Genomic DNA, 57,671 nt, shown 5'->3' on the forward strand with positions numbered 1-57,671 from the left:
AGACTCGCTACCCAATTAATCGCAAAGCAGCTCCGCTTAAGTGAACTACATTGCGCTTAACTGCGGGCTTTTTAATGCGTGCTTACTAACAGGTTTAAGATCAACTATCAGTGAGTTCTGATAATGCGTTTTCAATGGCTGCCGCTCTGCGCTTCTCTTGCTCTTCTCGAATATATTTACCTTTAAAGCCATCGGCAATGATCGCTTTTACTTCAACTTGCAGCGCCGCTTGATAGGCCGTTTCAAAACGAGCTTTTTGAGGATAAGGGTGATCTTCTAACCCTTTACGGCCTGCGTGGTCAGCTTGGCAGCAAAGTAAGATGTCGTTAAGGCGGTCTGGTTTACGCCAAACATCGAACTTGTTGAGAATCTTAAGGAAAGTTGTCGGCTTGAGCTCGTCTGCACGATGAATGTTTGAGTGTTGCTCACACACTAATAATGCGAGGTCTCTGAATTCATTGGGCACTCTCACTCGCTCACACAGTTTCTTGATGATCTTAACACCAGTGTGGCAGTGCATTTTATGGCTTGGCCATTCAGCTTGTGGTGTCACGCCTTTACCTAAGTCATGCACTTGAGCGGCAAAGCGTACGGGCAGCGATGGGCTTAATAGCGCGGCTTGCTGAGCCACCATCATAGTATGGATACCCGTGTCGATCTCAGGGTGCCATTTTTCCGGTTGAGGAACACCAAATAGAGCGTCAATCTCTGGCAAAACAACCGCTAGTGCTCCGCACTCTCTCAACACTGATAGGAACACTTCCGGATGTGGTGTACTGAGTGATTTGTGCCACTCTTGCCACACTCGTTCTGCAGTAAGATGGGCGAGTTCACCAGATTCAACGATCTCACTCATCATCAACATAGTTTCAGGGGCGACGCTAAAACCAAGATGGTGAAGCTTGGCAGCGAAGCGCGCCACTCGCAGCACTCGAAGTGGATCTTCGACAAAGGCATCGGACACATGTCTTAAAATACGATCGGAGAGATCTTGCTGGCCGTGGTAAGGATCGTGAAGGTTGCCTGCATCATCTTGAGCGATGGCGTTGATCGTTAGATCGCGACGCATGAGGTCTTCTTCCAGGCTAACATCTGGCGCGAAGTAACATTCGAAGCCTGTGTAACCAGAGCCTGATTTTCTCTCAGTGCGAGCCAGTGCGTGTTCTTCTTTGGTTTTTGGGTGCAAGAATACTGGGAAGTCTTTACCCACTGCAGTGAAGCCAAGGCTTTCCATCTCTTGAGGGGTACTGCCGACCACCACCCAATCTTTATCATAACTATCAATATTGAGTAGTTTATCGCGCACCGCTCCACCGACTAGATAGCGCTGTAGCCCATTCTCTTTTGGTAGGCTATCGTATATTTGCAACTTATCACCTCGAAATGTTTTATCACTGCTGGACTTTACGGCAAGCAATGGTACTTTCCATTAATCGTAATTATAGGGCAGCACATGTATAAGGAATATTTTGGCTTCGTTGAGATGCCATTTTCGATTGTACCAAATTCTCGCTACTTGTTTTTGAGTCAGCGCCACCAAGAGGCGATGCAGAACCTACAAGCCGGTTTAGGTGAGGGTGGGGGCTTTGCAATGCTTACTGGTGAGGTGGGAACAGGTAAAACAACGGTCGCTAAGGCGATGTTGTCCTCTCTTGATAGCTACACTCAAGCTGGCCTTATACTCAACCCTACGTTTTCCAACACTGATTTGCTTGAAGCTATCTGTGATGAGTTCGAGATCGACTATCCACAGCAGGCATCACTCAAGCAGCTGAGTCAGGCGATTCACTATTTCTTACTGGATAGCCATGCGGAAGGTATTCAAACCTTATTGGTGATAGATGAAGCTCAACACTTAGCTGCCGATGTGTTGGAACAGCTACGCCTCTTGACGAATTTGGAAACCGACAGTCGCAAGTTATTAAAAGTATTACTGGTTGGCCAACCTGAATTACAACAGCATTTGCAGACCACCCAACTGCGTCAATTAGCTCAGCGTATTACAGGGCGTTACCATTTGTTGCCTCTCAATATTCAAGAGACTGGCAAGTACATCGCGTTTCGTCTAGAAACTGCGGGTGGCGAGCAGATGCTGTTTTCGAATCGTTCCGTTAAGCTGATCGCCCAATATACACATGGTATTCCACGGTTGATTAACTTGGTGTGTGATAAGGCGCTGCAGCTAGCTTTTCATGACGGAGAGCAAACACCGAGCAATGACACGGTCAACAGAGCGTGCCAGCAGATCATGGCGTTTCAAGCTGAGGTTTACCATGTCGAAAAACCTCGTGCAGCGAGCACGCTACCAAAGTTAGTTCAATATGCGAGTGCTGCTACCTTGAGTGTCGCACTTGCGATGGCGACCTTTCACTTTGCGCCAGCCTACATTGACTCATGGCTAACAACCCAACCTTCGAATGAAGCCCAAACATTAAGCTCAGTAAGGATACAGCGGTCGTTAGTCGCAGATACGCCTAAGCTGGTTGTTGAGTCTGAGACAGACAAATTCGCACTGCCAACACATATTCAGCAACACTTTATGCAAGGGACTAACCGTTCGCTGGCGATCAAGGACTTATATACGCTTTGGGGCTACCAATCCTCCCTGCGTGACGGTTTATGCTTAAGTGAGCCACAAAGTGTTTTCGTATGTGAACAACAACAAGCAAGTCTAGATGACCTTCTAGAGTTAGGCGTCCCTGTGGTATTGAACTTAAAGGTAGAGCAAGAGCCTGTGTTTGCTGTGCTTTATGGCGCATCACAAGACGCTGTCGAATTACTGGTGAACGAAAAACTGTTAGTCATGCCGAAGCAATCTTTAGATAAGGTCTGGCATGGTGATTATGTCGCGATTTGGAAACAGCCATTGCGAGAAACGTTAAAAGAGGGATATCAGGGTGAAGCTGTCGCTTTGCTTGATTTGTTGCTTTCTGAGGTTCTTGGAGAGGTGGTATCCGGTAGTGATGTATTTGATTACGAATTAAAAATGAAAGTCGAAGCGTTTCAAACATGGCAGGGCATGTCGGTCGACGGTATTGCTGGTCAACGAACGTTAGCGAGGCTACAAAGATTAGCTCAGCTAGATTCTCCGAAGTTAATGTCATTAAGCGGAGGAGCGAGCTAATGTCACGCATTATGCATGAGTTGAATCAGTCCTCAGACAAATCTAGCTTTAAGGGCTATCAAAACCATCAAGTGCCGAGTTCTGCAAAGGGTATCAGCAACAAACGCGGTTCGTCGTTGGCTATGGGGTTGCTTGTTTTACTTGTGCCTTCTCTGTTGGTAGGTGGTGCCTTGGTGTATCAATCTTACCATCAACAGCAAACGGCTAACCAAGCTGCTATTAGTTCGAATTCAGAATCAGAAACCCAGTCTGTTCAAGCCAAGGATATCGAAACGGCTGATTTGAATGTCGAAGAAGAAGTCGAAGATGAGCCTCTGTTTGTGGTGCGTCCAGCGCCGACAAGCAAGACGTTAAAATCGTTACCTCGCCAAGAGGTTTATGCTCAAGTTAACTCTGATAGCACTCAACTGTCTGCTGGGGTAATTGTGCCGGTAACCAAAGCAGAGAGCACAGCGCGAACAGTGGATGATTCAGAGCTGTCATTAGCTGAGCCTGAAGTTGGACCTGGTGTGAACGACGAAAGCAATTATCAGCAATCAGATAGCGACCTGCTACAAGGCTTGGATTTGACCGAGTTACCGCCTGATTTGGCATTGAAGCTAGAAGCGATTATGGATGAGCAGCCAAGTGCACCTGAGCCGATGGACTCGCGACCAGCAAGCCAGATGGAACCTCAAGTGATTGAGCTCGAAAATCACGTTAACAGTTTGTCTGGCGTATTACCTAAGCTCGACTTACAAACCCATATGTACTCAAGTAGTGAGAACAAGCGTTGGGTCAAAGTGAATGGGCAAGAGGTGTCACAGGGCGATTGGATCGGTAATGATGTTCAACTGCTAGAGATCAAGCCGCAATCTGTGGTTGTTGAGTTTAATCAGCAGAAGATTGAGATTCCTGCTTTGTACGAGTGGAAGGGCTAACCTAAAGCTGCTACAAGCGCTTTGATAACATGTTGAGATAAATAAAAAGGAGCACTTAGGTGCTCCTTTTAGTATCCGATATTGAATTTACTTTGTGTAACGCAATACAGTCAAACGATCAGCTTACGCCCAGCCGTTTGGTGATTTCTTACGACGAGGAATGATGTGTGGTAGAACAAGGCCAAGAAGTAGACCAATACCAGCAACACCACCACCGTACATGAAGTACTTCAATAGTAGGTCATCTTTTTGCGTGTCTAGCTTAGCGCGTAGTTCACGGTTTTCTGTTTGAGAGCTTGTTAGCTGTTGGCTAATCTCGCTGTAGTTCTGCTCTAGTTCAGCAATCTGCTTATTACGAGAATCTAGAGAACTTGCTAGGCCTGCTTTTTCACTGTCAGCCGTTTGACGTGCGTTAGCCAGCTTAGTTTTCACTTCTGTCAGTTCTTTCTCAAGCTTAGGCATACGCAGAGCCATACTCTCTTTAGTACTTACAAACTTGCTTTCAACCCAACCTTTACGGCCACGGTTGTCTTGGATTTGTGTGTAACCCGTACTCTTGTTTGCTTGCAGGTAGGTAATCTTCTCACCAGCGTCAACACTGCCGATAATACGGAAGGTGTTGTTTGGGCCAGAATGCATATAAGTAAATAGTTTGTCAGCAATATAACGGTCTTGTGCAAAGGCAGCTGGAGCCGCAAGCATTGCGAACAAAACTAAGCTAATCAGTTTTTTCACAGTAAATCCCTTAACGATTCTAATTGGGTAGGCGGATGAGTCAGCCTCAATGAGCAAATAATATTTAGTTTCTTTATGCGGTGCAACAAAGAAGGGAGGCAAAGCCTCCCTTTCTGTGCGTTTGAGTCAATAATGACATGGCATTTACATATCGTTACTGAAGCTCACATAATTCTGACGCTAGCATCGACTAACGCAGTGGCAATTACATGCTAAACATAGCCTGAATACCGTAGAAGAACACAACAGCAAGTAGAGCACCTGCTGGCAGTGTCACAATCCACGAAGCCACGATATTACGTACAACGCCTAAGTTCAGTGCTGCGATACCACGAGCAAAACCAACACCCAACACCGCACCAACCAGTGTTTGTGTAGTTGAGATTGGAAGACCAGTACCTGACGCTAGAACAACCGTACATGCTGTAGCAAGTTGTGCTGCAAAGCCACGGCTCGGTGTTAGTTCTGTAATACCAGTACCTACGGTTGCCATTACTTTATGACCAAGAGTCGCAAGACCAACCACGATACCAAAACCGCCTAGAGGAAGAATCCACCATGCGATAGTGCTCTTACCTGTGATTTCGCCCATGTGCTCAACCGTTGATACAACAGCAGACAGTGGACCAATCGCGTTTGCAACGTCGTTTGAACCGTGTGCGAATGCCATAGCACAAGCTGTGATAACCATTAGTACAGAGAAGATACCTTCAACACCAGCAAAGCCGTGGTCTTCTTCGCGGTTAGCGAATTTCTTCTGGATGTATAGGTAACCACCAATCATTACAATTGCTGATACTGCTGCAGCCCAAACCCATGCTTCAGTGTTGCTTAGGTGAAGACCAACGTGCTTAAGACCTTTCTTGATTGTTACCAGTGCAATTACCATCGTTGTGATGAACATGTATACCGGTACAAAGCGCTTCGCGTTGAATAGCGGGTTCTCTGTATCAAAAATCAGTCGCTGAGCACTTACGAATATCACGTAGGCGAAGAAACCAGAGATGACAGGAGTAATAATCCAACTGCCCACAATGCCTTGAACGCTGTTCCAGTCTACCGCTTCAGTACCTACAGACACGCAAGCGAAACCGATGATTGCACCGATGATTGAGTGAGTAGTAGAAACAGGCCAGCCCATGTACGAAGCTAGAAGTAGCCATGTACCTGCAGCAAGAAGTGCAGACATCATACCGAATACAAGAACGTCTGGTTGATGTGCGAATAGAGATGTTTCGATAACACCTTTACGGATCGTATCGGTAACTTCGCCACCGGCAAGATATGCACCAGCGAATTCAAAGATCATTGCGATAATGATCGCTTGTTTTACGGTTAGAGCTTTAGAGCCTACTGAGGTGCCCATTGCGTTCGCAACGTCATTTGCACCAATACCAATAGCCATCAAGAAACCGAAAGCTGCTGCAACAATAATCAGGACAGTGCCGTAGTTAGCAAGGATATCCATCGTAATACCTAGTTGTTTGATAACAAGCGGAACAAATTTAGACGCAAAAAACCGCTCAGCGAGAGAAATACTCAACGCATAAGTGGTTTGTTCAAAAAATGCTCTTCGTTATATGGTTAACGTATGATTTAAGATCGAGAAAGCATTACTTCAAGACGAGCGCCTACACGCTGTGCTTGATCTGCAATACCACCAACCCATTCAAGAATTTTGTATAAGAACATGATATCAACTGGATTCAGATCGCCTTCAATCGCCATTAGTTGTTGGCGTAGTTCGATCTGCATCGCGTCCGTGTCATCTTCAATTACATCTAATTGATGAATCATTTCAGCAACGAGTGTTACTTCACGGCCCTTAAAGCCAGTCTCAAGTAATTCGTCTAGTTCATTGATTACGTTTTGTGCTTGGTTCGCTGCATCTAGACAACGTTTAACGTAAGCGATGAAGTTTTCTTGTAGAGGAGCAGGAATGACAAGTTGACGACCATATACACGGCCAGCAATGTCTTTCGCTAGGTTTGCTAGTTTGTCTTGCTGAGTTAATAGCTCCAACATGTCGGTGCGATCAACAGGCATAAACAAACCACGAGGAAGTTTAAGGCGAATTTCACGTTTTAGTACGTCAGCTTCTTTCTCAAGGTGAGAAATCTGAGCTCGAATTTCAGCTGCTTTTTCCCAGTCACCCTTTGAAGAAACTTCAAAGAAATTAACTAGGTGAGAACAACATTCGTTCACGCATACTACGTGACGCTGCAAAGGTTTAATTGGGGACTTTGCAAATAACCCCATAATTGTATTTACTGGCATGGTCATCCAACCTAATAAATAATAACCTTAAAACAACATACACCATATTCATGGTGAAATGTTAAGCGATGGCTACAAAGTCGCGCATGTTAACCTAATCAATGTCTCATTAAAACTGTTTTAGATCATCATAAGGGCGATATTTCTGACTTGCCGACTTTGAAAATTGGCAATATCCTGTCCCTATCTTCACAGAAAGGTATAACTATGGAAACCGAGATAGAACTGAAGTTTTTTGTTTCTCCTGATTTTTCAGAGACTTTACGCAATAAAATTGCTGAAACTAAAGTACTTCAGCACAGTTGTCGTGAGCTAGGTAACATCTACTTTGACACCCCTGACAACTGGCTACGCAAGCACGATACCGGCTTGCGCATTCGACGCTTTGATGACGTATTTGTACAAACGGTAAAGACAGCGGGTCGCGTTGTTGCTGGCCTGCATCAAAGGCCGGAATACAATGCAGAACACGATAGCAATGAGCCAAAACTTGCCTTACATCCAGAAGATATTTGGCCTGAAGGTAAGGACATTGAAACATTGCAAGCTGAGCTTACTCCTCTGTTCTCGACTAACTTCACGCGAGAACAGTGGCTGATTGGCATGCCTGACGGTAGCCAAGTCGAGGTTGCCTTTGACCAAGGTTTCGTTGAATCCGGCGATCTGCAAGAACCGATTTGCGAAGTTGAGCTTGAACTTAAATCCGGCCAAACGGATGCTCTGTTTACACTGTCTCGCCAATTCTGCGAACAAGGTGGTATGCGCTTAGGTAACTTAAGCAAAGCAGCTAAGGGTTACCGACTTGCTCAAGGTTATCAAGGCGATGAAGTAACTCCTTTGACCTTAGTTGATACTGACAAAAGTGATACCGTTGAATCGTGTTTCATTCAATCCTTAGAGCATGCTCTCGCTCATTGGCATTATCACGAGCAAATTTTCACCGAGCGTCAATCGATTGAAGCTCTGCACGAGATCAGCCATTCACTGAGCTTTATCCGCCAGACTTTCACTATATACGGTGGCATTGTACCGAGACGCGCTAGCGCTATTTTACGCCAAGAGCTGAAATGGCTAGAACAAGAGTTGGATTGGCTAAAAAGCTATGACCACTTTGAGGATTTGCTAGAAGATAAAGGCCACGTTCTGCGTAAGCTTGATGCTCGTAAGTTCTTAGTGGCTGAGCTAAAAGAGATGCAAGAGCAATTGCCAGATCGTGAAGAGTTACTGACTCTCTTGAGTTCAGCCCGCTACACCGGTCTTCTGCTTGATTTAAGCCGCTGGATACTTACTCGAGGTTGGCAGCCATTCTTGGACGATAAAGCGCGTGAGCAAATGGAGCGCGGAATTGAGTGGTTCTCTGTGAAGCAGCTTGATCGCACTTGGGCGGAGCTGATGGAAGCCTTTCCACCAGAGCGCGTGATGACAAGCCAAGCTTACATCGACCAGCAGTATCGTTTGATGCGTAACCTGTATTCTGGTGTTGGCTTTGCGAGCTTATATGATGACGATGAGCGTAATAGCTTCCGTTTGCCTTGGGCGGACATGGTACAAGGTATCGACGATTTGTTGATGCTACGAACCTTACAGCCACTCACTGAGAAGTTAGAAGGTGATGAGAAAGATCAGCTAGAGCGTTGGCTTGCTCGTCAAGAAGTTTCCATTTTGCATGCGATGGAGCAGACTCGCCAAATCAGTGTTGAAGTTGAGCCATACTGGCAAGACTAGTCTCTACACTAACATCCATTTTTAAATAGGGCCTTGGCCCTATTTTTTTGTCTGTCGTTCAAGCGACTCGAGCCGCTCTAGTATCTGTTGCTGCTGCTCTAGAATCTTATCCAGTTTACGCTCTTTGTTTTCCAATTGTTGATTCTGGAGGTCGGTAGGCTCAGTAATCAGCGAGGTAATTAGACCTGAGATCATACCAAATACACCAACCCCACAGATGATCACCATCGATGCGATTAACTGACCAGCGGTGGTTACTGGATAATGGTCGCCATAGCCAACGGTACTGATGGTCACGAAAGCCCACCACAACGCATCATGACCAGTCGTGATATTGGCATTAGGATCTTTGTGTTCCAATAGCAGGATCGTGCCAGCACCGATGGTCAGTAAGATCACCAAAAGCAGAATGATGGAAGCGAAAGTGGTCTCTTTTCTGTTACGAAACAGCTCTCTGAAAATACGTTTACTTGAACGTAGAACCAAGATGACTCGCAGAATTTGAAAAATACGAGCGAAACGGAGCGGCTCGATCATTGGGATACTTGCCAAGAAATCGATCCAGTGTACTTTGAGGTATTCTTTCTTATTTTGTGATCTGAATAGATCAATCGTGAGCTGAAAAAGAAAAACACTACAGATTATAAAATCGAGGCCGATAAGGACTTGTTTCGATTCTTTATCAATCGGCGCAAACAACAAGCCTGAGATCACAAATAACGCTAAGAAAGAGAGAATCAGTGATAATAAGCTCATCGGCTTAGGTGTGTCTTTGATACTATTTAACATTCATACGAGGCTCAAAATAAATCGCGAACCTGACTCAATCAGCCATCTCGCGGGTATAGAAGCCATCAATATATAAGAGTTAATGGAGAACTGACAATGACTAAACTGTCATTCAAGCCGTGGGAAAGGGTAATCTCTGACGTTCGTCTCGTTCCGAAAATGATCATGCTGATGGTGTTCAGTACTATCTTGATCATTTCTAAGCAGCTATGGGACGCGAGCACGTTTTACGATTCATTGCTCGCTGCAACGAATAATGCACAAGTCGCGCAGCAGCATTATGAGACTTACCTAGTTCAAGTGGCTTGGCAGACAGGCTTAATGATCATTGTGTTTGTGGTTCTTTTATTAGCGGCAGCTCGCGTTATGTTGCGCCAAACTCAATACCTCAGCGATGCCATTAAAACGATGGCAGACAAGAATCTATCAGTGCCGATTCACATGGACTGTAAAGATGAATACGGCGATGTAGCTCGTGAGCTAGAAAAAACACGAGTTCAGCTGCATGACATGGTGAAGGCTCAACTGGCTTCTTCTGATGAGCTATTTGCTCTAACAGAAGTGATGACCATCAGCATGTCAGAGACCAAAGAGTCAGCTCAAGAAGAGTTTAACGAGATTGACCAACTGGCAACGGCAATGAGCGAAATGACCTCTACCGTTCAAACGGTGGCTGAGCACGCACAAAGCGCCTCTTCTCTTACAGAGCAAGCATCAGGCCAAGCATTGACGGGGCAGAAGTTTGTTCAGGGCTCTGTATCTAAGATGAGTGAACTCTCTTCTGATATCGCAGCATCAGCGGCAGCAGTTAACCAAGTTGAAGAGCGCGTTGATTCAATCGGCAGCGTTGTAGGCACTATCCAAGGTATTTCAGAACAAACCAACTTACTGGCACTAAACGCAGCGATTGAAGCGGCGCGTGCAGGTGAGGCCGGTCGCGGTTTTGCTGTAGTTGCTGATGAGGTTCGTAACCTTGCACAACGCACTCAGCAAGCAACCGTCGAAATTCAAGATATGATCAGCCATCTACAAAGCAGTGCTAACTCTGCGGTAGAGCTAATGGAAAAAAGTGTTGTTGAAGCGGCTGAAGGTGTAGACCTAGTGACTAATGCTGGCTCCGAACTTGATGGCATCGTGAGCCAAGTTAACCAGATCAATGACATGAACTTCCAGATTGCGACGGCTGCAGGCCAGCAGAGCAGCGTTGCCGAAGAGATGAGTGTTAACCTGACCAATGTTCGCGAGCTGGTTGAAGCTTCGGTTGTCGTGGTTGGTGAGCTTCTAGAAACCTCTCAGCTTATGGAAAGCAACGCGCAAGAACTCGACGGTAAGATTAAGCAGTTTAAGGTGTAGCCATACTTGCTCAATCCCCGTTGTTAGTGCCTGTTTTCTTGAGAGAAAGGTCTAACTCGATAAGTTAACCGATAAAACGCCCACATTACTGATGTGGGCGTTTTTTATTGGCGTAACTTTGGTATAACTATCTTTAGTTATGAAAACTCGTTATTGAAAAACTGCCCCAACAAATTGATTGTTCGCGCGCAGCTTATACAAGGAAGAAACATGCCATTGCCTCCTCAACTCGTCACTCATTCGCAGTCAGCTTTTGAGCAATTATTAGAGCACCAAAGTGAAGCCATTAATGCTTGGCCAGAGCCGCTAATTGAAGACCTTAAACGCGTCTTAGGATTAAGCTGCTTTATTGGTGATTGCTTACAACGTGACACGGTTTTATCGACGACTATACCGTATATGTTGGAATGTGAGGAGCGTGCTGAAGGGTATCGTGGACGATTGGCTGAGCTGCTTTCTGATTGTACGGACGAAATGAGCGGTCAGCGAGTGCTACGTCAATTCCGCAATCGAGAAATGACCTATATTGCATGGCGTGACTTTATGGGCTCTTGGGAGCTTGAACAGAGCCTAAGTCATCTCTCTATGTTGGCCGAAGCGATGATCTTCGAGACCTATCAATGGCAGTACGACATTTGCTGTAAAGAGTGGGGCACACCTTGTAATGAACAGGGTGAAGCACAGCCGATGCTTATCATTGGTATGGGTAAGCTTGGTGGCGGTGAACTCAACTTTTCTTCTGATATCGACCTGATTTTTACCTACCCTGAAAATGGCGAAACCCAAGGAGCAAGACGCAGTATCGCCAATGCGCAGTTCTTTACCCGCTTAGGGCAGCGCCTTATCAAGGCGCTCGATCAACAAACCTTTGATGGGTTCTGTTATCGCGTCGATATGCGTCTGCGTCCTTTTGGCGAGAGTGGACCATTGGTGATGAGTTACGCCGCTCTGGAAGATTACTACCAAGAACAAGGGCGAGACTGGGAACGTTACGCGATGGTTAAGGCGCGCGTAATGGGCAGTGAAATGTACCCAGAGTATCAAGAGTTGCGCAAGATGCTACGTCCGTTTGTCTTCCGTCGCTATATCGATTTCAGTGCAATTCAATCTTTGCGCCGCATGAAATCGATGATCAGCAGTGAAGTGCGTCGTCGTGGCTTATCCAATAATATCAAGCTCGGCTCAGGCGGTATTCGTGAGGTTGAGTTCATTGCACAAGTCTTCCAACTGATTCGTGGTGGCCGTGAGCCTAGCCTACGTGGACGAGGGCTTTTAGAGACGTTAACCGCCATTGACTCTCTGCATCTGCTAGAACCCGGAGAAGTGACTGACCTGCGCGATGCTTACCTGTTTTTACGTCGCCTAGAAAACCTCCTGCAAGCGATGGCTGACAAGCAAACTCAGACGTTGCCGGATGGTGAGTTTGAACAACTTCAGCTTGCTGTTGCCATGCAATTCAGTGATTGGGATAGTTTGATTACGGCAACTCGTGCCCATATGGCAAACGTACATAACGTGTTCGAAGAGCTGATCGGGATTGACGAAGAGGACGCTAACCCAATCGCGAGTCACTTCAGTGAGCTGTGGGATATGGCCCATAAGCCGGATGTTATCGAGCATGTATTGGAGCATGATATTGCTATCGCCAATCCGCCAGAAGCAGCGAAAACCATTATTCTATTTAAAGCGGATATCGCTAAGAAAACCCTTGGTCCGCGTGGGCGTGAAGTTCTCAATCGACTGATGCCGAAAGTCTTTCAGGCCCTGTACACAGCTAAAGACGCTGAGTTTGGTTTATCGCGTGTACTGCATTTACTGCATAAAATTGTCACGCGTACCACTTATCTAGAGTTGCTCGATGAGCACCCCGCTGCATTGACTCAACTTGTTCGTTTGTGTACCGCGAGCCCGATGATCTCAGAACAGCTTGGACGTTACCCAATTCTGTTAGATGAACTTATCGACCCTCAGCAGCTCTATAATCCGGTGCCGCTTGAGTCTTACAAGACAGAATTGCGTGATTACCTTGCTCGTATTCCTGAAGACGACATGGAACAGCAGATGGAAGGTCTGCGTCAGTTTAAGCAGACTTGTATCCTGAGAATTGCTGCGGCGGATATAGCGGGTGTGCTGCCGGTGATGAAGGTGAGTGATCACCTGACTTACTTAGCAGAAGCGATTGTTGAAGCTGGTGTTAACCAAGCTTGGTTACAAGTGTCGGCTAAGTTTGGTGAGCCTACTCATGTTAAAGACCGTGAAGGTCGCGGTTTTGCTGTTGTCGGTTATGGCAAAGTCGGCGGCTGGGAGCTTGGTTACAACTCGGACCTCGATATTGTGTTTATGCACGACTGCCCGGTACACATCTATACTGATGGTAAGAAAGAGATCGATGGACGCCAATTTTATCTAAGGTTGGCGCAGCGTATTATTCATATCTTCTCGACCAGAACCGCGTCGGGAATCCTATATGAAGTCGATACTCGCTTGCGTCCATCGGGTGCTTCGGGTTTGTTGGTTAGTCCAACCGATGCCTTTGATGAGTATCAACACAACGACGCATGGACATGGGAGCATCAAGCACTGACTCGAGCTCGTATGATCTATGGTGATGAGCAATTGGCTTCCGCATTCAACAAAACACGTCATGAGGTGTTGTGTCTATCACGTGATGAAGCAACGTTGAAAAAAGCAGTGGTGGATATGCGAGAAAAAATGCGTGATCACCTTGGCGGTAAAAAAGCCGAACGATTCATGCTCAAACAGGATGCTGGTGGCATCACTGATGTTGAGTTTTTAGCGCAATACTTAGTGTTACGATACAGCCACGAGAAGCCAAAGCTGACACGTTGGTGTGACAATGTCAGAATCTTTGAGAGTCTTATGTCACAAGGAATCATGGACGAGCAACAAGGCATGGCATTGACCAATGCCTACACAACGCTACGCGATGAAATACACCATCGTAACCTACTTAATCTTGATGCTGATGTTGCAATTAATAAGTTCGAAATGGAAAGAGAACATGTGGTTCACGCATGGAAGCAATGGATGGAAGTGTAACTTGTCTTTCGCTTAGCTAGCACAGTGCCTATCGAGATAGGCTTTACTCATTTTTCTATGGTTTAGCCACTGTAATCAGTGTGCTAGACTCTAGCCAGATTCGATTTTTGGAGCTCAACAATGAAACCAATTCTACCTGACTACAGCCAATCAGGTGTTCTTATTGTCGGTGACGTCATGCTTGATCGTTACTGGTATGGTCCAACTGGCCGTATTTCACCAGAAGCACCAGTGCCTGTGGTAAAAGTAGAAAATAACGAAGAGCGTCCAGGTGGTGCTGCCAACGTAGCAATGAATATTGCCTCGCTTGGCGGTCATGCTCATGTTGTTGGTTTAACTGGTAAAGATGAACCAGCTGAGGTGTTGAAAAACACCTTGGGTGCGCTGAAGGTTAAGTGTGATTTTGTTGAGTTAGAAGACTATCCAACCATCACCAAACTACGAGTGATGAGCCGTGGTCAGCAGTTGATCCGTCTTGATTTTGAAGACAAATTCGAAAACACAAACCCAGAGCTTATTCTGTCTCGCATGGAGCAAGCCCTACCAAATGTACGTTCGGTTATCTTGTCGGATTACGCGAAAGGTGCATTAGAGCATGTACAGAGCTTCATTCAAAAAGCACGTGCAGCCAATGTTCCTGTATTCATCGATCCCAAAGGTGCGGATTTAGAGCGCTACCGTGGTGCGACATTACTTACACCAAACATGGCAGAGTTTGAGCTGGTTGCAGGTAAAGTGAAATCAGAAGAAGATCTTATCGAGAAGGGTATTGCCTTGATCGAGAGGTATGACTTTGAAGCTTTATTGGTGACTCGCAGTGAAAATGGTATGACGTTACTACGTAAAGGTCAGGCACCATTCCACTTGCCAACTCAAGCGAAAGAAGTTTACGACGTGACAGGTGCTGGTGATACGGTTATCTCCGTTCTTGCTGCTTCTGTTGCTGCCGGTAAACCATTGGATGAAGCGTGTGCATTAGCGAACGCGGCAGCTGGTGTGGTGGTTGGTAAGCTAGGTACATCGACACTTTCTACTATTGAACTAGCGGAAGCGATTCACGGCAGTCAAGACACAGACTACGGTGTGATCTCAGAAGCGGCACTGGTTGAGGCGGTAAAACGTGCTCGCGCGAAAGGTGAAAAGGTCGTTATGACCAATGGCTGCTTTGATATTCTGCATGCGGGGCATGTTTCTTACATGAACCATGCGGCTGAACTGGGCGACCGTTTGATCGTTGCCGTTAATACCGACGAATCTGTTAAGCGTTTGAAAGGCCCTGGTCGTCCTGTGAACCCAACTGATCGTCGTATGGCGGTATTGGCGGGCTTAGGTGCAGTTGACTGGGTGGTGCCTTTCTCTGAAGACACACCTCAACGTTTGATCTCTGAAGTACTACCAAGCATCTTAGTGAAAGGCGGTGATTACAAGCCTGAAGAGATCGCAGGTGGTGCGGAAGTGATTGCTGCTGGTGGTGAAGTTAAAGTACTTAACTTTGAAGATGGTTGCTCGACTACTGAAATCATTAAAGCGATCAAAGGCGGTCGAGGTTAACGTTTCGCCTTTTAGCTTGAAACTTCTCAGCTAGCTTTAGAACAGATAATAAAAATGCCGCTCAATGAACGGCATTTTTGTAACTGTAACTTACGTAAGTATTTAAGAATTACTTACTTGCTACTTTTAGACCTGCGTTTACATCAACGATGTCTTGCTCGCTTAGCGTACCAACGGCTTGACGAAGCTGAAGTACACTTAGGATGTAGTTGTAACGAGCGTCTGAGAGGTTCTTGTTCGCATCGTAAAGACGACGAGTTGAATCTAGTACGTCAACGATAGTACGAGTACCTACATCGAAACCTGCTTCCGTCGCTTCTAGAGCTGATTGAGCAGAAACAACTGATTGTTCGTAAGCGCGTAGAGCACCAATTGAAGCACTGATGTTGTTGTTAAAGGCACGTACGTCTTTAACAACGCTACGGTAAGTTGCTTCTAGATCTTCACTTGCTGCAACGTAGTTGTATTCAGCCTGTTTAGTCAAAGAAGTTGTGTTACCACCCGAGTATAGCGGTACAACTAAGTTCAAACCAATATTCAGGTTATCAGCATCGTAATCTAGACCGCTGTTCGAGCTGTTAGTTTGTTCTCCAAGTCCATAGTTGCCATCTAATGTTAGGCTTGGTAGGTGACCAGAGCTTGCTAGAGAGATGTTGTCTTTTGCTACGTCTTGAGAGATACGTGCAGCGAGTAGGCTAAGGTTCTTTTGCTCAGCCTGTTCAACAAGCGCTGCCGCTGATTCTGAGGACTTGCTTGCAGAGAAGCGGTCAGTATCTAGGATGCTCAGCTCTGAGTGCTCTTGGCCTGTGATTTCACGTAAACCTTCGTAGCTATTAGTCAAAGTGTTTTCTGCTAATACTTCGTCTGCTAAAACACCATCAAACTGAGCTTGTGCATCATGTACATCGGTAATTGCAGAAAGACCTACTTCAAAGCGTTGCTTCGTTTGCTCAAGCTGACGAGCAACGGCTGCTTTTTCTGCACGAACAAACTCTAGGTTGTCTTGAGCACGAAGTACGTCGAAGTAAGCTGTCGCTGTTCTTAGAATTAACGCTTGTTGTTCTGCCGCGTATGCTGAATCAGCCTGGCGAGCCGACTTCTCTGCGGTATCTAGAGTGATCCATGAAGAGCGTTGGTATAGCTCTTGGCTAAACCCAATGCCAACCTCCCATTGATTGTTGTCATTGCTATCATCATTGCGGTCACCACGGTTGATATCGTAACTTGCTTTTAGATTAATTTGCGGTAACAAAGAGCTACGGCTTGACGTTACTGCTTCAAAAGCGGCATCGCGCTGCGCTGCTGAACGAAGAAGCTGTGGGTCGTTCTGTTTTGCTTGGTCATAAACTTCAGCTAGCGTATCAGCGAAAGCTGATGAACTCAGGCTGCCAATTGCTGCACTGATAAATAGTGGAAGCAGTTTTTTCATTTTCCTATTCCTGCCTTTAATAGAATTTTCTTTAAAAGAGTTTAACCCAGTTTGGTGGTAATTTACTCGAAACTTTGCACTTTTTTACATTTAACTGTCCACCTGTGCAATATTTATTTTTTGAAACTTAACTTTAATTGTAAGTTTTATATAAAAAGTTGAACCTTATCCTTGGTAGTTAACTCGGACAATGAGTAAACTATAAAGATCACTTAGTGAGGTACCAAATGCAACAGTCTGACAATCAACGACATGAGTTTACTCCGCAAGATGTGGAAATAGTCTCAAAAGAGACGCTGTTTCGTGGTTTTTTCAAAATGGTTAAGTACACATTTAAGCATAAGCTGTTTGAGGGAGGCTGGAGCCAACCGATAGAACGTGAAATGTTTGAGCGTGGTCATGCTGCCGCTTTGCTACCTTATGATCCTGTGCGCGATGAAGTGGTGATCGTTGAACAGATCCGCGTTGGTGCTTTAGAGCATGAGAACCCTTGGCAATACGAAACTGTTGCTGGGATCATTGATACCGATGAGTCGCCTCAAGATGTGGCTCGTCGTGAAGCGATGGAAGAAGCCGGAGTCGAAGTCGGAACTGTGTTGCCCATTACTTCATATTACCCTTCATCAGGTGGTTGCTCAGAAAAGCTAGATGTTTTTGTTGGCTGTGTGGATGCCACCACGGCCAAAGGGGTGCACGGATTGGATTACGAAGGTGAGGATATTCGTGTACAAGTGATGAGCCGTGAAGCCGCTTATCAGTTAGTGAAAGACGGTGTGTTTGAAAATGGAGCCACAATCATTGCGCTGCAATGGCTACAATTGAACTACCAAGAATTACAGTCAGAGTGGGTGGCTTAACGTTATGCCAAATATAGCGGTCAAAAAACCGTATCATGTTGATCTTGCTGAATTGATGCGAGTCTATGAGACGAATTATGCCAAACTCAACGCTTTGTTACCGGTTGGGCATGAGGTTGGTGATGTCCGCTGTTACCAAGCCGTTAATATGGTGTATCAATTGACAGTGAATGAGGTCACAAAATACACCACATTAATAGATATATGTCAGAGTGACGCGATGCCAGTGTTTCCTTTGCCAAAAATGTCTGTCAGGCTATATCACGATGCTCGAGTTGCAGAAGTGTGCGCTAGTGGGGATTTTTCGCGAGTTAAAGCGAAATACGACTATCCCAACACTAAACTTCTGCAAAAGGATGAGAAATTTCAATTGAATAAATTTCTTGGGGAATGGTTAACGTTTTGTTTAAAAACTGGTATCAGCCGTAGCCCTATTGCCTTTTAATTGAGCTTATTTAAGAACACTTTTAACGTCTAAACAGTAACGTATCTGGATTTGTTATTTTGGAATTATCACATACTTCAAAATTTGATGAGAGCAGTATTAAGCTTGTGCAGCTAACGGATACGCATTTATTTGCGCCGAGCAATGGCAGCTTACTAAGCATCAACACTCAAGATAGCTTTCGTGCTGTAGTCGATGGCATTGTTAGTCAGGGCTTTGACTATCAAGCGATCTTAGCGACTGGTGATATTTCTCAAGATCACAGCGCAGAGTCATACCAGAAATTTGAATCAGGGATTCAACCCTTAGAAAAACCGTGTTACTGGCTACCTGGAAACCATGATTTTAAGCCTAATATGGGCAGTGTTTTACCATCACCACAGATTCAATGTGTCGAACATGTATTGCTGGGCGAGCGTTGGCAAATGATCATGTTGGACTCTCAAGTGGTTGGCGTACCTCACGGACGTCTGAGCGATCAACAACTTGATTTGCTTGAGCAAAAGCTGGCGGAATTCCCTGAGCGCAATACCTTGGTTTTGTTGCACCATCACCCTTTGCTAGTCGGCAGTGCATGGCTCGATCAACACAATTTGAAAGATGCAGATCAGTTCTGGGATGTGGTTCAACAGCATTCTAATGTCAAAGCGGTATTGTGTGGTCATGTTCATCAAGACATGAACCGAGAGCACCATGGTGTACAAGTTATGGCAACTCCGTCGACTTGTGTTCAGTTCAAACCGAACTCAGATGACTTCGCTGTAGATACTTTATCTCCTGGTTGGAGAGAGATTGAATTGCATCAAGACGGTACGGTGAGTACTCAAGTTCGTCGCTTGCCTAACGGGCAGTTCTTACCTGATTTTGAAGCCGCTGGTTATTAAAGAAGGCTGCTAATGATGTCTGAATCTATCGAGCAAACTGCGAAACCATCACTGCTTCTCTATATTCATGGTTTTAACAGTTCATCTCGCTCTCACAAAGCGACGGTGATGACTGAGTATTGCGCCGAGCATCGTGCGGATATTAAGGTACTAACACCTCAATTGCCTAGCTTCCCGCAGCAAGCTGCACTTTACCTGCAGCAGCTGGTGGAACAATACAAAGAACAGTACCAGATCGCGTTGGTTGGCAGCTCGTTAGGTGGCTATCTTTCAACTTGGCTCAACAGCCACTATGGCTTTAAAGCGGTTGTAGTAAACCCTGCGGTGAAACCATATGAGTTACTTGTCGACTACTTAGGTGAGCAAGTAAACCCATACACAAATGAACGATATGTCTTAGAGACTAAGCATATCGATGAGTTGAAGGCATTAGATGTTCCAGCTATCACAAAGCCAAGTGATTTCTGGTTACTTCAACAAACGGAAGATGAAGTTCTGGATTACCGACAAGCGGTAGAGAAGTATCAAGGTGCAACCCAAACAGTAGAAGAGGGTGGGGATCATAGCTTTGTTGATTTTGAACGCTACCCACAGCAAATCATCACCTTTCTAAACCTATAACCTGTTTTCTTCACTGAGTCGTTGTCTCTCTTTTTGCCTGTTATTTCATCTATCAATGGTGAAATATCATAGTTTGATGTCTTAGTTTTTGAACTAGCTTGACATCATTAGTCAGCTTCCAGACTATATTCCCCAATACTTCGCTCGTTCGCTCTGCTATGACGGTTCATAGTAATGATTCTGCTTTAGTGAAACTGGAGCCAGCGAACTGACGCAAACTTTTTGAGTAAACTCCGTATTATGACTGAACAATATAATGCAAAAGACCTCGAGGTACTTGAAGGTCTCGACCCTGTGCGACACCGCCCAGGTATGTATACCGAGACAGAAAGGCCGAACCACCTTGCCCAAGAAGTCATTGATAACTCGGTCGATGAAGCTCTAGCGGGACACGCTAAGAAAATCAAAGTTGTGCTTCATGCAGACCAATCATTAGAAGTTACCGATGATGGCCGTGGTATGCCTGTTGATATCCACCCAGAGAAAGGTATCTCAGGTGTTGAGCTGATCCTAACCAAGCTCCACTCTGGTGGTAAGTTCTCGAATAACAACTACAAGTTTTCTGGTGGTTTGCACGGTGTAGGTATCTCGGTAGTAAACGCCCTGTCTAAGCGTGTTGAGGTTACGGTTCGCCGTGAAGGTGAAGTTCATGAAATCGCTCTAGAGCATGGTAAAGCGGTTACTGAACTGACGGTTACAGGCACTTGTGGTCATCGCAACAGTGGTACATCAGTACACTTCTGGCCTGACCCTAAATACTTCGATAGCTCTAAGTTTTCAACGCTTCGTCTAATCAACAATTTACGTGCGAAAGCGGTACTTTGCCCGGGGTTGGAAATCACCTTTAGCGACAAAGTGAACAATGAAGAACACAAATGGTTCTATGAAGATGGTCTAAAAGACTATCTTGCTGAAGGCGTGAAAGGTTACACCCTGTTGCCTGAAGAGCCTTATGTCGGTGAATTCGTTGCTGAAACGGAAATGGCCAACTGGGCGATCATCTGGCAGCCAGAAGGCGGCGATATGATCACCGAGAGTTACGTGAACCTGGTACCGACTAAACAAGGCGGTACGCACGTAAACGGTCTACGCCAAGGTCTATTGGATGCAATGCGTGAGTTCTGTGAATTCCGTAATCTATTACCACGTGGCGTTAAGCTAACGGGTGATGACATCTTCGACCGCTGTTCATACGTGCTATCGGTGAAGATGCAAGATCCTCAGTTTGCAGGTCAAACAAAAGAGCGTTTATCTTCTCGTCAAACCGCAGCATTTGTTTCTGGTGTCGTAAAAGATGCCTTCAGCCTGTGGTTGAATGAAAAACCACAACTGGCGGAGCAGTTAGCGGAAGCTTGTATTGCGAATGCGCACCGTCGTATGCGTGCCAGTAAGAAAGTAGTACGTAAGAAAGTCGCGTCTGGCCCTGCACTACCAGGTAAGCTAACGGACTGTTCGGTACAAGATTTGAATCGCACTGAAATCTTCTTCGTGGAAGGGGACTCGGCGGGTGGTTCTGCTAAGCAAGCTCGCGATCGTGAGTTCCAAGCAGTAATGCCATTGCGCGGTAAAATCCTAAATACATGGGAAGTGTCTGCAGACCAAGTATTGGCCTCTCAAGAAGTTCATGATATCTCAGTGGCTTTGGGTATTGACCCAGACAACGACGATTTATCAGGCCTGCGTTACGGTAAGATTTGTATCCTTGCCGATGCGGACTCGGATGGACTTCATATCGCGACACTACTATGTGCACTATTCACTCGTCACTTCAGCGCACTTGTTGAAGCGGGTCATATCTATGTAGCAATGCCGCCACTGTATCGTATCGACTGTGGTAAAGAGGTGTTCTACGCATTGGATGACGATGAGAAGGATGGCGTACTTGAGCGCTTGTCTAAGAAGAAATCCAAAATCAACGTACAACGATTCAAAGGTCTGGGTGAGATGAACCCACTTCAGCTACGTGAAACCACCATGGATCCAAATACTCGTCGCCTTGTTCAATTAACTATTGACGATAACGAAGCGACACTTGAGATGATGGACATGCTGCTAGGTAAAAAACGCGCTGATGATCGCCGTACATGGCTACAGACTAACGGTGATATGGCCGAGGTATAATGGATGTCTAACGAAATTACATTTGATGGCGTTGAACAATTGCCAATGCGCAAGTTCACCGAAGACGCCTACTTAAACTACTCAATGTACGTGATCATGGATCGTGCATTGCCTTATATTGGTGACGGTCTTAAGCCTGTACAGCGTCGTATTATTTATGCGATGTCTGAGCTTGGTCTATCTGCCGCTTCGAAATATAAAAAATCAGCACGTACCGTTGGTGACGTACTAGGTAAGTATCACCCACACGGTGATTCTGCATGTTACGAAGCCATGGTACTGATGGCACAGCCGTTCTCTTACCGCTACCCATTGGTAGATGGTCAAGGTAACTGGGGTGCTCCCGATGACCCGAAATCATTCGCAGCGATGCGTTATACCGAAGCGAAACTGTCTAAGTTTGCTGAGGTACTGCTTGGTGAATTAGGCCAAGGCACGGTTGAGTGGCAACCAAACTTTGATGGCACGATGAAAGAGCCACAAATGTTGCCCGCGCGTCTGCCTCATATTCTACTCAACGGTATTACTGGTATCGCGGTAGGTATGGCGACAGATATCCCACCACATAACGTGCGTGAGATTGCTGATGCGACGATTAAGCTAATCGATAGCCCGAAAGCTGAGCTATCAGACATCATGGAAAGCGTCCAAGGCCCTGATTATCCAACAGAAGCTGAGATTATTTCTCCGAAGTCGGATATCGAAAAGATCTACAAAACGGGTCGTGGCAGCATCAAGATGCGTGCGGTTTGGCACAAAGAAGGCTCTGATATTGTTATCACAGCTCTGCCTCACCAAGTATCGGGCGCTAAGCTACTTGAGCAAATCGCTAACCAGATGCGCGCTAAGAAGCTGCCAATGGTTGATGACTTGCGCGATGAATCCGATCACGAGAACCCAACTCGTATCGTAGTGGTGCCTCGTTCGAATCGTATCGATTGTGATCAACTGATGAGTCACCTGTTTGCTTCGACAGATCTTGAGAAGAACTTCCGTGTTAACTTGAACATGATTGGCTTAGACAATCGCCCTCAAGTTAAAGGCCTAGTTCAAATTCTGAAAGAGTGGATTGAGTTCCGTCGCACAACGGTTCGCCGTCGTCTGCAACACCGTTTAGATAAAGTACTAGCTCGCCTACACATCTTGGAAGGTTTGCTGGTTGCTTACCTCAACCTTGATGAAGTAATTGAGATCATCCGAACTGAGGATGACCCTAAAGCGGTTCTAATGGAGCGCTTTGGTATTACGGAAATTCAAGCTGACGCTATCCTTGATACTAAACTTCGTCACCTTGCTAAGCTGGAAGAGATGAAAATCCGCGGCGAGCAAGATGAACTAGAGAAAGAGCGTGAGAAGCTAGAGAAGCTACTGGGCTCTGAGCGTCGTCTAAACACACTTATCAAGAAAGAAATTCAAGCTGACGCCGATAAATACGGTGATGACCGTCGTTCTCCATTAGTTGAACGTGCTGAAGCAAAAGCGATGACTGAGCGTGATTTGGTACCTAGCGAACCAATTACTGTTGTGCTGTCTGAGAAAGGTTGGATTCGTCATGCGAAAGGGCATGAGGTTGACGCCGAAGGCTTGAACTACAAATCGGGTGATAAATTCCTAGCGAGCGCTAAAGGTAAGAGTAATCAACAAGCGGTGTTCCTTGGTAGTGATGGCAGAAGTTACTCCCTTGAGTCTCATTCATTACCATCTGCGCGAAGTCAAGGTGAGCCGATTACCGGTCGCTTGAACATAAGCGCAGGCACCTCTATTCGCCAAGTGGTGATGGGAGAAGATGAACAGCTATGGTTAGTTGGCTCTGATGCTGGTTACGGCTTTGTTTGTAAGGGTAGCGATCTGCTGTCTAAGAACAAGAGCGGTAAAGCTCTGGTTAACCTGCCGCAATCTTCAGAAGTGATGGCGCCTAGTCCGATTGCTGATTTGGAAAGTAACCAGATTCTAGCGATTACCAACCAAGGCCGCATGTTGTTGTTCCCAATAAAAGACCTACCTCAATTGAGCAAAGGTAAGGGTAACAAGATCATCAACATTCCTTCCGCGAAGGCTAAAGAGCGTGAAGAGTTTGTATCGCACCTGATGGCTATTCCTGAGAATGCAACGCTGACCATCTACGCGGGTAAACGTAAGCTTGGCTTAAAACCGGCTGACCTTGAAAACTTCCGTGGTGAACGTGGTCGTCGTGGCGGTCTACTGCCAAGAGGCCTACAGCGTGTGACTCGCATTGATATCGAAGAGCCAAGTGAATCGTAAAGACATTTGATGCTATCTTCGGATAAAAGAAAACCCAGCCTGTGAGCTGGGTTTTTTGTATTTGTCTGTCAGTTGTTTTGAATCGCTTACTTTTAGCGTTTGCTCTACAGGCGAGTATCTTCAGCAATCGTCACTTTGAGAGTCTTGTTTTCACCTTGGCGCAAGATGCCGACATCGATCACTGTACCTGGACGTAGATCGGTAACGATATCCATCACGCTCTGGCGACCATTTACCTGATTATTGTTGATGCTGACAATAATATCTTGAGCTTCAAAACCTGCATCCGCAGCCGGACCATTTGGATCGATACCCAACACAACAATCCCACCGATATTCTTAGTACCCAACATGCGAGAAGTGACTGAGTTGATGTCTTGCCCGTCGATGCCGATATAACCACGGATCACACGACCATCAGCGATGATCTTTTCCATGATTTTATTGGCAAGTGGGTAGGGGATAGCAAATGAAATACCGTAGGTTTCCATGTCGGTCGCTTGTTGGAAAGAGGCGGTATTGATGCCGACTAACTCACCCTGAGAGTTAACCAGAGCTCCACCAGAGTTGCCTTCATTGATCGCTGCATCAGTCTGAATAAAGGCTTGATGACCGTCAGCGCTGATCGAAGAGCGGCCAGTCGCAGAGATGATACCAAAGGTGGTGGTTTGACCTAGGTTATATGGGTTACCGATAGCTAGTACTACATCACCGACGTTGGCTTTGTAATTAGGGTTGAGTGGGATCACCGGGAGGTTGTCGCCGCTGACTCTGAGTATCGCGATGTCAGTACGTTTATCTGATCCAACTAACTGTGCTGCAGCTACTCGGCCGTCTTGAAGTGCCACAACAATTTGGTCAGCTTGAGCCACAACGTGGAAGTTGGTAATGATATAGCCTTTTTCGCTGACAATAACCCCCGAACCCAAACCTTGAGTCAGTAGTTTGTTACGATCACCTTCTGCGTATTTACGGCTGTAAATATTCACTACAGCAGGCGCAGCGCGGCGTACCGCTTGATTAAATGAAATCTGAAGAGAGCCAATATTATCGACTTTAGGGCTAGTCACATCTGCAACAATGGCTAGCCTTAGGCTAGGAAAGGCTAGAAGAATCAGCGCCGCTGAAACGAGTCCAAGGGAAATAGAACGAAATAGAAAGGACAGCATGTTTCCCTCTTCGACAGGTAAGGTGTTGAGCCTCCACGCATGGGTGACTAGTTTGAATTACTTGTGAAGCATAGCATTTTGATTCATCTAAATAAAAGGGAGACTGAGTAAGTTTAAAGCAAACTTACAAAGTCTCCCTGTGTTTGTGTCAGCGAAGTAGCTATCGAATTACGAGGTAGATGGTTCTATCGCCTCGCTGGATATTGAGTGCTAATACGCCTGGTTGTTTTTCAACAATCGCTCTAAATTCAGCGAGGTTCTTAACCGGCTGACGGTTTACTCCAATGATGATGTCATCTTTCAGAAGTTGATAAGCTTCCGCTGGTGAACCTTGAGCAACGCTGGATACTTTCACGCCTGTTGCAGGGTCATTGCTAGTGGTGTTGGTAAGCTCGGCGCCAGTTAGCCCTTCGTGAAGCTTCTCGGCTTTGGTTTTGCTATTGGTTGACTCACCCAGCGTTACATCGAAGGTTTTATTCTTACCATCGCGAACGACACCTAACTCGCTCTCTTTGCCTGCACCGAGCGTTGCGACTTTTGCTCTTAACTCGCTGAAGGTATCGATGCGCTTACCATTAATAGAGACGATAATGTCACCCGCTTTTAATCCAGCGTCATCAGCGGCACTGTCTGGCACAACTTGGCTAACGAAGGCGCCTTTACTGGACTCGTAACCTAATGCCTCTGCAAGCTCTGAGGTGATCTCACCACCTTGAACGCCAAGCATGCCGCGTTTAACTTCACCGAAATCGATAATCTGTTCTGTTAGGTTTTTCATCATGTTGGATGGAATTGCAAAGCCGATACCGACATTCCCTCCGTTAGGGCCAAGAATGGCTGTGTTGATACCAATCAGCTCGCCATTTAGGTTCACTAGCGCACCACCTGAGTTACCGCTGTTGATTGCGGCATCGGTTTGAATGAAGTTTTCGAAGTTTTCGAGGTTGAGGCCGCTTCGTCCAAGTGCAGAAACGATACCTGATGTCACGGTTTGGCCAAGTCCAAATGGGTTACCAATCGCCACAGTGAAATCACCGACTCTCAACTTATCGGAGTCTGCGAGTTTTATCTGAGTCAGGTTCTTGGCTTTTTCTAATTTTAAGAGGGCAATATCAGACATCTGGTCACCGCCGATAAGCTCAGCATCGTATTCTCGACCGTCATGAAGTCTTACTTTGATATCGTCAGCACCATCAATTACATGGTAGTTGGTGACGATATGGCCTTTCTTGGCGTCAATGATCACGCCTGAGCCTAATCCACGAAATGGACGCTCACGTGTTTGCTCTGGGCCAAAAAAGAATTGGAATTGTTCAGGGATTTGCTGACGTTGTACCTGTTTGCCTTCAACGGCGATACTAACCACAGCGGGGGTCACTTGTTCAAGCATAGGCGCAAGGCTTGGTAATTGTTCATTACCTACACTTAATGGTAGTGCGGCGGTTGCTTGAATGGGGGTGATGATTGAACTTAAGCTTAAAGTCAGTACAGATAAAGCAAGCAAAGGTTTTTTCATCATAAACTCCTCTCTAGTTAAGGTCTTACCCGTCTCATTACGTTTAATACGTATGAGAAGTTTCAAATGACCTGAGTGAAAGTTATGACTCAAAAACCTTTGTAAAGTTCACCTAAGTGTTAAATGTTTATGATGCTTTTGCAGTGACTACATCAGGAGCATCAATGATTTCTTTCTTCTGCTCGGTAAATAAACCAGTCGCACCATTCGCGTAATCTTTAGGTTGCTCTTCCAGTGCTGCTTCTTTGTTTGCCGACTTTTCTTGTGGCTTTTCTGAATGAGCAGCCGCTGTCTTCACAAACGGGTTGTCTTGCTCTGGCAGGTTAGGGATCAGCTCAGAGCTGGTCTTTTCCATGTGTTGGTACAGTTTTGTGTAGTCCTTACCTAAGGTGTCCAACATCTCTGCTGATTTCGCAAAGTGATCAGCCAGCTCTTGTCGCTGCTGTTCAAGGGCAAACTTTGCGCTATCTAATTCTTTCTGTACGTTCTTTTGCTTCTTGTATTCAGGTGTCATGAGACGAGAAATAGCGACCCCTAGAATAACTCCGACTAGTAAACCGGCAATGGCATACATCCAAGGCATAACAGCTCCTTATTATTGTTTTTTAACATGTTTGTTACTGCTTAGTTACACGTGCTACGGCTCCATGGTACTATGAGAAAGCCGCAGTATAAAGAGAAATGCATGTGCGCTACTTAGCAGTTTAATGCTGCATTATTCGCCGCATAATGTCACGTCCCTTACTGTTTGAGCTTAATTTTATTCGCTGTCTGATATCGCTTTCATTGTGGAAATGTCGTCATGAATCCCGTCAAAAAATACGAACAAGATATAAAAGAGCATGGATTTCAAAGAGATCCAGCACAAGAGCAAGCCGTTAAATCTTTAGATGAACTTTTTCATCAGTTCCAAGATTATGTGAATACTCCTATTCCTCAATTGACTCGATTTCAGAAATTGCTCGGTAAAAAGCCAGAGCTACCAACGCCACCTAAAGGGCTCTACTTTTGGGGCGGTGTAGGGCGCGGTAAAACTTATCTGATGGATACGTTCTACGATGCCTTACCGACCACTAAAAAAATGCGAGTGCACTTTCATCGTTTTATGTATCGAGTGCATGACGAATTAAAGGCGCTGGGCAATGTGAGTGATCCTCTGCCTTTGGTTGCTGATAAGTTGAAGCAAGAGGCGGACATTATCTGTTTCGATGAGTTCTTTGTTTCAGATATAACCGACGCGATGATCTTAGGAACCTTATTCCAAGAGTTATTCGCACGAAACGTTATCTTAGTTGCGACCTCAAATATTCCTCCTGCAGACCTGTATCGTAATGGTCTACAACGTGCGCGTTTCTTACCTGCGATTAAGCTGATTCAAGACAACTGTCATATTCTCAATGTAGACAGCGGCATTGATTATCGTCTACGTACCCTAGAGCAGGCTGAGATATATCACTATCCACTCGATAGCCAAGCGAACATCAATCTTGAAAAGTACTACAACCAACTGGTTGGGGAAGATAAAGAGAGACTCAAGCAGATTGAAGTGAATCATCGTCAGTTAGATGTTATCGAAGCAAGCGATGGCGTGTTGCATGGTACCTTTGCTCAGCTTTGTCAGTCGGCTCGAAGCCAGAATGATTATATTGAACTGTCGCGCGTTTACCACACGGTTCTCTTGGCTGATGTACTGCAAATGGGCGCGACTTCTGATGACGCAGCAAGACGTTTTATCGCACTAGTGGACGAGTTCTATGAGCGCAATGTAAAGCTGATTATTTCTGCGGAAGTAGAGCTTGAAAATTTATATACCCACGGCCAGCTAGAGTTCGAATTTAAACGTTGTCAGTCGCGTTTAATTGAAATGCAGAGCCATGAATATTTAGCAAAAGAGCACTTGAGTTAGCTAGGATTATCTCGATTGAGAAGTAGAAATAAAAAAATCGTGATTTTGTTCAAAAAGAGGTGATTTTTTCTTCGCTCTTCTCTATAATCCTGCGACCTACCGTTACTGCGGGCCTCTAACGATGAGTTAAATCACGTTATGCCAAGAGTTTTCCAACACTCGAAGGGGTGATGAATGGTGACTCTTAGACAGTGGGAATACGCGAGTATTCCTTAAGTGTAAATTTTTTAAATAGGTAATTATTAGCATGAAAACTTTCGTTGCTAAACCAGAAACTGTAAAACGCGACTGGTATGTTGTAGACGCTGAAGGTAAAACTCTTGGTCGTCTAGCAAGTGAAATCGCTTCTCGCCTTCGTGGTAAGCACAAAGCAGAATACACTCCTCACGTAGACACTGGTGATTACATCATCGTTGTTAACGCTGAGAAAGTTGCTGTAACTGGTAACAAAGCTAAGGGTAAGGTTTACTACCGTCACTCTGAGTTCCCAGGTGGTCTTAAGTCTATCACTTTCGAAAAGCTGATCGACAAGAAACCAGAAATGGTTCTAGAACTAGCTGTTAAAGGTATGCTTCCACGTGGTCCTCTAGGCCGCGCTATGTACCGTAAGCTAAAAGTATACGCTGGTGCTGAGCACAACCATGTTGCTCAACAACCACAAGTACTAGACATCTAATTGGGGATTATGAAAATGGCAGAGAATCAATACTACGGCACTGGTCGTCGCAAAAGCTCAGCAGCTCGTGTTTTCATCAAACCAGGTTCTGGTGAGATCGTAATCAACAAGCGTAGCCTTGATGTTTACTTCGGTCGTCCAACTTCTCGTATGGTTGTTAAGCAACCTCTTGAGCTAGTTGAACTAACTGAGAAACTTGACCTTTACATCACTGTTTCTGGTGGTGGTATTTCTGGTCAAGCTGGCGCAATTCGCCACGGTATCACTCGCGCTCTTATGGAGTACGATGAAACTCTACGTCCTGCTCTACGTGCAGCTGGCTACGTTACTCGTGACGCTCGTTGCGTTGAACGTAAGAAAGTTGGTCTACGTAAAGCACGTCGTAAACCTCAATTCTCTAAGCGTTAATTTTTCTTTACGAAAAAGTATACGCTCCCAGTTTTATTACTGGAATTGTGGTTCAAAGCTCGGCTATATGCCGGGCTTTTTGTTTTTCTCCCCCCTGCTAAATGCTTTTCCCCTCTCGTTTTATTTCCAAATTCTTGTATTTTGAAAGCTTTTGTAACTCAATGTGCGCTTTGCCTCATGATTGTTACAAAAAGGTAGCTTTATCTTGTCAAAAAGTAGGGTTTTATTTATCATTTGCCGTCAATAAATAGAACTAAATACATATTTTGTTAGCCATGCTCTTTAATCGGAATAATTTTAATCCACAAGGAGCAAATGGGAGAATGTTTGGATGAGCAACGCGCCTTTAAATAACGGTCGCAGGCGTTTCTTAACCGCAACAACAGCCGTTGTTGGTGGTTTGGGAGCTGCTGCTGTAGCCGTGCCTTTTATTAAATCATGGAATCCGAGTGCCAAGGCGAAAGCTGCGGGTGCACCGGTGGAAGTGGAAGTCAGCAAGTTAGAACCGGGACAAATGGTTCGTGTCGAGTGGCAAGGTAAACCTGTCTGGGTTGTACGCCGTGCTGAGTCGGTACTAGAAAACCTAAAATCTATCGGTGGTCAACTTCGTGATCCTCAATCTGAAACTGAACAACAACCAGAATACGCACAGAACGAATTCCGTTCAATTAAGCCGGAATTCTTCGTTGCTGTTGGTTTCTGTACGCACTTAGGTTGTTCTCCGACTTATCTACCAGATTCTTTCGCAGAACAAGTACAAGGTGTTAAGTCTGGTTTCTTCTGTCCGTGTCATGGTTCGAAATTTGATATGGCTGGTCGAGTATTCCAAGGCGTGCCTGCACCATTGAACCTTGTTGTGCCAAAGCATATGTATTTAAGCGACACCAAGATCCTGATCGGTATTGACGAGGGAGATGCATAATGCAAGGACTACTAGACTGGGTTGAAAAACGTATACCCGCGATGAATGCTTACAAAAAGCACTTATCTGAATACCCAATGCCTAAGAACTTTAACTTTTGGTACCTTTTCGGTTCTTTGGCAATGTTGGTATTGGTTAACCAAATCCTGACTGGTATTTGGTTAACAATGAACTACGTACCGTCTGGTGATGGTGCGTTTGCTTCAGTTGAATACATCATGCGTGACGTAGAATACGGTTGGTTACTACGTTACATGCACTCGACGGGTGCTTCGGCATTCTTCGTAGTTATCTACCTGCACATGTTCCGTGGTCTAATCTACGGTTCTTACCAAAAACCTCGTGAGTTACTTTGGATCTTCGGTATGTTGATCTTCTTGGTGCTTATGGCCGAGGCTTTCATGGGTTACCTACTCCCATGGGGTCAAATGTCTTACTGGGGTGCTCAGGTAATCATTTCTCTGTTTGGTGCGATTCCTGTTATCGGTGATGACCTAACGCTTTGGATCCGTGGTGATTACATCATCTCTGGTGCAACGTTGAACCGTTTCTTCGCACTGCACGTTATCGCGCTACCAATCGTACTTCTACTGCTTATCGTACTTCACGTACTAGCACTGCACGAGGTTGGTTCGAATAACCCAGACGGTATCGAGACTAAACTTCCTAAGGGTACAATGGGCGACGGCTACAAAACTCAGTTCCCATTCCACAAGGATTATACGAAGAAATACGACATCATCGACTCTATTCCTTTCCACCCATACGGGACTGTGAAAGATATGGTAGGTGTTGCTGGTTTTCTATTCTTGTTCTGTTACGTGCTGTTCTTCAACCCTGAAATGGGTGGATATTTCCTTGAGCCGCCTAACTTTGAAGCTGCGAACCCACTGAAGACACCTGAGCACATCGCTCCTGTATGGTACTTTACGCCTTTCTACGCAGTCCTACGTGCGGTTCCTGACAAGCTGCTAGGTGTTGTAGCGATGGGCGCATCAATTGTTGTGCTATTCCTACTACCGTGGTTTGACCGTTGTAAAGTACGTTCGTACCGTTACCGTAGCAAATTGCATTTGATCAATATCATCCAATTCACAATAAGCTTTATTGCGCTTGGTGTACTTGGTGCGCTTCCAGCAACGCCAACTTACACGCTACTAGCACAAATCTTTAGCTTAGGTTACTTCATGTTCTTCGTTCTACTGTGGTTCTACAGTAAAAATGAAGCGACGAAACCATTACCAGAAAGGGTGACATTCAAATGAAAAAGTGGATTGTAATTTTATTCGCTATGTTGCCGTCTTTGGCGATGGCAGCGGGTGCAAACGTACCATTAGACAAAGCGAACAATGACTTAACGGACAAAGCCTCATTGCAAAATGGCGCTAAGATGTTCATGAACTACTGTTTCGGTTGTCACTCGACGCAGTACCAACGTTATGAACGTGTTGCGAATGACTTAGAGATCCCTGTAGATCTAATGAAAGAAAATCTGATTTTCGACCCTGAAGCGAAAATTGGTAGCTTAATGGTTAATGCGATGCCTTCTGAGCAAGCGGCAAGTTGGTTTGGTGCTCCGCCACCAGATCTAACTTTGGTTGCTCGTGTTCGTGGGGCAGATTGGCTATACACGTACCTTCGTACTTTCTATGAAGACCCGTCTCGTCCATTTGGCGTGAACAACATTGTTTTCCCAAGTGTTGGTATGCCGCACGTTCTTGAAGAGCTGCAAGGTATCCCTACACCAATCTACGATACTCACATTGTAGATGGCGAAGAAGTAACAGTGGTTGTTGGTACTGAGACTGATGGCTCTGGTGAACTAAGTGCTGGTGAATACGATGAAGCGGTTCGCGACCTAGTTAACTTCCTAGTTTACTCGGGCGACCCTGTTCAACTTGAGCGTCATGCTCTGGGTTGGTGGGTAATGGCTTTCTTAGTAATCTTCACTATCATTGTGATTCTGCTGAAGAAAGAGTATTGGCGTGATGTGCACTAATTGTGCTATAATACCGTGCTAATTCCCAAATTATGTTAATGTTCAATGGAGGCTTTAGGCCTCCATTGTTTTTATTTAAAGTGTACTGGAGGGCTCCATGGCTGTAGCTGCCAATAAACGTTCTGTAATGACTCTTTTCTCAAGTGCTTCTGATATGTATAGCCATCAGGTGCGCATCGTTCTTGCTGAAAAAGGCGTAAGTGTTGAAGTTGAGTTGGTTGATGAAAAAAATCTTCCAGCAGAGCTTGTTGAACTGAACCCGTACAAATCAGTACCAACTCTTGTTGATCGTGAGCTTGCTCTTTACGACTCTAAGATCATCATGGAATACCTAGATGAGCGTTTTCCTCATCCACCATTGATGCCTGTATACCCGGTTGCTCGTGGTAATAGCCGTCTAATGATGTACCGTATTGAGCGCAACTGGTACTCAGTTGCAGAGAAGATCGTTAAAGGCAACGCTGAAGAATCTGAAGCGGCACGTACTAAACTACGTAACGATCTACTGACTCTAGCTCCTATCTTCGCAGAGTACGAGTACTTCATGAGCGAAGAATTCAGCCTAATCGATTGCTACCTTGCTCCGCTACTATGGCGTTTACCTGAGCTTGGTATCGAGCTAATTGGCCCGGGTTCTAAAGAACTTAAAGTTTACATGAACCGCGTATTTGAACGTGATTCATTCCTAGCTTCTTTAACGGAAGCTGAGCGCGAGATGCGACTAGTTCGCTAAGCGTTATGGATATCTCAAATATGACACCACGCCGACCATACATGCTTCGTGCATTCTATGATTGGCTGGTTGATAACGAATTGACTCCACACCTTGTAGTTGAAGCAACACTACCAGGCGTGCGAGTTCCAGAAGAGTTTGTTCAAGACGGTCAGATCATTCTGAACATCGCACCTCGTGCAGTTGGACAACTTGAGCTGGGTAACGAAGCTGTGACGTTTAGCGCTCGTTTTAGTGGTCGTCCTCACTCTGTGATCGTTCCACTTTATGCTGTACAAGCGATTTACGCTCGTGAGAATGGTGCAGGTACCATGTTTGAACCTGAAGAGGCTTACATGGAATCGTTCGAAGAAGGGATAGAAGAAAGTCCTTTCGAAGAGCCAGAAAAAGGCCCATCTTTGAGTGTTGCAACGGCGGAACCAGAAGCTGAAGAGCCAGACTCAGATCCTGAGCCACCTCGCCCGGCGAAAGGTCGTCCAAGCCTTCGTGTTATCAAATAACGTTAGTTATAAGTAACGACTCAATAAAAAGCAGCGACTCATCGCTGCTTTTTTCTTTTCTGTTACCTGCTGATTTCTTTGCAGTTTTAGCTTAATCGCTAGTTAACGGCTGTCTCTTCTTCACCATATTCAAATGCTCGGATTACCTGCTTCACACCGGAAATGTTGCGTGCAACTTCCGTCGCGATATCTGCGTGTTCACGAGATACTAAGCCCAGTAAGAATACTTCTGAATCTTCAGTGATGACTTTCACCTTGATGCCGTTCAGCTCAGAATTAGCGAGCAGAGCCGATTTCACTTTCGTGGTAATCCAGCTGTCTTTGCTGATAGCGCTAACAGAGAGAGGCTCTTTCACGCGAATCTGATTGTGAATCGTGTCGACGCCAGGTACATCTTTCGCTTGGCTCTCAAAAGAGCGGCGTTCAGCATCTGTTGTTGCTTGGCCCATTAATACCACCGAGCCGCGATAAGAGCTTGCTGTGACACGAACGCTACCACGGTATGGCTGTTTGTTAGTGATGGCTGCGACTTCAAATTCGATATTGTTGTCGTTCCAAATCTCTTTAGTGGTTCGCGTGTCAGTGACAATGTTTGCAGTGGTTGCTGCACCAGCAATGAAAATGCCAGCACAACCAGACAAAGATAGTGTAAGTAGCGAAACACTAATCAGCTTCAATAGCGTCTTAGAGGTAAATGATTTCATTGTGATGCTCCGTATATCACTCTTCGTGAGCAGGGAAGAGTACTTGATCGATTAGGTCACATAGGCAGTGTAGTGTCACCATGTGCACTTCATGAATGCGCGCTGTGCGGTGTGACGGGATACGAATTTCTACATCGTGCTCACCAAGCAAACCTGCCATTTCACCACCATCTTTACCGGTAAAGGCGATGATAGTCATGTCACGAGTTACCGCTGCTTCCATCGCTTTAATGATGTTCTTGCTGTTACCGCTAGTCGAGATAGCCAGTAAAATATCACCCGTTTGACCAAACGCACGCACCTGTTTAGAGAAGATCTCTTCGTAGTGGTAGTCGTTTGCAACCGCAGTAAGCGTGGTGTTATCAGCGGTAAGGGCCATTGCTGGTAGGCTAGGGCGCTCGGTTTCAAAACGGTTAAGTAGGCATGATACAAATTGCTGAGCGTTTGATGCGGATCCACCATTACCACAACATAGGATTTTGTTTCCGTTGAGCAAGGTAGCAACCATAGCTTGAGCGGCGTGCGTGATTGCATCTGGTAGTGCTTCTGCAGCCGCAATTTGGATTTGAATACTTTCTGTAAAACTTTCTTTAATGCTGTCTAGCATGTTTATCCTTGGGTAATCGCGTTTTGAATCCAGTTGATATGATCATCTGGCCCTTCAATGGCAATGATATCAAACCTGAAATCTGTGGAATGTACCGACAAGCCTTGCTGCATCAGCCACACTTGGGCTGTTTTGAGTAGCCTTTGTGACTTCTTCGCTGTCACCATCTCAGCGGCATGTCCGTAGCGAGTTTGCTTACGGTATTTTACCTCGGCAAACACAATCGTATTGTTATGGCGCATTATAAGATCAATCTCGCCACATTTTGCTATGAAGTTTTGTTGAATTAACGATAAACCGTGGCGGGTCAAATAGGCCTTTGCCACGGCCTCGTATTGATCACCCACTTGTTTATGGGTGACCTTTGCTTTGGACAAGAACGTTCGGCTAAAAAGCCCCATGCTCTGCCCAGCTGATTTCACGTTGTACAACGCAGTTGTTGTCGATGGTTAACACACCAGTTTCACCCGGAATACTGTAACCCTGTACGGCTTTCATCTGTGGTAGCGCATCCATTAGGTAGTATGCATCCATACCTAGCGCTTGTAGACGTTTCTGGCCGTTTGAATGTGCTGGCCATAGTTCGTTAAGCTCTTTGTTCAGCTCACCTTTGTTTTCAACTAGCAGTGGGATATCGCTGTAGAATACACCTGTTAGGTCCTCATACTGCTTGTCGCCGCTATTACTGCGTGAGTTAGAGAACAGAGCAGGCTGGCTAGCATCTGGGTTGATCGCAACTTCAATGAAAGGCTTGATCAGCGTTAGCTCGGAGTTCTTCGCCACGATGTAGACAGAATCGATATCACGACGACTGCGTGGCTCGGTTTCTAGGTCTAGATCAAGTAGGTTATCCATTTGCGCGATGCGTTGTTGGCTCTCTTGTAGACCGAATACTTGATTCACGTTGCGTTGAAGTTGGCGTTTGTCCGAGAAGAAGCTGATTGCCACATCGTTATTGCTGTATTTCTTCCACTCTTCTTTAAACGCTTGCTCAACACGATCACCAAGGCGTCCCTTCGGAGCCAGAATCAGTGGGTATTTGTAGCCTTGAGAAAACAGGTGTTTCGCTGCTTGAGCAACCTCTTGCTCAGGAGATAGAGCGAGGTAACAAATATTGGTGTCAGGTTCTAGCTGAGTTGGAATATTCAGAGCTAAAGCTGGAATCGAGTTCTCGTGATTTTTCTGCGCTTGCTGAAGCTTAGTGATGTTGCTCTTAATCAGCGGGCCAACGATGAAATCAACATTGTTCTCTTCAAGTGTCGCTTTAATTTCAGCGGCACTTTGAACATTGGTGTCCATAACCGTCAGCGTTGCATCTTCTTCGCGCTCTTTGTCATTCATCATCGCAAAGATGAAACCATCACGTACCAGTTGTGCTTGCTTACCATATTTACCCGTTAGCGGTAGTAGCAATGCAGTGCTGGTTGGCTTGCTGATCTCTAAGGCTAAGATGTCCGTGATCGCTTGCGGTGTATAAGTAGCAGCAGGATGCTGAGGATTCTCGGCTAACCAATCAGACAGGGTTTCCTGTAGGTTTGGCAGGTTCGAGTTGAGTGTCTTCATGTAAATAGCGAGTTGTAACCAACCGGCTAAAACGTCTTCCGTCGGTGACGTTTTCAGTTCCAGAATCTCATATTGAGAGTAGCTATTTAGATTGTGCCAAATTCGATCTGCAGCTTGCTGCTGGATCTCGTCGTTATCTTCTGCGTACTCAGAATAAAGAACAAGTTCACGGCTCGCCTCGAAATACTCGCTTCGCATCTCTGAAATATTCGCGCGTAGCTCGTGGTAATCTTTCCACTGCTCGTTTGGCAGTTTCCACCAAGGCTGAAAGTTTAGTTGGCTGTACGCTTGATCCGGCTGTGAGTTATTCACTAACAGTTGAGCTCGAGCGAGTTGCCATTCTGCTTGCTGAACTTCAGTGAGCTCTTGTTTTGCTAAGCGTTTGATAAGCAGTGTCGCTTGGTCGGTTTTACCAGCTTGCACAGAAGCTTTAAGCGCCATGATCAACCAGTCGTTTTGTAGGCTTCCTTTGCTACTGTCCGCTTGCATCATGTAACTTTCAGTGGATTGCACTGGATCTAGTGTAATATCTACGCTTGTTGGTGCTTGTGGACCTGAAGAACAAGCCGCCAATGTAATTGCTAATGCAATTGGAGTTAGTAAGCGTGGTACACTGAGTCTCTTATGGTTCATCGTTGCCATGAGTTCTTTAAATTCCGTATAAATTTGTATCTATATTAATCGTTGAAGTGATGGTAAACAAATGACAGATAACAAAACCTTGCTCACAGAGAGCCCAACTCTCTACATTGTGCCAACCCCAATCGGAAATTTGGGAGATATCACTCAAAGAGCAATTGAAATCTTATCAAGTGTCGATGTTATTGCAGCCGAAGACACACGCCACACGGGTAAGCTGCTTGCTCACTTCAATATATCAACCAGAACGTTCGCTTTACATGATCATAATGAACAAACTAAAGCTCAAGTTCTAGTCGAAAAGCTATTAGAAGGTCAGTCTATCGCATTAGTCTCTGATGCGGGTACACCTTTAATCAGTGATCCAGGTTACCATCTTGTATCACAATGTCGTCAAGCGGGTGTGAGAGTTGTGCCACTTCCTGGCGCTTGTGCTGTGATTACCGCGTTAAGTGCGTCAGGTTTACCATCGGATCGTTTCAGCTTTGAAGGCTTCTTGCCGCCTAAGAGTAAAGGTCGTAAAGATAAGTTCCTAGAGATCGCGAAAGCTGAGCGCACGTGCATCTTCTACGAATCACCGCACCGTATTTCTGACTCTTTGCAAGATATGCTTGAGATTTTAGGCCCTGACCGTGAAGTTGTATTGGCGCGTGAGCTAACTAAGACTTTCGAAACCATTCAGGGCCTGCCTCTTGGTGAGCTGATTGAATGGATTGAAGAGGACGCGAACCGTAAGCGTGGCGAGATGGTATTACTGATTCATGGTCATCGTGAAGAAGCGAGCACTGAATTACCAGATGAAGCGACTCGTACGTTGGGTATTCTGACCAAAGAACTACCTCTTAAAAAAGCGGCCGCAATGACAGCAGAAATCTACAACCTGAAAAAGAATGCGCTGTACAAATGGGGCCTAGAGCACTTGGATGGCTAATGCTTCTGTAGTGATTTAACGCTGATACAGATAAAAGAGCCCGCAATGAGCCTCTTTTATCTGTATCTCTTATCACAGCACTCTAATCCGCTTCTAGTTCTTAGCTCTTTTTTCATCTCGAATCTCGAATCTCGCCACTCGCATCCGTTCTCTAGGTCAATTCCCCATCAGTTAATCATTGGTTTACACCATATTTGTGATCTCGCTAGACACTGCACACGAATCTCTATACAATCCGCCCTCGGAGTTGAACGGGTAATCGCTGCTTTGCTGATGTCCTTCGGGAGACTGGCAGAGGGGAGGAACGTCCGGGCTCCATAGAGCAGGGTGCCAGATAACGTCTGGGGGGCGCGAGCCCACGACAAGTGCAGCAGAGAGAAGACCGCCGATGGCCTCATTTCTTCGGAAGGGGCACAGGTAAGGCTGAAAGGGTGCGGTAAGAGCGCACCGTGCGACTGGTAACAGTTCGTAGCAAGGTAAACTCCACCCGGAGCAAGATCAAATAGGCCCTCACATTGCGTTGCTCGCGTATGGGGGCGGGTAGATTGCTTGAGCCTGTGAGCGATTGCAGGCCTAGACGAATGGTTACCGCCGCGCAAGCGGAACAGAACCCGGCGTATGTGTCAACTCCACCCATTTTAAGAACCCATCATTACTTAACGGTAGTGATGGGTTTTTTGCTTTATATTGACGTAAATTATTTAGATTTCCTTAAAATCCGTCATCTTGGTATGAGCTTGGGTCAAAAATTCCCAAAGCCTGTACACAATATGGTGGAGATACAGCGTGAAATCAGTACACTAAAACGTTAACAGAACAAATTATTGCCGAACTAATGGCTCAATCCACTCACTGAGAAGACTATGACAGAAGCATTCAAACATATTTCAGTATTGCTTAACGAATCTATTGACGGACTTGCGATCAAACCTGACGGTACCTACATCGATGGTACTTTTGGCCGTGGTGGTCACAGCCGTACAATCCTGTCTAAACTGGGCGAGAATGGACGACTATTTAGTATCGACCGCGATCCACAAGCGATTGCAGAAGCACAAAAAATTGATGATCCTCGCTTTACTATCATCCACGGTCCATTCTCAGGCATGGCTGAATACGCAGAGCGTTATGATTTAGTGGGTAAGGTTGACGGTGTTCTGCTGGATTTAGGCGTTTCTTCACCACAACTTGATGACGCTGAACGTGGCTTCAGTTTCATGAAAGATGGCCCGCTGGATATGCGTATGGACCCAACTTCGGGCATTCCTGTATCTAAGTGGTTACTAGAAGCGGATCTTGATGACATCACTTGGGTGATTCGTGAGTTCGGTGAAGACAAGCACGCTCGTCGTATCGCGAAAGGCATCATTGCTTATCAAGAAAACGAAGAGAATGAGCCGCTAACTCGCACTGGTCAGTTAGCTAAGCTTATCTCTGATGTAGCACCAAAAAGCTTCAAAGAGAAAAAGCACCCAGCAACGCGTGCTTTCCAAGCATTCCGTATCTACATTAACAGTGAACTGGAAGAGATCGATACGGCACTAAAAGGCGCAGCAAGCATTCTTGCTCCAGAAGGTCGCCTGTCTGTTATTAGCTTCCACTCACTTGAAGACCGTATGGTGAAGCGCTTTATTCGTAAAGAGAGCCAAGGCCCGCAAGTACCTCACGGCCTTCCGTTAACGGAAGAGCAGATCAAAGCACTAGGCAGTGCTGATCTTAAGCCTGTCGGTAAAGCGATCAAACCATCGAAAGGCGAAGTGGATGAGAACACTCGTTCACGTAGCTCAGTATTACGAATCGCAGAAAAGCTATAGTCAATGAAGACCTCCAAGCCGAACTTAGCCAAGATAATATTTTTTGATTTGCTCTCCGTGGGTAAAGTCCCATTGGTGCTGCTTATCTGTATCTTCGCGAGCGCGATGGGGGTCGTTCTCACGACACACATGTCACGTCAGGCAATCACGCAAAAAGACATGGCATTGAGTGAGCGTGAACAGCTTGATAATGAATGGCGAAATTTAATGCTTGAAGAGACGGCTCTGGCTGAACATAGTCGCGTTCAAGCATCGGCAAAACGAGAGCTAGACATGAAACGTCCAGACTCCGACAAAGAAGTTGTGATCACACTGAAATGACCGGAAAAAAGGAAAAAGCACCCGCGAAAGCCGTTAAGAAACCAACGAAAGAGCGAGTGAAGAGCGAAAAGGACTCGGATCCAATTCTGATTAAATGGCGTTTCAACGTCGTTATTGCTTTTGTGTTGGTTGCCTTTTCTGTACTAGTAGGTCGTGTGGCTTACATCCAAGTTATTGAACCAGATAACTTAATTCGTCAGGGCGACCTTCGTTCTGTACGTGTTAAGGCTATTCCTTCTGCCCGCGGGATTATTTCAGACCGCAATGGCGAACCACTTGCCGTCAGTGTGCCTGTTGAGGCGGTATGGGCTGACCCGAAAACCATCTTCGATAAAAATGGCATGGCCCAAATTGATCGTTGGTATGCGCTAGCTGATGTACTCGGCTTAGATCGACAATCGATGATCAACAAAATCTCCAGCGACAAATCTCGTCGTTTTATCTACCTACAAAGACAAGTTAGCCCAGCAATGGCGAAATACATCCGCGACTTAAAGTTGGTGGGTATTGGTCTTAAAGCTGAATCTCGTCGTTATTACCCAGCCGGTGAAGTCAGCGCGCATCTGATAGGTGTGACCGGAATTGATGGACACGGTCTAGAAGGTGTCGAGCGCAGCTACGATAAGTGGCTAACGGGTGAAGCTGGTAAACGTACAATCCGTAAAGACCGATACGGGCGAGTGGTTGAAAACATTGCACTAGAAGAGCGTGAAGAAGGTAAACCACTCGAATTAACCATCGATCAGCGCTTACAAGCTATCGCTTATCGAGCGATTAAACAGGCGGTAGCCGATCACAAAGCGACGTCTGGCTCTGCTATCTTATTAGACGTAAAAACGGGGGCGGTTTTGGCCATGGTCAACGCGCCGTCTTACAACCCAAACAATCGTGCTGACTTACAAAGCTTTAAGATGCGTAACCGCGTGATCACCGATGCTTTTGAACCAGGTTCGACGGTTAAGCCTTTTGTCGTGCTAGCCGCTCTCGAAAATGGCACGGCAGATGCTGATACTGTGATTGATACGGGGAACGGTATCATGCAAATCGGTGGTAGCCGTGTACGTGATACTTCCAAAGTTGGTAAGGCAGACTTGGCGTTAATCCTTAAGAAATCGAGTAACATCGGTGTGGCGAAATTAGCCCTGGATATGCCGCTTGAAGCGCTACTGGGTATGTACAGTTCTGTTGGTCTTGGTGAGATGTCTGGGCTGAACCTAGTCGGTGAAACTGCCGGTATTTTCCCGAACCGTCGACGTTGGTCTAAGTTTGAAATTGCGACCTTATCCTTTGGTTATGGTCTAGCGATTACTCCACTTCAATTGGCTCATGCCTATGCGACGTTAGCGAATCATGGTGTTTACGAACCTATTCATATCGTCAAAAGCAACGACCAAGATTTCTCAAAACAGATCATCAAGCGCGAAAATGCTGAGTTGGTTTTGAACATGCTAGAAGGCGTAACCCAAAAGGGCGGTACAGCGACAAGAGCTGCCGTGCCGGGTTACCGAGTAGCAGCAAAAACAGGTACATCTAGAAAAGCGATTTCCGGTGGTTATGGAGACGAGTACTTCGCCTATACCGCTGGTGTTGCTCCGGTGAGTGATCCAAGAGTCTCTTTGGTTGTGATGATCAATGAACCTCAAGGTGACCTCTACTATGGTGGCTCGGTTGCAGCCCCTGTTTTTTCTGAAATCATGAAGGGCGCACTGCAAATTCTGAATGTCCCTGCTGATGAAAACAAGTTTCAAGAATAGAGCTAATCAGGATTCAATATGAGTAATAGCCTCACGCTGCCATCTTTACTTTCTCCTTGGGGAGATTTTAGTGCTCCCGAGTTAGCGTCGATTGCGGTTGAGCAATTGGAGCTAGACAGTCGTGCCATCAAGGACGGTGATATCTTTGTTGCCATTGTAGGGCATGCTGTCGATGGTCGTCGTTTTATCGACAAAGCCGTTGCTCAGGGCGCAAAGGCGGTGATTGCACAAGCCAGCGATGACAAAGTGCACGGCTCGGTTGAATGGTTAGATGCAGTGCCGGTGATTTATGTATCTGAGCTGAATGTAATCCTCTCAGAACTGGCGGGTCGTATTTACTCTTCTCAAGCAACCAAGCTTATTGGCGTTACTGGCACCAATGGAAAAACCACCATCACTCAATTGATTGCTCAGTGGCTAGACCTAGTCGGCCAACGCTCTGCGGTAATGGGCACAACGGGTAATGGCTTTCTAGATAACCTTAAAACGGCGGCTAATACGACCGGTAGTGCGATTGAAATACAACGTACACTGAGTGAGTTGGCTGAAGAAAACGCCGTCTACACCGCGATGGAAATCTCTTCTCATGGTTTGGTTCAAGGCCGAGTTAAGGCGTTGGACTTTGAGGTTGGTGTATTTACTAACTTGAGCCGTGACCACTTGGATTACCACGGTACGATGGAAGAGTACGCACTGGCTAAGAAGAGCTTGTTTACTCAGCATAAGTGTAAGCACGCTGTGATTAATGTGGACGATGAAGTTGGCAAAGCTTGGATGGCAGATCTGTCCAATGCAGTAGCCGTTTCATTACTTCCGTTATCTGGTTACCAGCAGTCAGTATGGGCATCGGATGTGGCTTATGCAGAGACAGGTATCAAACTCGCTTTTGATGGTAGCTGGGGGCAGGGACAACTATCTGTTCCTTTAATTGGCCAGTTCAACGCATCAAATGTCTTGGTTGCTTTCGCGACACTACTTTCGCTAGGCATCGACAAGCAAACCTTGATCGACACAGCACCTCAACTACAACCAGTTATTGGTCGCATGGAATTGTTCCAAGTACCAAACAAAGCAAAAGTAGTGGTCGATTACGCGCATACACCAGACGCACTAGAGAAAGCATTAGCAGCACTACGAGTTCACTGCTCAGGAAAGCTATGGGCAATCTTTGGCTGTGGTGGTGATCGAGATACTGGCAAGCGTCCAATGATGGCGGTGACCGCAGAGCAGTTCGCCGACAACATTATTATTTCAGATGACAATCCTCGCAGCGAAGATCCTGCATTGATTGTTAAAGACATGCTGGCCGGCTTAAGTGAGCCTGAAGCCGCCTTTGTTGAACACGATCGCTATCAGGCGGTTAAGTTTGCTTTAGAGCAGGCGGGTAATAACGACATTATTCTTCTGGCAGGTAAAGGCCATGAGGATTACCAAGTACTGAAAGACAAAACGATCCACTATTCGGATCGAGAGTCTGCGCTACAACTTTTAGGTATTTCATAATGATTGATGTATCACTCGAGCAGATCTGCTCAGCGGTGAACGGTCAGCTGATAGAGGCTGGCAAATCGAACAATAGTTTGATCAATGCGGTTTCTACCGACACTCGCACTGTTGAAGAAGGTGCGTTGTTTGTTGCTCTCGTTGGTGAACGTTTTGATGCGCATGATTTTTGCGGTCAGGCTGTTGAGGCCAATGCGAGTGCGTTATTAGTCGAACGAAAACTTGACCTAAATATTACTCAAGTTGTTGTTGAAGACACTAAACTTGCTTTAGGTCAGCTAAGTGCTTGGATTCACGAGCAATGTAATGTTCCAACTATGGCGATTACAGGCAGCTGCGGCAAGACAACTGTAAAAGAGATGGTTGCGAGCATTTTGCAGCAACGTGGCAAGGTGCTGTTTACAGCAGGCAACTTCAATAATGATATTGGGGTACCGTTAACCCTGCTACGTAGTGAGTCAAGCGACGACTACGCAGTGATCGAACTAGGCGCCAATCACATCGGTGAAATTGCTTATACCACGCAGCTTGTTAAACCACAGGTTGCGTTGGTGAACAATGTCGCGGCGGCGCACTTAGAAGGTTTTGGTTCTATTGATGGTGTGAAGCAAGCGAAAGGCGAAATTTTCCAGGGGCTTGCTGCTGGTGATACTGCTATTGTTAACCTAGAGAGCAATGGTGGTGACTTCTGGAAGGATGTGCTAGCAGATAAAAGCGTACTGACCTTTTCTGAAAGTAATGACACGGCAGATTACTTTGCGACGAATATTCGCATCAATGAGCAGGGTGAAGCTTGCTTTGATATGCAGACTCCGCAAGGTGCCATTGATGTCGAACTTGGCATTATTGGTCAGCACAATGTGGCAAACGCATTAGCGGCAGCGGCACTGAGCATTCAATTCGGTGCCACGCTTGCAGAAATTAAAAGCGGTTTAGCGAATCTTATCTCAGTTAAAGGCCGAGTTGAGGTTCAACAATTAAGTCAGAATATCAAGCTAATAGATGACAGTTACAACGCCAGCGTACCGGCAATGAAGGCGGCAGCTAAATTGTTGTCGAGCTTCAAAGGTCAGCGTTGGTTGATTTTAGGCAATATGGCTGAATTAGGTGATGAAAGCCTTGCACTTCACCGTCAAGTCGGTGAATATGCTGCCCCATTCGCTTTTGAGCATATACTCACTTACGGTGATGATACCAAGGTGATTAGTGAAGTGTGTAACGGCACTCACTTTGCAACGCATGAAGCGATGATCGCGCACATAGAGCAGCACTTGAGCTTGCTAGATAACGCGCCACAAACCTTGTTGGTAAAAGGCGCCAATAGTGCAGGAATGAGTAAAATAGCCGCTGCTTTAAAGGAGAACTTTTCATGATAATTTGGCTTGCAGAGCTACTACAGCCACACTTTTCTTTTTTCCGTTTGTTCGAATACTTATCGTTTCGTGCAATCGCGAGCATTTTGACGGCTTTATGTCTGTCGCTGTGGATGGGACCTCGTTTAATTGAGCGTCTGCAAATGCTGCAAATTGGCCAAGTTGTTCGTAACGACGGCCCAGAGTCTCACTTTAGTAAGCGTGGCACACCAACTATGGGTGGTGTGATGATCCTTGCTGCGATCATTATTACAGTCTTGCTTTGGGCTGACTTATCAAACCCTTACGTTTGGGCAGTGCTTGTCGTGCTAGGCGGTTACGGTGCAGTTGGTTTTGTTGATGATTATCGTAAAGTTGTTCGTAAGAACACTGATGGTCTGATTGCTCGTTGGAAGTACTTCTGGCAGTCGGCGATTGCTTTGGTTGTGGCGTTTGCTCTGTACGCTCACGGACAAGACACTGCAGCAACACAATTAGTGGTGCCTTTCTTTAAAGATGTGATGCCACAACTTGGTTTACTGTACATTGTTCTAGCTTACTTTGTTATTGTGGGTACCAGTAACGCCGTAAACCTAACGGACGGCCTTGATGGCTTGGCGATTATGCCAACGGTTATGGTTGCAGCGGGTTTTGCTGTTATCGCTTGGGCGACAGGTAACGTTAACTTCGCAGCCTACCTACACATTCCATACATCCCATACACCTCTGAACTGGTTGTGGTATGTACTGCTATCGTTGGTGCTGGTCTTGGTTTCCTATGGTTCAACACTTACCCAGCTCAAGTATTCATGGGCGATGTTGGCTCTTTAGCACTGGGTGGTGCGTTAGGTGTGATTGCGGTACTTGTTCGTCAAGAGTTGGTATTAGTGATCATGGGGGGTGTGTTTGTAATGGAGACCTTGTCAGTAATCCTGCAAGTTGGCTCTTACAAATTACGTGGCCAACGTATTTTCCGTATGGCACCGATTCACCACCACTATGAGCTTAAAGGCTGGCCGGAACCACGTGTTATCGTGCGCTTTTGGATCATCTCAATGGTGTTGGTACTGATTGGTTTAGCGACACTGAAAGTTCGTTAATCCTATGTGAGCCTCTGTTATAGGGGCTCTTTAAAACTATTAAGAGCATCTTGTTTAAATGGAACGTTGGCAAAATATTCAAAATGTAGTGGTTGTGGGGCTCGGTATTACCGGGCTCTCTGTCGTTAAACATCTCGTAAAATATCAGCCTCATACGCATGTGAAGGTCATTGATACGCGAGAGCTACCACCAGGAAAGGAATCTTTGCCTGAATCGGTAGAGCTGCATTCTGGATGTTGGAATAACCAATGGCTAGCTGAGGCTGATTTAGTGGTTGCTAACCCAGGAATTGCTTTAGCGACGCCGGAAATTCAAGATGTGCTTCAAGCAGGAACGCCTGTCGTTGGTGACATTGAGCTGTTTGGCTGGGCAGTCGATAAACCTGTTGTGGCAATCACTGGTTCAAACGGTAAGAGTACTGTGACGGATTTGACGGGTGTGCTTGCTAAAGCTGCTGGGCTTAATGTTGGTGTTGGCGGCAATATTGGTATTCCTGCCCTAGACCTCCTAGAACTTGATGCCGACTTATATGTTCTTGAGCTTTCAAGTTTTCAGCTAGAAACCACATCGAATTTAAAACTTGCTGCTGCGGCATTCTTAAACCTGTCTGAAGATCATATGGATCGCTATCAGGGCATGACTGATTACCGCGAGGCCAAGTTAAGAATCTTTAATAACGCGCAGTGTGCGATTGTAAATCGTGAAGACAAAGAGACTTACCCTGACCAAACAATGCCATTGGTAACTTTTGGACTAGATAACCAAGAGTTTGGTGTATCAACGATTGATGGTTGTGATTGGCTGGTCGATAACGGTAAACCTGTCCTTACTACTAAAGATTTAACATTGGTTGGACGTCACAATGTGGCAAATGCGTTAGTCTCACTTGCACTATTGAAGCAAGTTGGTATCGACTACAACAAAAGTCTTGAGGCTTTGAAAGCCTATAACGGTTTGACGCATCGTTGCCAAGTGGTGGCTGACAAGCGCGAAATCAAATGGGTTAATGACTCCAAAGCAACCAACGTAGCCAGCACATTGGCGGCTCTGTCTGGTTTAGAGTATCAAGGTACGTTATATCTTCTGGTTGGCGGCGTGGGTAAAGGTGCTGATTTTAGCGAGTTGGAACCTGTATTAGCGCAACTTGAACGTGTTCAATTGTGTTGTTTCGGTGAAGATGCAGATCAATTCATGCCTCTGCACCCATCGGCACAAAAGTTCGATACTATGCAGCAGATAATCGAATCTATCTCGCCACAGCTGGTGGCTGGAGATATGGTGATGCTGTCTCCTGCGTGCGCAAGCTTCGATCAATTTAATAATTTCATGGCAAGAGGTGATGCGTTCACTGAGCTTGCTCATGAGCATGCTTAACGTGTTGAAGGACTAACATTCAGTGCAAAGAGTCAAAGAGATCAATCAATCCATCTGGCAGTGGCTAAACCGTGCTACTCCTGAGGCGCTTTACGATCGTCAATTGGTGTGGATTGCTCTTGGGCTAATGCTGACAGGTTTGGTGATGGTAACGTCTGCTTCGTTCCCCATCAGTGCTCGTTTAACCGATCAGCCGTTTCACTTTATGTTCCGTCACGCGATCTTCCTATTGCTCGCATTGGGTGTCTCCAGTGTGATATTGCAAATTCCGATGAAGCGCTGGTTTCAATACAGCATGTACCTGTTGGGCTTATCTTTCTTCTTGCTAGTCGTAGTATTAGCCGTCGGTAAGTCAGTTAACGGTGCATCTCGCTGGATACCTCTTGGGCTATTTAACTTACAGCCTGCCGAGGTCGCTAAGCTTTCTTTGTTTATCTTTATGGCGGGCTACTTGGTTCGTAAGCAAGACGAAGTGAGAAAAACCTTCTTCGGCGGTTTTGCAAAACCCATCATGGTGTTTGGTGCTTTTGCCGTCTTGCTACTTGGTCAACCCGACTTAGGTACCGTAGTTGTAATGTTGGTAACGCTGTTTGGCATGCTGTTCATTGCTGGTGCCAAACTGTCACAATTTATTGCCTTGATGGTCGCTGGTATTGCCGCCGTCGTTGGTTTGATTGTCATAGAACCTTACCGTGTTCGACGTGTGACTTCATTCTGGGAACCATGGAATGATCCATTTGGTAGCGGCTACCAATTAACTCAATCATTGATGGCGTTCGGCCGCGGTGATTGGATGGGACAAGGGCTTGGTAACTCGATTCAAAAACTCGAATACTTACCAGAAGCGCATACCGATTTTGTATTTGCGGTCTTGGCTGAAGAGCTTGGCTTTGTCGGTGTTACCTTAGTATTAATGTTGATCTTCAGCTTGGTGTTAAAAGCCATTCTTATCGGCAAAAAAGCCTTTGAACATGATCAAGTGTTCAGTGGCTATCTGGCTTTTGGTATTGGTATTTGGTTTGCGTTTCAGACGCTTGTTAACGTAGGTGCTGCATCTGGCATCGTTCCGACCAAAGGTCTAACCCTACCGCTAATCAGTTATGGTGGTTCGAGTTTAATTGTTATGTCTGTGGCGGTATCAATGCTGCTACGCATTGACCATGAATGTCGAATGCAACAAAAAGAACAAGCTGATAATCAAAACGAATTAGTAGAATAAGAATCTAACGCGATGAAACAAAACAAAAAACTTTTAGTGATGGCTGGTGGTACTGGCGGTCACGTTTTCCCGGGGTTAGCAGTAGCTAAAAAGCTTCAGCAACAAGGTTGGGAAATTCGCTGGTTAGGCACAGCAGACAGAATGGAAGCGGATTTAGTGCCAAAACATGGCATTGAAATCGACTTCATTAAAGTGAAAGGCCTGCGTGGTCAAGGCATTAGCAAGCTAATTAAAGCCCCATTCCAAATTATTAATGCCATACTTCAAGCAAGGCAGCACATTAAAGCATGGCAGCCAGATGTCGTGCTTGGCATGGGGGGTTATGTGAGTGGTCCTGGTGGCATTGCGGCATGGTTATCAGGCATTCCTGTGGTTTTGCATGAACAAAATGCAGTGGCGGGTCTAACTAACCAGTGGCTATCTAAGATTGCGAAAAAGGTTTTCCAAGCTTTCCCTGGCGCGTTTCCAACAGCAGAAGTCGTGGGGAACCCAGTTCGTGAGGATGTGGTTGCGTTACCGGAACCAGAGCAGCGCATGACTGAGCGTGATGGCGATATCCGTATTTTGGTGATGGGTGGCAGCCAAGGGGCAAAAATCCTCAATGATACTTTGCCTGTAGCGATGGCACAGCTTGGAGAAGGCTTCACAGTGATGCACCAAGCGGGTAAGAACAATCAACAGCAAGTGATTGAACAATACAAATCACATTCTGTAGATAATGTTCAAGTAACTGAATTTATTGATGATGTGGCGCAAGCCTATGAGTGGGCGGATCTATTAGTGTGTCGCTCAGGTGCGTTAACCGTATCAGAGGTATCAGCAGCCGGTGTCGGTTCAATTTTTGTTCCGTTTATGCACAAAGACAGACAGCAAGCACTGAATGCCGACCATTTAGTTGAATGTGGTGCGGCGTTAATGATTGAACAGCCACAACTGACGGCTGAAAAGTTAGCGAACACCATCGCTGAGCTTGATAGAAATGAATTAAAAATGATGGCAACAAAAGCGCGTCAAGCAGCCAAGCTTGATGCCGACGTTACTGTCGCTGAAGCGATTAAAGCTTTAGCAAAATAATGAGACTGAATTGATGACGATTGAACATACCCAAGACTTAGCGCAAATCCGTGCAATGGTGCCAGAGATGCGCCGTGTTAAATCTATCCACTTCATTGGTATTGGTGGTGCTGGAATGAGCGGGATTGCTGAAGTCTTGCTAAATGAAGGCTACCAGATCACTGGTTCTGATATCGCTCAAAATCCAGTGACAGAGCGTTTAGTTAGCAAGGGTGCGACCGTTTACATAGGGCACCAAGCAAGTAACGTTGCTGATGCAAGTGTAGTCGTGGTATCAACCGCTATCAACGAAGAGAACCCAGAGATTATTGCCGCTCGTGAAGCGCGTACGCCTATCGTTCGTCGTGCAGAAATGCTGGCTGAGCTGATGCGTTTTCGTCACGGTATTGCTGTGGCAGGTACGCACGGTAAGACAACAACGACTGCTTTGGTTACACAGATATACTCTGAAGCAGGTTTAGATCCAACGTTTGTAAACGGTGGTTTAGTGAAAAGTGCAGGTACTAATGCACGCTTAGGTTCGAGCCGTATCTTGATTGCTGAAGCTGATGAGAGTGATGCATCATTCTTACACTTGCAACCTATGGTGAGTATCGTAACCAATATCGAAGCGGACCACATGGATACCTATGGCGGTGACTTCGAAACACTAAAGCAGACGTTTATCGATTTCTTACACAACCTGCCATTTTACGGTCAGGCTGTGATGTGTGTTGATGATCCTGTTGTGCGTGAGCTAATACCTCAAGTTAGCCGCCAAGTGATTACTTACGGTTTCTCAGAAGATGCGGACATCCGTATTGAAAACTACGTACAAGAAGGCCAGCAAGGTAAGTTCACGGTAGTTCGTGAAGGTAAAGCTAATCTGGATATTACGCTGAATATTCCAGGTCGTCACAATGCACTGAATGCCTCTGCGGCGATTGCAGTGGCAACGGAAGATGACATCAGAGATGAAGCGATCCTAAAAGCGATGGCAGGTACCGAAGGTACTGGGCGTCGCTTTGATCACCTAGGTGAGTACGAGACGGGTAATGGCGTCGCAATGCTGGTTGATGATTATGGTCATCACCCAACCGAAGTTGATGTAACGATTCAGGCTGCTCGCAGCGGCTGGGCTGATAAGCGTCTGGTGATGATTTTCCAGCCGCACCGCTACAGCCGAACACGTGATTTATATGATGATTTTGCGAACGTTCTTGAGCAGGTTGATGTCTTAATCTTATTAGATGTTTATTCTGCGGGTGAGAAACCTATTGCAGGTGCAGACGGGCGCTCATTAAGTCGAACTATTCGCGGGCGTGGTAAGATTGACCCAATCTTTGTTGCTGATATCAACACGCTGCCATCGGTTTTAGCTAACGTGATTCAAGGCGGCGACCTTGTATTGACGCAGGGTGCAGGCGATGTTGGCCGCGTTGCTAAGCAACTAGAATCGTTACAGTTAGACATTAATAAAATGCAGAACGTGTAGCAGAATACTGTCTACATACTGTGGTCAATCGCTCACTTCTTGCGATTGACCTAAAATTGACCAAAAATCTTATTATCAACGTTTGATAGTTTGATTTTGCTCAGTATAATTCATAGGTTAAAGTAAGTGCTTTTACCTCTATTACGAAGATAGGGAATAGAATTGCGAACCAACGACAGGGAAAGCGGGCTTTGGTAGAAAGTACTTTTAGCGAAAACCGCAACCTATTCAGTTTACCATCGTTAAAGAAACACGCCCTAGGCGGGTCCTTTTTTGTCATGGTATTGCTATTCATTGGGTTTCTTTTCTACACCACACTGACTTGGATGTGGGACGATCAACGATTGCCTCTCTCCAAAATAGTCATTCAAGGTGACTTAACTTATGTAACCGCTGGTGATGTTCAACATGCTTTTGGAAGACTCGAGCATATTGGTACATTCATGTCACAAGACATTGGTGTGTTGCAAGACAGTTTAGAAGCATTGCCTTGGGTGTCTGTTGTCTCTATTCGTAAGCAGTGGCCAGACACAATAAAAGTATTTTTGACTGAGTATCATGCTGCAGCAATCTGGAACGGCAACATGCTGTTGAATGATGATGGTCAGGTGTTTAATGGCGATATCGGCCTTCTGAAAGGCGATAGAGTTAAGCTTTACGGCCCAGATGGCACCAGCCAAGAAGTGATCGAAAAGTGGAGAAAGATAACCCCTTTGATTAACAGTCTAGGGTTAACGGTTACCTCACTTGTTCTCAACGAACGTCGCGCTTGGCAAATAATCCTAGATAACGGTATCCGTCTAGAACTAGGTAAAGATTCTTTAGATGAGCGTGTTGAACGCTTCATTTCGCTTTACAACGAACTCGGTAGTAAGGCGAATCAAGTGAGCTACATCGACCTCAGGTATGATACGGGAGCCGCTGTAGGCTGGTTTCCAGAGCAAGAGTTAGAAGAGAGCACAGATGACTAAGACCGCAGATGACAACATAATCGTTGGTCTTGATATAGGCACTGCGACCATATCAGCTCTGGTTGGTGAAATACTGCCTGATGGTCAAATCAATATCATTGGCTCTGGGCAAAGCCCATCCAGAGGTATGGATAAAGGTGGTGTGAACGACCTAGAGTCGGTAGTTAAGTCAGTTCAGCGAGCAATTGATCAAGCAGAGTTGATGGCGGAATGCCAAATCAGCAATGTGTTTATCTCGCTATCAGGCAAACATATCGCAAGCCGAATTGAAAAAGGCATGGGCACTATCTCTGATGAAGAGGTGTCTCAAGACGATATGGATCGAGCGATCCATACTGCGAAATCAATTAAAATAGGTGAAGAGCAGAGAATTCTGCACGTGATCCCACAAGAATTTACCATTGATTATCAAGAAGGGATTAAGAACCCACTTGGTCTGTCTGGTGTTCGAATGGAAGTGAGCGTTCATCTTATTTCTTGCCATAGCGACATGGCGAGAAACATTATTAAAGCTGTTGAACGATGTGGTCTCACAGTAGAGCAAATCGTGTTTTCAGGACTTGCCTCAAGTAATGCGGTAATTACTGAAGACGAGAGAGAGCTCGGAGTGTGTGTGGTTGATATCGGTGCAGGTACAATGGATATTTCCATTTGGACTGGCGGCGCGCTACGACACACAGAAGTCTTTTCCTATGCAGGAAATGCAGTAACCAGTGATATTGCCTTCGCTTTCGGTACGCCAGTGAGCGATGCTGAAGAGATAAAAGTAAACCATGGTTGCGCTCTGAGTGAACTCGTTAGCAAGGATGACTCTGTTAACGTCCCAAGTGTTGGTGGTCGCCCGTCAAGAAGTTTGCAACGACAAACTTTGTCGGAAGTGATTGAACCACGTTACACTGAACTTATGGGCCTCGTTAACCAAACTATCGATACGGTTCAATTACAGCTACGAGACGAAGGTATTAAACACCACCTTGCAGCTGGCGTCGTCCTCACTGGTGGAGCGGCACAAATTGACGGATTGGTAGAGTGTGCGGAACGTGTTTTCCGCAATCAAGTTCGAGTTGGTAAGCCATTAGAAGTTAGTGGCTTAACTGATTATGTTAAAGAGCCGTATCATTCTACGGCGGTTGGTTTACTTCATTACGCAAGAGATTGTCAGATCAGTGATGAAGGTGATTACAGCGAACCTAAGCGTTCAGCACCTTCGATGTCTGGTTTATTTGGTAAATTGCGTAATTGGATACAAAAAGAGTTTTAACCTGAGTTGCAGGAAAAAACGGAGATAACACATGTTTGAACCGATGATGGAAATGTCTGACGATGCAGTAATTAAAGTCGTTGGAGTTGGTGGCGGTGGCGGTAACGCTGTTGAGCACATGGTACGTGAATCAATCGAAGGCGTAGAATTCATCAGTGTTAATACTGATGCGCAAGCACTTCGTAAAACAAGCGTGAGCAGCGTGATCCAAATTGGTGGTGATATCACTAAAGGTCTTGGTGCTGGTGCAAACCCACAAGTAGGCCGTGATGCAGCTCTCGAAGATCGAGAAAGAATTAAAGAAGTTCTAACTGGCGCCGATATGGTATTTATCGCAGCTGGTATGGGCGGTGGTACTGGTACAGGTGCTGCTCCAGTTATTGCTGAAGTTGCGAAAGAGCTAGGTGTGCTAACCGTTGCTGTTGTAACTAAGCCATTTAGCTTTGAAGGCAAAAAGCGTCTAGCGTTTGCTGAGCAAGGTATCGAAGAGCTTTCTAAACATGTGGATTCATTAATTACGATTCCAAATGAAAAGCTACTTAAAGTACTAGGCCGTGGCGTTACACTGCTAGAAGCTTTCGCAAGTGCAAATGATGTACTTAAAAACGCTGTACAAGGTATCGCTGAGCTAATTACTCGCCCTGGTATGATCAACGTCGACTTCGCGGATGTTCGCACCGTAATGTCGGAAATGGGGCATGCAATGATGGGTAGCGGTATCGCAAAAGGTGAAGACCGTGCTGAAGAAGCTGCTGAAACGGCAATTTCTAGCCCACTACTAGAAGACATCGACCTAGCTGGCGCGCGTGGCGTTCTTGTGAACATCACAGCAGGCCTAGATATGCGTCTAGATGAGTTCGAAACAGTAGGTAACACAGTTAAGGCATTCGCTTCTGATAACGCAACAGTTGTGATTGGTACTTCTCTAGACCCTGATATGACGGACGAAATCCGTGTAACTGTTGTTGCAACAGGTATCGGTACAGAGAGAAAGCCAGACATTACATTAGTTGCTGGTGGTAAAGCTAAGGTTGCAGTAACTCCTCAACCACAAGTAGCGGCACAAGCTGCACCAAAAGTGGAAGAGAAAGTGGCACAGCCATTGCAAGAAAAAACTGAGGTAAAACCTCAAGTTAAGCCGCAGCCAACAACGTCGCCTGTTTCTTCAGGTACAGGCGCTAGCCAAAGTGCAGCACCTAAAGCTGAAAAAGAGAGCGGATACTTAGATATTCCAGCATTCTTACGACGTCAGGCTGATTAACAATTACCCAAAATTTGACTATCGTCGAATTAATGGTAAAATTCGCGGTCGGTAAATACTGGCCGTGATTTGTAGCACTGATAACGAGGCAAGCAGATGATCAGACAACGTACTCTGAAAGAAATTGTGAAAACAACTGGTGTGGGTCTCCACTCTGGTCGTAAAGTCACACTTACTCTTCGCCCGGCAGCTGCAAATACAGGTATTGTTTACCGTCGTACTGATGTAAATCCACCTGTAGATTTTCCAGCTGATCCAGCATCAGTTCGTGACACTATGTTATGTACTGCTCTTGTGAATGACGAAGGCGTACGTATTTCTACAGTGGAACACCTAAACGCGGCTCTAGCGGGCATGGGCATCGACAATATTATTGTTGAAGTAGATGCACCAGAGATCCCAATTATGGATGGTAGCGCAAGCCCATTCGTATACTTGCTACAGCAAGCGGGTGTTGAAACACTGAATGCACCAAAACGTTTCATTCGCATCAAAAAGCCAGTTCGTTTTGAAGACGGCGATAAGTGGGCAGAATTTGTACCATTTAACGGCTTCCGCATGGACTTTGAGATCGAGTTCAACCACCCAGCAATTGAGTCTGACGAACAGCATTTATTGTTTGATTTCTCTTCTCAAGGCTTTGTGAAAGAGATTTCTCGAGCTCGTACTTTCGGCTTCATGCGTGATATCGAATACCTTCAATCACAAAACCTGTGTTTGGGTGGTAGCTTTGATTGTGCAATCGTACTAGACGAATACCGCATTCTTAATGAAGAAGGTCTACGTTTTGACAATGAGTTTGTAACTCATAAAGTACTAGATGCGATTGGTGACCTATACATGTGTGGACACGCTATTATCGGTGAGTTCCGTGCATACAAATCAGGTCACGGCCTAAACAACCAACTGCTACGTGCAGTACTTGCTGACGCAGAAGCTTGGGAATGGGCAACATTTGAAGAAGAAGCTGGCTCGCCAGTGGCTTTTGCTGAACCAGGAATGGTTCTAGCGTAATTGTTGTTTTTAACAATGTAAGATTTCGAAAACCAGGCTATCGGCCTGGTTTTTTTGTATCTATTTTCCAGATACAGTGTCATCAACATCCGAAAGTCATCGACTAATGGGCGCCAGTCTGGCTAATCCATCAGCAATTAGAAAGAAAAGTTCCAAGCACATCAAACAAATGGGGTTATAAATGGTCGTTGGTGTGAAAATTACTTACACTAAGGGGCATTAATTTTAACTCAAGCCTTGAAAACTCTACTCTCAAGTACAATATCAGAAATACTAGATTTATCTCAGTATCCTTGGGTAGTAACTGAAGACTGGTTCATCGCTAGTAGAGACTGACGGCATTTAAAATAGATCGCGGACGATCTGAGAACGAAGAGATTCCAAGCACATGATTACTAAGCTGCTGACAAAGGTAATTGGCAGTCGCAATGACAGAACACTGCGCCGCCTTAGAAAAATTGTAAAAGAAATTAATAACTACGAGCCAACGTTTGAAGCGCTTTCTGACGAAGAGCTAAAAGCGAAAACTGTTGAGTTCCGTGAGCGCTTAGATAAAGGTGAATCGCTAGACCAACTTCTACCGGAAGCATTTGCTACGGTACGTGAAGCGTCTAAGCGTGTTTACGGCATGCGTCACTTTGACGTGCAATTGATTGGTGGCATGGTTCTAAATGCTGGCCAAATTGCAGAGATGCGTACTGGTGAGGGTAAGACTCTTACAGCAACTCTACCAGCTTATCTTAACGCCCTACCAAGCAAAGGTGTTCACGTAGTAACGGTGAACGACTACCTAGCTAAGCGTGATGCGGAAACGAACCGCCCATTATTTGAATTCCTTGGTATGACTGTTGGCGTGAACGTGCCAAACATGGCTCCGCCAGAGAAAAAAGAAGCATACCAAGCGGATATCCTATACGGAACAAACAACGAGTTTGGTTTCGATTACCTACGCGACAACATGGCTTTCCGAGCTGAAGATCGTGTTCAACGCGAACGCTTCTTTGCTGTAGTCGATGAGGTTGACTCAATCTTAATCGATGAAGCGCGTACACCTCTTATTATCTCTGGCCCGGCTGAAGATAGCTCAGATCTTTACACGCGTATTAACACATTGATTCCTCATCTTGAGCGTCAAGATAAAGAAGATTCTGAAGAGTACCGTGGTGAAGGTCACTACACCATGGACGAAAAATCTAAGCAGGTTCACCTGACTGAAAACGGTCAAGAGTTTGTTGAAGAGCTAATGGTGAAAAATGGTCTGATGGAAGAGGGCGATACGCTTTACTCTCCAACAAACATCAGCCTACTGCACCATGTTAATGCTGCACTTCGTGCACACGTATTGTTTGAGAAGAACGTAGACTACATCGTAACTGAAGAAGGCGAAGTGGTTATCGTTGACGAACATACTGGTCGTACAATGCCAGGTCGTCGTTGGTCTGAAGGTTTACACCAAGCTGTTGAAGCAAAAGAAGGTGTGAAGATTCAGAATGAAAACCAAACGCTAGCTTCGATTACCTTCCAAAACTTCTTCCGTCTGTACGAGAAACTGTCAGGTATGACAGGTACAGCTGATACTGAAGCTTTCGAATTCCAGTCTATCTATGGCCTAGAAACGGTTGTTATCCCAACTAACAAACCTATGGTTCGGAACGATATGCCAGATGTGGTTTATCGTACAGAAGAAGACAAATTCAATGCGATCATTGAAGACATTAAAGACCGTGTTGCTGCAGGACAGCCATCACTGGT

49 protein-coding genes and 1 other RNA gene (1 of these 50 running past the window's edge) are annotated in these 57,671 nt (G+C 45.7%); 37 read left to right on the forward strand and 13 right to left on the reverse strand.

What is annotated here, in order from left to right:
* Window positions 1-100 precede the first annotated feature (100 nt).
* Window positions 101-1,417 (reverse strand): multifunctional CCA addition/repair protein, encoded by a 1,317-nt coding sequence (locus tag JC606_RS10985; protein WP_198778593.1) that lies wholly within the window; start codon window positions 1,415-1,417, stop codon window positions 101-103.
* Between the two features lie 36 nt (window positions 1,418-1,453).
* Here JC606_RS10985 and JC606_RS10990 point away from each other — a divergent pair, with 36 nt between their 5' ends.
* Together JC606_RS10990 and JC606_RS10995 are read left to right on the forward strand one after the other, a co-directional pair.
* Window positions 1,454-3,124, forward strand: a complete 1,671-nt coding sequence (locus tag JC606_RS10990) for an ExeA family protein (RefSeq protein WP_198778594.1) — start codon at window positions 1,454-1,456, stop codon at window positions 3,122-3,124.
* Window positions 3,124-4,044 (forward strand): general secretion pathway protein GspB, encoded by a 921-nt coding sequence (locus JC606_RS10995; protein WP_137407854.1) that lies wholly within the window; start codon window positions 3,124-3,126, stop codon window positions 4,042-4,044. Before JC606_RS10990 ends, JC606_RS10995 begins: the two co-directional genes overlap by 1 nt.
* A gap of 123 nt (window positions 4,045-4,167) precedes the next feature.
* On the opposite strand, the gene JC606_RS11000 is transcribed toward JC606_RS10995, so the two are convergent.
* The 3 genes from JC606_RS11000 to JC606_RS11010 form a co-directional block, all read right to left on the reverse strand.
* Complete coding sequence (locus JC606_RS11000) at window positions 4,168-4,779, reverse strand: TIGR04211 family SH3 domain-containing protein (protein ID WP_008222545.1); 612 nt, start codon at window positions 4,777-4,779, stop codon at window positions 4,168-4,170.
* Between the two features lie 205 nt (window positions 4,780-4,984).
* Window positions 4,985-6,247 carry an inorganic phosphate transporter gene (locus JC606_RS11005; RefSeq protein ID WP_061033573.1) on the reverse strand — a complete coding sequence of 421 codons (1,263 nt, stop codon included), beginning with the start codon at window positions 6,245-6,247 and terminating at the stop codon, window positions 4,985-4,987.
* 128 nt (window positions 6,248-6,375) lie between these two features.
* Complete coding sequence (locus tag JC606_RS11010; RefSeq protein ID WP_008222549.1) at window positions 6,376-7,056, reverse strand: TIGR00153 family protein; 681 nt, start codon at window positions 7,054-7,056, stop codon at window positions 6,376-6,378.
* A 207-nt stretch (window positions 7,057-7,263) separates the two neighbouring features.
* Here JC606_RS11010 and JC606_RS11015 point away from each other — a divergent pair, with 207 nt between their 5' ends.
* Window positions 7,264-8,781: a CYTH and CHAD domain-containing protein gene (locus JC606_RS11015; protein WP_061033574.1), complete on the forward strand. Its 1,518-nt coding sequence runs from the start codon at window positions 7,264-7,266 to the stop codon at window positions 8,779-8,781.
* A gap of 39 nt (window positions 8,782-8,820) precedes the next feature.
* Here JC606_RS11015 and JC606_RS11020 read toward each other — a convergent pair whose 3' ends face one another.
* Complete coding sequence (locus JC606_RS11020) at window positions 8,821-9,570, reverse strand: potassium channel family protein (RefSeq protein ID WP_198778595.1); 750 nt, start codon at window positions 9,568-9,570, stop codon at window positions 8,821-8,823.
* 96 nt (window positions 9,571-9,666) lie between these two features.
* Between JC606_RS11020 and JC606_RS11025 the strand changes: the two genes are divergently transcribed.
* The 3 genes from JC606_RS11025 to hldE all read left to right on the forward strand — a co-directional run bounded on the left by JC606_RS11025 (window position 9,667) and on the right by hldE (window position 15,534).
* Window positions 9,667-10,923, forward strand: coding sequence for a methyl-accepting chemotaxis protein (locus JC606_RS11025; protein WP_061033399.1), 1,257 nt, complete (start codon window positions 9,667-9,669; stop codon window positions 10,921-10,923).
* Window positions 10,924-11,133: 210 nt separating this feature from the next.
* Window positions 11,134-13,983 carry a bifunctional [glutamate--ammonia ligase]-adenylyl-L-tyrosine phosphorylase/[glutamate--ammonia-ligase] adenylyltransferase gene (gene glnE / locus JC606_RS11030; protein ID WP_198778596.1) on the forward strand — a complete coding sequence of 950 codons (2,850 nt, stop codon included), beginning with the start codon at window positions 11,134-11,136 and terminating at the stop codon, window positions 13,981-13,983.
* A 120-nt stretch (window positions 13,984-14,103) separates the two neighbouring features.
* Window positions 14,104-15,534, forward strand: a complete 1,431-nt coding sequence (gene hldE / locus JC606_RS11035; protein ID WP_102424993.1) for a bifunctional D-glycero-beta-D-manno-heptose-7-phosphate kinase/D-glycero-beta-D-manno-heptose 1-phosphate adenylyltransferase HldE — start codon at window positions 14,104-14,106, stop codon at window positions 15,532-15,534.
* 109 nt (window positions 15,535-15,643) lie between these two features.
* Here the strand turns inward: hldE and tolC are convergent, their stop codons facing one another.
* Window positions 15,644-16,963 (reverse strand): outer membrane channel protein TolC, encoded by a 1,320-nt coding sequence (tolC, locus tag JC606_RS11040; protein ID WP_137407857.1) that lies wholly within the window; start codon window positions 16,961-16,963, stop codon window positions 15,644-15,646.
* Between the two features lie 227 nt (window positions 16,964-17,190).
* On the opposite strand from tolC, the gene nudF reads away from it, so the two are divergent.
* The 6 genes from nudF to parC all read left to right on the forward strand — a co-directional run bounded on the left by nudF (window position 17,191) and on the right by parC (window position 24,153).
* Window positions 17,191-17,820: an ADP-ribose diphosphatase gene (nudF, locus tag JC606_RS11045; RefSeq protein WP_198778597.1), complete on the forward strand. Its 630-nt coding sequence runs from the start codon at window positions 17,191-17,193 to the stop codon at window positions 17,818-17,820.
* A 4-nt stretch (window positions 17,821-17,824) separates the two neighbouring features.
* Window positions 17,825-18,265, forward strand: coding sequence for a DUF1249 family protein (locus JC606_RS11050; protein ID WP_004740768.1), 441 nt, complete (start codon window positions 17,825-17,827; stop codon window positions 18,263-18,265).
* 59 nt (window positions 18,266-18,324) lie between these two features.
* On the forward strand, window positions 18,325-19,149 hold the full coding sequence (cpdA, locus tag JC606_RS11055) for a 3',5'-cyclic-AMP phosphodiesterase (RefSeq protein ID WP_102423070.1): 825 nt from the start codon (window positions 18,325-18,327) through the stop codon (window positions 19,147-19,149).
* A 15-nt stretch (window positions 19,150-19,164) separates the two neighbouring features.
* Complete coding sequence (gene yqiA / locus JC606_RS11060) at window positions 19,165-19,770, forward strand: esterase YqiA (RefSeq protein ID WP_137407877.1); 606 nt, start codon at window positions 19,165-19,167, stop codon at window positions 19,768-19,770.
* 240 nt (window positions 19,771-20,010) lie between these two features.
* Window positions 20,011-21,891, forward strand: a complete 1,881-nt coding sequence (gene parE, locus JC606_RS11065) for a DNA topoisomerase IV subunit B (protein WP_137407859.1) — start codon at window positions 20,011-20,013, stop codon at window positions 21,889-21,891.
* Between the two features lie 3 nt (window positions 21,892-21,894).
* On the forward strand, window positions 21,895-24,153 hold the full coding sequence (gene parC / locus JC606_RS11070) for a DNA topoisomerase IV subunit A (protein ID WP_102423068.1): 2,259 nt from the start codon (window positions 21,895-21,897) through the stop codon (window positions 24,151-24,153).
* Between the two features lie 104 nt (window positions 24,154-24,257).
* On the opposite strand, the gene degS is transcribed toward parC, so the two are convergent.
* The 3 genes from degS to zapG form a co-directional block, all read right to left on the reverse strand.
* On the reverse strand, window positions 24,258-25,322 hold the full coding sequence (gene degS / locus JC606_RS11075) for an outer membrane-stress sensor serine endopeptidase DegS (protein WP_137407860.1): 1,065 nt from the start codon (window positions 25,320-25,322) through the stop codon (window positions 24,258-24,260).
* Between the two features lie 160 nt (window positions 25,323-25,482).
* Window positions 25,483-26,838, reverse strand: a complete 1,356-nt coding sequence (locus tag JC606_RS11080; protein WP_198778611.1) for a DegQ family serine endoprotease — start codon at window positions 26,836-26,838, stop codon at window positions 25,483-25,485.
* 127 nt (window positions 26,839-26,965) lie between these two features.
* Window positions 26,966-27,421 (reverse strand): Z-ring associated protein ZapG, encoded by a 456-nt coding sequence (gene zapG, locus JC606_RS11085; RefSeq protein WP_004740761.1) that lies wholly within the window; start codon window positions 27,419-27,421, stop codon window positions 26,966-26,968.
* Between the two features lie 219 nt (window positions 27,422-27,640).
* Between zapG and zapE the strand changes: the two genes are divergently transcribed.
* The 8 genes from zapE to sspB all read left to right on the forward strand — a co-directional run bounded on the left by zapE (window position 27,641) and on the right by sspB (window position 33,982).
* Window positions 27,641-28,744, forward strand: a complete 1,104-nt coding sequence (zapE, locus tag JC606_RS11090) for a cell division protein ZapE (RefSeq protein ID WP_171366900.1) — start codon at window positions 27,641-27,643, stop codon at window positions 28,742-28,744.
* A gap of 247 nt (window positions 28,745-28,991) precedes the next feature.
* Window positions 28,992-29,420 (forward strand): 50S ribosomal protein L13, encoded by a 429-nt coding sequence (gene rplM, locus JC606_RS11095; protein WP_004740759.1) that lies wholly within the window; start codon window positions 28,992-28,994, stop codon window positions 29,418-29,420.
* Window positions 29,421-29,435: 15 nt separating this feature from the next.
* The gene (rpsI, locus tag JC606_RS11100) at window positions 29,436-29,828 is read left to right on the forward strand and encodes a 30S ribosomal protein S9 (protein WP_004740758.1); all 393 of its coding nucleotides are present in this window, start codon (window positions 29,436-29,438) and stop codon (window positions 29,826-29,828) included.
* Window positions 29,829-30,159: 331 nt separating this feature from the next.
* Window positions 30,160-30,750 carry a ubiquinol-cytochrome c reductase iron-sulfur subunit gene (petA, locus tag JC606_RS11105; RefSeq protein WP_063523420.1) on the forward strand — a complete coding sequence of 197 codons (591 nt, stop codon included), beginning with the start codon at window positions 30,160-30,162 and terminating at the stop codon, window positions 30,748-30,750.
* Window positions 30,750-32,015: a cytochrome b gene (locus tag JC606_RS11110; protein ID WP_063523419.1), complete on the forward strand. Its 1,266-nt coding sequence runs from the start codon at window positions 30,750-30,752 to the stop codon at window positions 32,013-32,015. The genes petA and JC606_RS11110 overlap by 1 nt, the downstream gene beginning before the upstream one ends.
* Window positions 32,012-32,749: a cytochrome c1 gene (locus JC606_RS11115; protein WP_198778598.1), complete on the forward strand. Its 738-nt coding sequence runs from the start codon at window positions 32,012-32,014 to the stop codon at window positions 32,747-32,749. The genes JC606_RS11110 and JC606_RS11115 overlap by 4 nt, the downstream gene beginning before the upstream one ends.
* A 97-nt stretch (window positions 32,750-32,846) precedes the next feature.
* Window positions 32,847-33,482 (forward strand): stringent starvation protein SspA, encoded by a 636-nt coding sequence (gene sspA / locus JC606_RS11120; RefSeq protein ID WP_004740754.1) that lies wholly within the window; start codon window positions 32,847-32,849, stop codon window positions 33,480-33,482.
* Between the two features lie 5 nt (window positions 33,483-33,487).
* On the forward strand, window positions 33,488-33,982 hold the full coding sequence (gene sspB, locus JC606_RS11125) for a ClpXP protease specificity-enhancing factor (RefSeq protein WP_170222453.1): 495 nt from the start codon (window positions 33,488-33,490) through the stop codon (window positions 33,980-33,982).
* A 98-nt stretch (window positions 33,983-34,080) separates the two neighbouring features.
* Here sspB and JC606_RS11130 read toward each other — a convergent pair whose 3' ends face one another.
* From JC606_RS11130 to JC606_RS11145, 4 genes are read right to left on the reverse strand one after another with little or no spacing between them, the layout of a single operon-like run.
* Window positions 34,081-34,686, reverse strand: a complete 606-nt coding sequence (locus JC606_RS11130) for a BON domain-containing protein (protein ID WP_061033385.1) — start codon at window positions 34,684-34,686, stop codon at window positions 34,081-34,083.
* Between the two features lie 16 nt (window positions 34,687-34,702).
* Window positions 34,703-35,293, reverse strand: coding sequence for a phosphoheptose isomerase (locus tag JC606_RS11135; protein WP_004729817.1), 591 nt, complete (start codon window positions 35,291-35,293; stop codon window positions 34,703-34,705).
* Between the two features lie 2 nt (window positions 35,294-35,295).
* Window positions 35,296-35,694: a YraN family protein gene (locus JC606_RS11140; RefSeq protein ID WP_102423064.1), complete on the reverse strand. Its 399-nt coding sequence runs from the start codon at window positions 35,692-35,694 to the stop codon at window positions 35,296-35,298.
* Window positions 35,681-37,498: a penicillin-binding protein activator gene (locus JC606_RS11145; protein WP_198778599.1), complete on the reverse strand. Its 1,818-nt coding sequence runs from the start codon at window positions 37,496-37,498 to the stop codon at window positions 35,681-35,683. Before JC606_RS11145 ends, JC606_RS11140 begins: the two co-directional genes overlap by 14 nt.
* 61 nt (window positions 37,499-37,559) lie before the next feature.
* Between JC606_RS11145 and rsmI the strand changes: the two genes are divergently transcribed.
* The 17 genes from rsmI to secA all read left to right on the forward strand — a co-directional run.
* Window positions 37,560-38,426, forward strand: a complete 867-nt coding sequence (gene rsmI / locus JC606_RS11150; RefSeq protein WP_008223677.1) for a 16S rRNA (cytidine(1402)-2'-O)-methyltransferase — start codon at window positions 37,560-37,562, stop codon at window positions 38,424-38,426.
* A 243-nt stretch (window positions 38,427-38,669) separates the two neighbouring features.
* Window positions 38,670-39,061, forward strand: an RNA gene (rnpB, locus tag JC606_RS11155) — RNase P RNA component class A.
* Window positions 39,062-39,289: 228 nt separating this feature from the next.
* Window positions 39,290-40,240, forward strand: coding sequence for a 16S rRNA (cytosine(1402)-N(4))-methyltransferase RsmH (gene rsmH, locus JC606_RS11160; RefSeq protein ID WP_198778600.1), 951 nt, complete (start codon window positions 39,290-39,292; stop codon window positions 40,238-40,240).
* Window positions 40,241-40,243: 3 nt separating this feature from the next.
* The gene (gene ftsL, locus JC606_RS11165; protein ID WP_102423063.1) at window positions 40,244-40,561 is read left to right on the forward strand and encodes a cell division protein FtsL; all 318 of its coding nucleotides are present in this window, start codon (window positions 40,244-40,246) and stop codon (window positions 40,559-40,561) included.
* Window positions 40,558-42,315 carry a peptidoglycan glycosyltransferase FtsI gene (locus tag JC606_RS11170; protein ID WP_008223684.1) on the forward strand — a complete coding sequence of 586 codons (1,758 nt, stop codon included), beginning with the start codon at window positions 40,558-40,560 and terminating at the stop codon, window positions 42,313-42,315. The genes ftsL and JC606_RS11170 overlap by 4 nt, the downstream gene beginning before the upstream one ends.
* 18 nt (window positions 42,316-42,333) lie before the next feature.
* Window positions 42,334-43,818, forward strand: a complete 1,485-nt coding sequence (murE, locus tag JC606_RS11175; protein ID WP_198778601.1) for a UDP-N-acetylmuramoyl-L-alanyl-D-glutamate--2,6-diaminopimelate ligase — start codon at window positions 42,334-42,336, stop codon at window positions 43,816-43,818.
* Complete coding sequence (locus tag JC606_RS11180) at window positions 43,818-45,191, forward strand: UDP-N-acetylmuramoyl-tripeptide--D-alanyl-D-alanine ligase (RefSeq protein WP_137407867.1); 1,374 nt, start codon at window positions 43,818-43,820, stop codon at window positions 45,189-45,191. Before murE ends, JC606_RS11180 begins: the two co-directional genes overlap by 1 nt.
* Window positions 45,188-46,270 carry a phospho-N-acetylmuramoyl-pentapeptide-transferase gene (gene mraY, locus JC606_RS11185; protein WP_198778602.1) on the forward strand — a complete coding sequence of 361 codons (1,083 nt, stop codon included), beginning with the start codon at window positions 45,188-45,190 and terminating at the stop codon, window positions 46,268-46,270. The genes JC606_RS11180 and mraY overlap by 4 nt, the downstream gene beginning before the upstream one ends.
* 58 nt (window positions 46,271-46,328) lie before the next feature.
* Window positions 46,329-47,645 (forward strand): UDP-N-acetylmuramoyl-L-alanine--D-glutamate ligase, encoded by a 1,317-nt coding sequence (murD, locus tag JC606_RS11190; protein WP_198778603.1) that lies wholly within the window; start codon window positions 46,329-46,331, stop codon window positions 47,643-47,645.
* Window positions 47,646-47,667: 22 nt separating this feature from the next.
* Window positions 47,668-48,864 (forward strand): cell division protein FtsW, encoded by a 1,197-nt coding sequence (gene ftsW / locus JC606_RS11195; RefSeq protein ID WP_116870011.1) that lies wholly within the window; start codon window positions 47,668-47,670, stop codon window positions 48,862-48,864.
* Window positions 48,865-48,876: 12 nt separating this feature from the next.
* Window positions 48,877-49,938: an undecaprenyldiphospho-muramoylpentapeptide beta-N-acetylglucosaminyltransferase gene (gene murG, locus JC606_RS11200; RefSeq protein WP_198778604.1), complete on the forward strand. Its 1,062-nt coding sequence runs from the start codon at window positions 48,877-48,879 to the stop codon at window positions 49,936-49,938.
* A 13-nt stretch (window positions 49,939-49,951) separates the two neighbouring features.
* On the forward strand, window positions 49,952-51,412 hold the full coding sequence (murC, locus tag JC606_RS11205) for a UDP-N-acetylmuramate--L-alanine ligase (protein WP_198778605.1): 1,461 nt from the start codon (window positions 49,952-49,954) through the stop codon (window positions 51,410-51,412).
* A gap of 278 nt (window positions 51,413-51,690) precedes the next feature.
* Complete coding sequence (locus JC606_RS11210; RefSeq protein ID WP_008223698.1) at window positions 51,691-52,383, forward strand: cell division protein FtsQ/DivIB; 693 nt, start codon at window positions 51,691-51,693, stop codon at window positions 52,381-52,383.
* Complete coding sequence (gene ftsA, locus JC606_RS11215; RefSeq protein ID WP_004740737.1) at window positions 52,376-53,644, forward strand: cell division protein FtsA; 1,269 nt, start codon at window positions 52,376-52,378, stop codon at window positions 53,642-53,644. The genes JC606_RS11210 and ftsA overlap by 8 nt, the downstream gene beginning before the upstream one ends.
* 31 nt (window positions 53,645-53,675) lie before the next feature.
* Window positions 53,676-54,905 (forward strand): cell division protein FtsZ, encoded by a 1,230-nt coding sequence (gene ftsZ / locus JC606_RS11220; protein WP_198778607.1) that lies wholly within the window; start codon window positions 53,676-53,678, stop codon window positions 54,903-54,905.
* Between the two features lie 96 nt (window positions 54,906-55,001).
* Window positions 55,002-55,919 carry a UDP-3-O-acyl-N-acetylglucosamine deacetylase gene (lpxC, locus tag JC606_RS11225; protein ID WP_004740735.1) on the forward strand — a complete coding sequence of 306 codons (918 nt, stop codon included), beginning with the start codon at window positions 55,002-55,004 and terminating at the stop codon, window positions 55,917-55,919.
* Between the two features lie 388 nt (window positions 55,920-56,307).
* A protein-coding gene (gene secA, locus JC606_RS11230; RefSeq protein ID WP_102423055.1) for a preprotein translocase subunit SecA crosses the window boundary here: on the forward strand, window positions 56,308-57,671 show its 5' portion. The gene runs 1,363 nt beyond the window's last position; the window shows 1,364 of its 2,727 coding nt (coding positions 1-1,364); its start codon is at window positions 56,308-56,310; its stop codon lies beyond the right edge, outside the window.

Origin of the sequence: Vibrio sp. IB15 (assembly GCF_016406055.1) — a bacterium.
Lineage (GTDB): Bacteria > Pseudomonadota > Gammaproteobacteria > Enterobacterales > Vibrionaceae > Vibrio > Vibrio chagasii.

Bases quoted from the DNA above. Each gene is read 5' to 3' on its own strand.
- rsmI (WP_008223677.1), top strand. From the start codon at position 37,560: ATGACAGATAACAAAACCTTGCTCACAGAGAGCCCAACTCTCTACATT.
- petA (WP_063523420.1), top strand. From the start codon at position 30,160: ATGAGCAACGCGCCTTTAAATAACGGTCGCAGGCGTTTCTTAACCGCA.
- JC606_RS10990 (WP_198778594.1), top strand. From the start codon at position 1,454: ATGTATAAGGAATATTTTGGCTTCGTTGAGATGCCATTTTCGATTGTA.
- tolC (WP_137407857.1), bottom strand. From the start codon at position 16,963: ATGAAAAAACTGCTTCCACTATTTATCAGTGCAGCAATTGGCAGCCTG.
- zapG (WP_004740761.1), bottom strand. From the start codon at position 27,421: ATGCCTTGGATGTATGCCATTGCCGGTTTACTAGTCGGAGTTATTCTA.
- rsmH (WP_198778600.1), top strand. From the start codon at position 39,290: ATGACAGAAGCATTCAAACATATTTCAGTATTGCTTAACGAATCTATT.
- murG (WP_198778604.1), top strand. From the start codon at position 48,877: ATGAAACAAAACAAAAAACTTTTAGTGATGGCTGGTGGTACTGGCGGT.
- nudF (WP_198778597.1), top strand. From the start codon at position 17,191: ATGCAACAGTCTGACAATCAACGACATGAGTTTACTCCGCAAGATGTG.
- JC606_RS11050 (WP_004740768.1), top strand. From the start codon at position 17,825: ATGCCAAATATAGCGGTCAAAAAACCGTATCATGTTGATCTTGCTGAA.
- murE (WP_198778601.1), top strand. From the start codon at position 42,334: ATGAGTAATAGCCTCACGCTGCCATCTTTACTTTCTCCTTGGGGAGAT.
- murC (WP_198778605.1), top strand. From the start codon at position 49,952: ATGACGATTGAACATACCCAAGACTTAGCGCAAATCCGTGCAATGGTG.
- sspA (WP_004740754.1), top strand. From the start codon at position 32,847: ATGGCTGTAGCTGCCAATAAACGTTCTGTAATGACTCTTTTCTCAAGT.
- JC606_RS11210 (WP_008223698.1), top strand. From the start codon at position 51,691: ATGGTATTGCTATTCATTGGGTTTCTTTTCTACACCACACTGACTTGG.
- JC606_RS11145 (WP_198778599.1), bottom strand. From the start codon at position 37,498: ATGGCAACGATGAACCATAAGAGACTCAGTGTACCACGCTTACTAACT.
- rpsI (WP_004740758.1), top strand. From the start codon at position 29,436: ATGGCAGAGAATCAATACTACGGCACTGGTCGTCGCAAAAGCTCAGCA.
- JC606_RS11005 (WP_061033573.1), bottom strand. From the start codon at position 6,247: ATGGATATCCTTGCTAACTACGGCACTGTCCTGATTATTGTTGCAGCA.
- JC606_RS11115 (WP_198778598.1), top strand. From the start codon at position 32,012: ATGAAAAAGTGGATTGTAATTTTATTCGCTATGTTGCCGTCTTTGGCG.
- JC606_RS10995 (WP_137407854.1), top strand. From the start codon at position 3,124: ATGTCACGCATTATGCATGAGTTGAATCAGTCCTCAGACAAATCTAGC.
- JC606_RS11015 (WP_061033574.1), top strand. From the start codon at position 7,264: ATGGAAACCGAGATAGAACTGAAGTTTTTTGTTTCTCCTGATTTTTCA.
- JC606_RS11010 (WP_008222549.1), bottom strand. From the start codon at position 7,056: ATGCCAGTAAATACAATTATGGGGTTATTTGCAAAGTCCCCAATTAAA.
- zapE (WP_171366900.1), top strand. From the start codon at position 27,641: ATGAATCCCGTCAAAAAATACGAACAAGATATAAAAGAGCATGGATTT.
- JC606_RS11140 (WP_102423064.1), bottom strand. From the start codon at position 35,694: ATGGGGCTTTTTAGCCGAACGTTCTTGTCCAAAGCAAAGGTCACCCAT.
- JC606_RS11180 (WP_137407867.1), top strand. From the start codon at position 43,818: ATGATTGATGTATCACTCGAGCAGATCTGCTCAGCGGTGAACGGTCAG.
- lpxC (WP_004740735.1), top strand. From the start codon at position 55,002: ATGATCAGACAACGTACTCTGAAAGAAATTGTGAAAACAACTGGTGTG.
- ftsL (WP_102423063.1), top strand. From the start codon at position 40,244: ATGAAGACCTCCAAGCCGAACTTAGCCAAGATAATATTTTTTGATTTG.
- parC (WP_102423068.1), top strand. From the start codon at position 21,895: ATGTCTAACGAAATTACATTTGATGGCGTTGAACAATTGCCAATGCGC.
- JC606_RS11135 (WP_004729817.1), bottom strand. From the start codon at position 35,293: ATGCTAGACAGCATTAAAGAAAGTTTTACAGAAAGTATTCAAATCCAA.
- glnE (WP_198778596.1), top strand. From the start codon at position 11,134: ATGCCATTGCCTCCTCAACTCGTCACTCATTCGCAGTCAGCTTTTGAG.
- yqiA (WP_137407877.1), top strand. From the start codon at position 19,165: ATGTCTGAATCTATCGAGCAAACTGCGAAACCATCACTGCTTCTCTAT.
- JC606_RS11110 (WP_063523419.1), top strand. From the start codon at position 30,750: ATGCAAGGACTACTAGACTGGGTTGAAAAACGTATACCCGCGATGAAT.
- mraY (WP_198778602.1), top strand. From the start codon at position 45,188: ATGATAATTTGGCTTGCAGAGCTACTACAGCCACACTTTTCTTTTTTC.
- murD (WP_198778603.1), top strand. From the start codon at position 46,329: ATGGAACGTTGGCAAAATATTCAAAATGTAGTGGTTGTGGGGCTCGGT.
- degS (WP_137407860.1), bottom strand. From the start codon at position 25,322: ATGCTGTCCTTTCTATTTCGTTCTATTTCCCTTGGACTCGTTTCAGCG.
- ftsA (WP_004740737.1), top strand. From the start codon at position 52,376: ATGACTAAGACCGCAGATGACAACATAATCGTTGGTCTTGATATAGGC.
- JC606_RS11025 (WP_061033399.1), top strand. From the start codon at position 9,667: ATGACTAAACTGTCATTCAAGCCGTGGGAAAGGGTAATCTCTGACGTT.
- parE (WP_137407859.1), top strand. From the start codon at position 20,011: ATGACTGAACAATATAATGCAAAAGACCTCGAGGTACTTGAAGGTCTC.
- sspB (WP_170222453.1), top strand. From the start codon at position 33,488: ATGGATATCTCAAATATGACACCACGCCGACCATACATGCTTCGTGCA.
- ftsZ (WP_198778607.1), top strand. From the start codon at position 53,676: ATGTTTGAACCGATGATGGAAATGTCTGACGATGCAGTAATTAAAGTC.
- JC606_RS11170 (WP_008223684.1), top strand. From the start codon at position 40,558: ATGACCGGAAAAAAGGAAAAAGCACCCGCGAAAGCCGTTAAGAAACCA.
- JC606_RS11130 (WP_061033385.1), bottom strand. From the start codon at position 34,686: ATGAAATCATTTACCTCTAAGACGCTATTGAAGCTGATTAGTGTTTCG.
- rplM (WP_004740759.1), top strand. From the start codon at position 28,992: ATGAAAACTTTCGTTGCTAAACCAGAAACTGTAAAACGCGACTGGTAT.
- JC606_RS11080 (WP_198778611.1), bottom strand. From the start codon at position 26,838: ATGAAAAAACCTTTGCTTGCTTTATCTGTACTGACTTTAAGCTTAAGT.
- hldE (WP_102424993.1), top strand. From the start codon at position 14,104: ATGAAACCAATTCTACCTGACTACAGCCAATCAGGTGTTCTTATTGTC.
- JC606_RS11020 (WP_198778595.1), bottom strand. From the start codon at position 9,570: ATGTTAAATAGTATCAAAGACACACCTAAGCCGATGAGCTTATTATCA.